This window comes from Rhodococcus sp. NPDC058521 (assembly GCF_042719695.1).
GTDB lineage: Bacteria > Actinomycetota > Actinomycetes > Mycobacteriales > Mycobacteriaceae > Rhodococcus_F.
Genome location: NZ_JBHXNL010000007.1, coordinates 115,214 through 171,762 on the forward strand (window position 1 = coordinate 115,214; position 56,549 = coordinate 171,762).

The 56,549-nt window shown below is 64.9% G+C and carries 57 protein-coding genes and 3 pseudogenes (2 of these 60 running past the window's edge); 20 read left to right on the plus strand and 40 right to left on the minus strand.

Annotation, left to right across the window (positions count from 1 at the left end; translation table 11 throughout):
* The 12 genes from ACFWO3_RS13445 to mrf form a co-directional block, all read right to left on the minus strand.
* Positions 1-260, minus strand: the 5' portion of a protein-coding gene (locus ACFWO3_RS13445; protein ID WP_378578116.1) for an MspA family porin. The gene continues 361 nt to the left of window position 1, outside the view; only the first 260 of its 621 coding nucleotides appear in the window; it begins with the start codon at positions 258-260; the stop codon falls past the left edge of the window.
* A gap of 252 nt (positions 261-512) precedes the next feature.
* Entirely contained in the window at positions 513-1,208 is a 696-nt protein-coding gene (locus ACFWO3_RS13450; RefSeq protein WP_378578114.1) for an MspA family porin, read from the minus strand.
* Positions 1,209-1,273: 65 nt separating this feature from the next.
* Positions 1,274-1,894, minus strand: coding sequence for an MspA family porin (locus ACFWO3_RS13455; protein ID WP_378578116.1), 621 nt, complete (start codon positions 1,892-1,894; stop codon positions 1,274-1,276).
* 591 nt (positions 1,895-2,485) lie between these two features.
* A complete protein-coding gene (locus tag ACFWO3_RS13460; RefSeq protein ID WP_378578118.1) occupies positions 2,486-2,629 on the minus strand; it encodes a hypothetical protein in 144 nt (47 codons plus the stop codon).
* 72 nt (positions 2,630-2,701) lie between these two features.
* Positions 2,702-3,262, minus strand: coding sequence for a molybdenum cofactor biosynthesis protein B (locus tag ACFWO3_RS13465; protein ID WP_378578354.1), 561 nt, complete (start codon positions 3,260-3,262; stop codon positions 2,702-2,704).
* Complete coding sequence (locus ACFWO3_RS13470) at positions 3,262-4,713, minus strand: trypsin-like peptidase domain-containing protein (RefSeq protein WP_378578120.1); 1,452 nt, start codon at positions 4,711-4,713, stop codon at positions 3,262-3,264. The genes ACFWO3_RS13465 and ACFWO3_RS13470 overlap by 1 nt, the downstream gene beginning before the upstream one ends.
* Before the next feature lie 136 nt (positions 4,714-4,849).
* Positions 4,850-6,304 (minus strand): ATP-binding protein, encoded by a 1,455-nt coding sequence (locus ACFWO3_RS13475; protein WP_378578122.1) that lies wholly within the window; start codon positions 6,302-6,304, stop codon positions 4,850-4,852.
* Entirely contained in the window at positions 6,304-6,990 is a 687-nt protein-coding gene (locus ACFWO3_RS13480) for a response regulator transcription factor (RefSeq protein ID WP_378578123.1), read from the minus strand. Before ACFWO3_RS13480 ends, ACFWO3_RS13475 begins: the two co-directional genes overlap by 1 nt.
* A gap of 47 nt (positions 6,991-7,037) precedes the next feature.
* Positions 7,038-7,616: a trimeric intracellular cation channel family protein gene (locus ACFWO3_RS13485; protein WP_378578357.1), complete on the minus strand. Its 579-nt coding sequence runs from the start codon at positions 7,614-7,616 to the stop codon at positions 7,038-7,040.
* 57 nt (positions 7,617-7,673) lie between these two features.
* A complete protein-coding gene (rpmF, locus tag ACFWO3_RS13490; protein WP_378578125.1) occupies positions 7,674-7,847 on the minus strand; it encodes a 50S ribosomal protein L32 in 174 nt (57 codons plus the stop codon).
* Positions 7,848-7,849: 2 nt separating this feature from the next.
* On the minus strand, positions 7,850-8,110 hold the full coding sequence (locus ACFWO3_RS13495) for a type B 50S ribosomal protein L31 (RefSeq protein WP_378578127.1): 261 nt from the start codon (positions 8,108-8,110) through the stop codon (positions 7,850-7,852).
* Positions 8,107-9,366, minus strand: coding sequence for a ribosome hibernation factor-recruiting GTPase MRF (gene mrf, locus ACFWO3_RS13500; protein ID WP_378578129.1), 1,260 nt, complete (start codon positions 9,364-9,366; stop codon positions 8,107-8,109). The genes ACFWO3_RS13495 and mrf overlap by 4 nt, the downstream gene beginning before the upstream one ends.
* Before the next feature lie 87 nt (positions 9,367-9,453).
* On the opposite strand from mrf, the gene rpmB reads away from it, so the two are divergent.
* The 6 genes and pseudogenes from rpmB to ACFWO3_RS13530 all read left to right on the plus strand — a co-directional run.
* Entirely contained in the window at positions 9,454-9,690 is a 237-nt protein-coding gene (rpmB, locus tag ACFWO3_RS13505) for a 50S ribosomal protein L28 (protein WP_378578360.1), read from the plus strand.
* A gap of 2 nt (positions 9,691-9,692) precedes the next feature.
* Positions 9,693-9,857, plus strand: coding sequence for a 50S ribosomal protein L33 (gene rpmG, locus ACFWO3_RS13510; RefSeq protein WP_378578131.1), 165 nt, complete (start codon positions 9,693-9,695; stop codon positions 9,855-9,857).
* A gap of 7 nt (positions 9,858-9,864) precedes the next feature.
* The gene (rpsN, locus tag ACFWO3_RS13515; protein WP_378578133.1) at positions 9,865-10,170 is read left to right on the plus strand and encodes a 30S ribosomal protein S14; all 306 of its coding nucleotides are present in this window, start codon (positions 9,865-9,867) and stop codon (positions 10,168-10,170) included.
* Positions 10,171-10,179: 9 nt separating this feature from the next.
* Entirely contained in the window at positions 10,180-10,434 is a 255-nt protein-coding gene (rpsR, locus tag ACFWO3_RS13520) for a 30S ribosomal protein S18 (protein WP_378578135.1), read from the plus strand.
* A 163-nt stretch (positions 10,435-10,597) separates the two neighbouring features.
* Positions 10,598-11,140: a TetR/AcrR family transcriptional regulator gene (locus tag ACFWO3_RS13525; protein ID WP_378578137.1), complete on the plus strand. Its 543-nt coding sequence runs from the start codon at positions 10,598-10,600 to the stop codon at positions 11,138-11,140.
* A gap of 77 nt (positions 11,141-11,217) precedes the next feature.
* Positions 11,218-12,674, plus strand: a pseudogene (locus ACFWO3_RS13530) (GMC oxidoreductase); the annotation flags it as partial.
* Positions 12,675-12,725: 51 nt separating this feature from the next.
* Here the strand turns inward: ACFWO3_RS13530 and ACFWO3_RS13535 are convergent.
* On the minus strand, positions 12,726-13,775 hold the full coding sequence (locus tag ACFWO3_RS13535) for a serine hydrolase domain-containing protein (protein ID WP_378578139.1): 1,050 nt from the start codon (positions 13,773-13,775) through the stop codon (positions 12,726-12,728).
* A gap of 209 nt (positions 13,776-13,984) precedes the next feature.
* On the opposite strand from ACFWO3_RS13535, the gene ACFWO3_RS13540 reads away from it, so the two are divergent.
* Genes ACFWO3_RS13540 through ACFWO3_RS13550 form a run of 3 tightly spaced genes read left to right on the plus strand, consistent with a single transcriptional unit; the run spans position 13,985 to position 16,553 of the window.
* Complete coding sequence (locus tag ACFWO3_RS13540) at positions 13,985-14,911, plus strand: AEC family transporter (protein ID WP_378578141.1); 927 nt, start codon at positions 13,985-13,987, stop codon at positions 14,909-14,911.
* A 19-nt stretch (positions 14,912-14,930) separates the two neighbouring features.
* Positions 14,931-15,377 carry a hypothetical protein gene (locus tag ACFWO3_RS13545; RefSeq protein WP_378578144.1) on the plus strand — a complete coding sequence of 149 codons (447 nt, stop codon included), beginning with the start codon at positions 14,931-14,933 and terminating at the stop codon, positions 15,375-15,377.
* 3 nt (positions 15,378-15,380) lie between these two features.
* Complete coding sequence (locus ACFWO3_RS13550; RefSeq protein WP_378578146.1) at positions 15,381-16,553, plus strand: MFS transporter; 1,173 nt, start codon at positions 15,381-15,383, stop codon at positions 16,551-16,553.
* Between the two features lie 163 nt (positions 16,554-16,716).
* Here ACFWO3_RS13550 and ACFWO3_RS13555 read toward each other — a convergent pair whose 3' ends face one another.
* The 6 genes from ACFWO3_RS13555 to ACFWO3_RS13580 all read right to left on the minus strand — a co-directional run bounded on the left by ACFWO3_RS13555 (position 16,717) and on the right by ACFWO3_RS13580 (position 22,818).
* Positions 16,717-18,003 carry a class I SAM-dependent methyltransferase gene (locus ACFWO3_RS13555; RefSeq protein WP_378578148.1) on the minus strand — a complete coding sequence of 429 codons (1,287 nt, stop codon included), beginning with the start codon at positions 18,001-18,003 and terminating at the stop codon, positions 16,717-16,719.
* A gap of 153 nt (positions 18,004-18,156) precedes the next feature.
* The gene (locus tag ACFWO3_RS13560; RefSeq protein ID WP_378578150.1) at positions 18,157-18,297 is read right to left on the minus strand and encodes a hypothetical protein; all 141 of its coding nucleotides are present in this window, start codon (positions 18,295-18,297) and stop codon (positions 18,157-18,159) included.
* 326 nt (positions 18,298-18,623) lie between these two features.
* Positions 18,624-20,558 carry a VWA domain-containing protein gene (locus ACFWO3_RS13565; RefSeq protein WP_378578152.1) on the minus strand — a complete coding sequence of 645 codons (1,935 nt, stop codon included), beginning with the start codon at positions 20,556-20,558 and terminating at the stop codon, positions 18,624-18,626.
* The gene (locus ACFWO3_RS13570; RefSeq protein WP_378578154.1) at positions 20,558-21,958 is read right to left on the minus strand and encodes an ATP-binding protein; all 1,401 of its coding nucleotides are present in this window, start codon (positions 21,956-21,958) and stop codon (positions 20,558-20,560) included. Before ACFWO3_RS13570 ends, ACFWO3_RS13565 begins: the two co-directional genes overlap by 1 nt.
* 39 nt (positions 21,959-21,997) lie before the next feature.
* Positions 21,998-22,408, minus strand: a complete 411-nt coding sequence (locus ACFWO3_RS13575) for a DoxX family protein (RefSeq protein ID WP_378578156.1) — start codon at positions 22,406-22,408, stop codon at positions 21,998-22,000.
* The gene (locus ACFWO3_RS13580; protein ID WP_378578158.1) at positions 22,405-22,818 is read right to left on the minus strand and encodes a VOC family protein; all 414 of its coding nucleotides are present in this window, start codon (positions 22,816-22,818) and stop codon (positions 22,405-22,407) included. The genes ACFWO3_RS13575 and ACFWO3_RS13580 overlap by 4 nt, the downstream gene beginning before the upstream one ends.
* Before the next feature lie 119 nt (positions 22,819-22,937).
* On the opposite strand from ACFWO3_RS13580, the gene ACFWO3_RS13585 reads away from it, so the two are divergent.
* Entirely contained in the window at positions 22,938-23,582 is a 645-nt protein-coding gene (locus tag ACFWO3_RS13585) for a winged helix-turn-helix transcriptional regulator (RefSeq protein ID WP_378578160.1), read from the plus strand.
* Positions 23,583-23,610: 28 nt separating this feature from the next.
* Here the strand turns inward: ACFWO3_RS13585 and nagB are convergent, their stop codons facing one another.
* From nagB to ACFWO3_RS13600, 3 genes and pseudogenes are all read right to left on the minus strand, one after another.
* Positions 23,611-24,390, minus strand: coding sequence for a glucosamine-6-phosphate deaminase (gene nagB / locus ACFWO3_RS13590; RefSeq protein ID WP_378578162.1), 780 nt, complete (start codon positions 24,388-24,390; stop codon positions 23,611-23,613).
* On the minus strand, positions 24,362-24,586 hold the full coding sequence (locus ACFWO3_RS13595) for a hypothetical protein (RefSeq protein ID WP_378578164.1): 225 nt from the start codon (positions 24,584-24,586) through the stop codon (positions 24,362-24,364). The genes nagB and ACFWO3_RS13595 overlap by 29 nt, the downstream gene beginning before the upstream one ends.
* A gap of 120 nt (positions 24,587-24,706) precedes the next feature.
* Positions 24,707-25,652: pseudogene (locus tag ACFWO3_RS13600) on the minus strand (dihydrodipicolinate synthase family protein).
* Between the two features lie 26 nt (positions 25,653-25,678).
* Between ACFWO3_RS13600 and ACFWO3_RS13605 the strand changes: the two are divergent.
* Positions 25,679-25,864: pseudogene (locus ACFWO3_RS13605) on the plus strand (FCD domain-containing protein); the annotation flags it as partial.
* Between the two features lie 76 nt (positions 25,865-25,940).
* On the opposite strand, the gene ACFWO3_RS13610 reads toward ACFWO3_RS13605, so the two are convergent.
* A complete protein-coding gene (locus tag ACFWO3_RS13610) occupies positions 25,941-26,270 on the minus strand; it encodes a hypothetical protein (RefSeq protein ID WP_378578166.1) in 330 nt (109 codons plus the stop codon).
* A 152-nt stretch (positions 26,271-26,422) separates the two neighbouring features.
* On the opposite strand from ACFWO3_RS13610, the gene ACFWO3_RS13615 reads away from it, so the two are divergent.
* Positions 26,423-27,385, plus strand: a complete 963-nt coding sequence (locus ACFWO3_RS13615) for an alpha/beta hydrolase family protein (protein ID WP_378578168.1) — start codon at positions 26,423-26,425, stop codon at positions 27,383-27,385.
* Here ACFWO3_RS13615 and ACFWO3_RS13620 read toward each other — a convergent pair whose 3' ends face one another.
* A complete protein-coding gene (locus ACFWO3_RS13620; protein WP_378578170.1) occupies positions 27,386-28,546 on the minus strand; it encodes an N-acetylmuramoyl-L-alanine amidase in 1,161 nt (386 codons plus the stop codon).
* A 449-nt stretch (positions 28,547-28,995) separates the two neighbouring features.
* Between ACFWO3_RS13620 and ACFWO3_RS13625 the strand changes: the two genes are divergently transcribed.
* A complete protein-coding gene (locus ACFWO3_RS13625; protein WP_378578172.1) occupies positions 28,996-29,214 on the plus strand; it encodes a hypothetical protein in 219 nt (72 codons plus the stop codon).
* Between the two features lie 6 nt (positions 29,215-29,220).
* Here the strand turns inward: ACFWO3_RS13625 and ACFWO3_RS13630 are convergent, their stop codons facing one another.
* The 8 genes from ACFWO3_RS13630 to ACFWO3_RS13665 all read right to left on the minus strand — a co-directional run bounded on the left by ACFWO3_RS13630 (position 29,221) and on the right by ACFWO3_RS13665 (position 37,634).
* Positions 29,221-29,979 carry an ESX secretion-associated protein EspG gene (locus tag ACFWO3_RS13630; RefSeq protein ID WP_378578174.1) on the minus strand — a complete coding sequence of 253 codons (759 nt, stop codon included), beginning with the start codon at positions 29,977-29,979 and terminating at the stop codon, positions 29,221-29,223.
* Complete coding sequence (locus ACFWO3_RS13635; RefSeq protein WP_378578176.1) at positions 29,979-31,361, minus strand: hypothetical protein; 1,383 nt, start codon at positions 31,359-31,361, stop codon at positions 29,979-29,981. Before ACFWO3_RS13635 ends, ACFWO3_RS13630 begins: the two co-directional genes overlap by 1 nt.
* A gap of 71 nt (positions 31,362-31,432) precedes the next feature.
* Positions 31,433-31,813: a hypothetical protein gene (locus tag ACFWO3_RS13640; RefSeq protein ID WP_378578178.1), complete on the minus strand. Its 381-nt coding sequence runs from the start codon at positions 31,811-31,813 to the stop codon at positions 31,433-31,435.
* Positions 31,814-31,838: 25 nt separating this feature from the next.
* On the minus strand, positions 31,839-32,381 hold the full coding sequence (locus ACFWO3_RS13645) for a DUF3558 family protein (protein ID WP_378578180.1): 543 nt from the start codon (positions 32,379-32,381) through the stop codon (positions 31,839-31,841).
* Between the two features lie 90 nt (positions 32,382-32,471).
* Complete coding sequence (purH, locus tag ACFWO3_RS13650; RefSeq protein WP_378578182.1) at positions 32,472-34,034, minus strand: bifunctional phosphoribosylaminoimidazolecarboxamide formyltransferase/IMP cyclohydrolase; 1,563 nt, start codon at positions 34,032-34,034, stop codon at positions 32,472-32,474.
* Positions 34,027-34,647 carry a phosphoribosylglycinamide formyltransferase gene (gene purN / locus ACFWO3_RS13655; protein WP_378578184.1) on the minus strand — a complete coding sequence of 207 codons (621 nt, stop codon included), beginning with the start codon at positions 34,645-34,647 and terminating at the stop codon, positions 34,027-34,029. Before purN ends, purH begins: the two co-directional genes overlap by 8 nt.
* 78 nt (positions 34,648-34,725) lie before the next feature.
* Entirely contained in the window at positions 34,726-36,255 is a 1,530-nt protein-coding gene (locus ACFWO3_RS13660; protein WP_378578186.1) for a DUF6350 family protein, read from the minus strand.
* A gap of 122 nt (positions 36,256-36,377) precedes the next feature.
* Entirely contained in the window at positions 36,378-37,634 is a 1,257-nt protein-coding gene (locus ACFWO3_RS13665; protein ID WP_378578188.1) for a DUF5336 domain-containing protein, read from the minus strand.
* A gap of 130 nt (positions 37,635-37,764) precedes the next feature.
* On the opposite strand from ACFWO3_RS13665, the gene ACFWO3_RS13670 reads away from it, so the two are divergent.
* Positions 37,765-38,406: an IMPACT family protein gene (locus ACFWO3_RS13670; RefSeq protein ID WP_378578190.1), complete on the plus strand. Its 642-nt coding sequence runs from the start codon at positions 37,765-37,767 to the stop codon at positions 38,404-38,406.
* 50 nt (positions 38,407-38,456) lie between these two features.
* On the opposite strand, the gene sucD is transcribed toward ACFWO3_RS13670, so the two are convergent.
* From sucD to ACFWO3_RS13685, 3 genes are all read right to left on the minus strand, one after another.
* Positions 38,457-39,359 (minus strand): succinate--CoA ligase subunit alpha, encoded by a 903-nt coding sequence (sucD, locus tag ACFWO3_RS13675; protein ID WP_378578193.1) that lies wholly within the window; start codon positions 39,357-39,359, stop codon positions 38,457-38,459.
* Between the two features lie 13 nt (positions 39,360-39,372).
* The gene (gene sucC / locus ACFWO3_RS13680) at positions 39,373-40,542 is read right to left on the minus strand and encodes an ADP-forming succinate--CoA ligase subunit beta (protein WP_378578195.1); all 1,170 of its coding nucleotides are present in this window, start codon (positions 40,540-40,542) and stop codon (positions 39,373-39,375) included.
* Positions 40,543-40,690: 148 nt separating this feature from the next.
* Positions 40,691-42,652: a hypothetical protein gene (locus tag ACFWO3_RS13685; RefSeq protein ID WP_378578197.1), complete on the minus strand. Its 1,962-nt coding sequence runs from the start codon at positions 42,650-42,652 to the stop codon at positions 40,691-40,693.
* Between the two features lie 250 nt (positions 42,653-42,902).
* On the opposite strand from ACFWO3_RS13685, the gene ACFWO3_RS13690 reads away from it, so the two are divergent.
* Both ACFWO3_RS13690 and ACFWO3_RS13695 read left to right on the plus strand, forming a co-directional pair.
* The gene (locus tag ACFWO3_RS13690; protein ID WP_378578199.1) at positions 42,903-43,991 is read left to right on the plus strand and encodes a M23 family metallopeptidase; all 1,089 of its coding nucleotides are present in this window, start codon (positions 42,903-42,905) and stop codon (positions 43,989-43,991) included.
* 23 nt (positions 43,992-44,014) lie between these two features.
* On the plus strand, positions 44,015-44,839 hold the full coding sequence (locus ACFWO3_RS13695; protein WP_378578201.1) for an aminoglycoside phosphotransferase family protein: 825 nt from the start codon (positions 44,015-44,017) through the stop codon (positions 44,837-44,839).
* Positions 44,840-44,850: 11 nt separating this feature from the next.
* Here ACFWO3_RS13695 and pcrA read toward each other — a convergent pair whose 3' ends face one another.
* A complete protein-coding gene (pcrA, locus tag ACFWO3_RS13700; protein ID WP_378578203.1) occupies positions 44,851-47,313 on the minus strand; it encodes a DNA helicase PcrA in 2,463 nt (820 codons plus the stop codon).
* A gap of 280 nt (positions 47,314-47,593) precedes the next feature.
* Here pcrA and ACFWO3_RS13705 point away from each other — a divergent pair, with 280 nt between their 5' ends.
* The gene (locus tag ACFWO3_RS13705) at positions 47,594-47,890 is read left to right on the plus strand and encodes a chorismate mutase (protein WP_378578205.1); all 297 of its coding nucleotides are present in this window, start codon (positions 47,594-47,596) and stop codon (positions 47,888-47,890) included.
* A gap of 76 nt (positions 47,891-47,966) precedes the next feature.
* Here the strand turns inward: ACFWO3_RS13705 and ACFWO3_RS13710 are convergent, their stop codons facing one another.
* Positions 47,967-49,421, minus strand: a complete 1,455-nt coding sequence (locus ACFWO3_RS13710; RefSeq protein WP_378578363.1) for an NAD-dependent succinate-semialdehyde dehydrogenase — start codon at positions 49,419-49,421, stop codon at positions 47,967-47,969.
* A 106-nt stretch (positions 49,422-49,527) separates the two neighbouring features.
* On the opposite strand from ACFWO3_RS13710, the gene pgi reads away from it, so the two are divergent.
* On the plus strand, positions 49,528-51,180 hold the full coding sequence (gene pgi, locus ACFWO3_RS13715; RefSeq protein WP_378578207.1) for a glucose-6-phosphate isomerase: 1,653 nt from the start codon (positions 49,528-49,530) through the stop codon (positions 51,178-51,180).
* Positions 51,181-51,231: 51 nt separating this feature from the next.
* Here pgi and ACFWO3_RS13720 read toward each other — a convergent pair whose 3' ends face one another.
* On the minus strand, positions 51,232-52,038 hold the full coding sequence (locus ACFWO3_RS13720) for an FAD:protein FMN transferase (RefSeq protein ID WP_378578209.1): 807 nt from the start codon (positions 52,036-52,038) through the stop codon (positions 51,232-51,234).
* Positions 52,039-52,146: 108 nt separating this feature from the next.
* On the opposite strand from ACFWO3_RS13720, the gene ACFWO3_RS13725 reads away from it, so the two are divergent.
* Complete coding sequence (locus tag ACFWO3_RS13725) at positions 52,147-53,391, plus strand: hypothetical protein (RefSeq protein ID WP_378578211.1); 1,245 nt, start codon at positions 52,147-52,149, stop codon at positions 53,389-53,391.
* 179 nt (positions 53,392-53,570) lie between these two features.
* Here ACFWO3_RS13725 and ACFWO3_RS13730 read toward each other — a convergent pair whose 3' ends face one another.
* Together ACFWO3_RS13730 and ACFWO3_RS13735 are read right to left on the minus strand one after the other, a co-directional pair.
* The gene (locus ACFWO3_RS13730; protein WP_378578213.1) at positions 53,571-54,971 is read right to left on the minus strand and encodes an NAD(P)/FAD-dependent oxidoreductase; all 1,401 of its coding nucleotides are present in this window, start codon (positions 54,969-54,971) and stop codon (positions 53,571-53,573) included.
* Between the two features lie 69 nt (positions 54,972-55,040).
* The gene (locus ACFWO3_RS13735) at positions 55,041-55,793 is read right to left on the minus strand and encodes an SDR family oxidoreductase (RefSeq protein ID WP_378578215.1); all 753 of its coding nucleotides are present in this window, start codon (positions 55,791-55,793) and stop codon (positions 55,041-55,043) included.
* A gap of 44 nt (positions 55,794-55,837) precedes the next feature.
* Between ACFWO3_RS13735 and ACFWO3_RS13740 the strand changes: the two genes are divergently transcribed.
* On the plus strand, positions 55,838-56,549 hold the 5' portion of the coding sequence (locus ACFWO3_RS13740; protein WP_378578217.1) for a dihydrolipoyl dehydrogenase family protein. Its footprint extends 701 nt past the window's final position; only the first 712 of its 1,413 coding nucleotides appear in the window; it begins with the start codon at positions 55,838-55,840; the stop codon falls past the right edge of the window.

A 56,549-nucleotide genomic window follows, 5' to 3' on the forward strand; every position in this document is an offset into this window, starting at 1 on the left:
AACACATCACCCGACACCCACGCCACACGACCCGCACCATTGGCAGCCAACGACGGAGAAACCTTCGCGCTCTCCGCATTACGGGCAACCTTCACCGACACCTCGGAAGCGTTGGTCACCTTCTCACCACCCGGCAACGGGATGAAGGTGTCTGCATTCGCAGCACCAGTCGACATCAAACCAAGCGCAACAGCTGCAGCGGCACCAAGGCCGGCAACGCGGACACCACGGCGCAGGCCGGACTTACGGTTCTCGCTCATTCATACCCCTAAACAGGCGCTCCCATCTCCGACCGTCGGAGGGGGCGTTTACCTCGTGCTTGGGATAAGTTAGCGGAACCTTGGCTCGAACGTGATACCCAGGTGACCTGTTCTACGTCACTTTTGTCGGCCGTTTCGGTCTCGAAACATTAGGTAACCCTGCATACGACGAGGCTGGGAGCCTCTGCAGCCCCCAGCCTCGCGTTACTCTAGTATTCAATTTTCTCGTGTGATGTTGGTCTCAGTCGAACATCAGCCGAGGCTGAAGGGCTGTCCCCACAGGGTGACGTTGCCGTCGACCGAGTCGGTCGAGACGTCCACCTTCACGTAGGAGCGAGCCTGGGCGTAACCGGCGCAGCCGGACACGGCGAAGGTCTCGTCCGAGTAGGTGAAGCCACCACTGTTGCCCTTGAACTTGAACTTGCTGGTGGTCGTGTCGTGACCGTGCTCGTCGGTCTTGGTGATCTCGAGGATCGAGACGGCCTTGGCCTCACCGGGGCCGATGGTCACGCCGCCGGAGGCCGAAGCCGAGGGGTCGGCAACGATCGAGGTTTCCTGGGTATCCTCATCGGTCGAGGTAGTGAAGTTGGATCCACCCTCACCGCCAGCGTCGCCACCGAAGTTGAACTGGCACGCCACGATGTACCCGGCATCGATCGAACCACCCTTGGCAGTCCCACCATCGATCTTCACATCGATGTTGCCCGACGCCCACACATTGCGGTGCAACGGAGTCGAACCCATCGACGGGTTGATGTTCGCCGAGTTACCCGTCTGCTTCACCGTCACCACCGTGCCGTCGAGCAGAGTCTGAGTCACCTCGCCATCCTGCAACGGAACAAAAGTATCGGCATTGGCCGCACCGGCAGAAAAGAAGCCGATCGCGATGGTCGAAGCAGCCACCACACCGGCAGCCTTGGCGCCGTAGCGCACGGTCTTGCTGTTCATGAATCCCCTCCAGGGATGAGATCGCTTACGCGAAGAGTCTGAAAAATACTGCTACGGAACGACACTCAGCCGATAGTGAACGGCTGACCGTAGAGGGTGGACTTCACGTAGTGATTACCCGGAACCTCGACCACCGTGTACGCACGCGCCTGCGCGTACCCACCACAACCCTGAACCTGAATCTCGGCATCCTTGTACTGGATCGCGGAGACACCCGACTTCAGGTCTTCCTTCGACTTGATCTTCGCGAACTTCACCTCACCCGGCGCAACCGGAAGGCTCAACGAACCCGACAGATCCAAACCCTTGGCACTCAGACCACCCGACAGACCACCCTCGAGACCGGTGATATCGACCTGGCAACCCACGATGTACCCCGTGGTGATCTTCGCCCCCTCCTCGGGAACCTCACCCTTCAGATCGGCGAACACATCACCCGACACCCACGCCACACGACCCGCACCATTGGCAGCCAACGACGGAGAAACCTTCGCGCTCTCCGCATTACGGGCAACCTTCACCGACACCTCGGAAGCGTTGGTCACCTTCTCACCACCCGGCAACGGGATGAAGGTGTCTGCATTCGCAGCACCAGTCGACATCAAACCAAGCGCAACAGCTGCAGCGGCACCAAGGCCGGCAACGCGGACACCACGGCGCAGGCCGGACTTACGGTTCTCGCTCATTCATACCCCTCGTCAGGATTCTTGCTGGGACCCAGCCTCGTCGGTCGAGACTGAGAAGTGGTCCGATTCGAACCCAGCGCAGTATTCACGTGTGCTGTGTCCGCGGAGTTAACTCGAGATGATCACGAATCGATCACTACACCGAGCACGAGAGCTCCCGTTCGAACTGCGGCGAGCGCGTCGTTTCGTACAACTCCAGCACCAACTCGCGGAGGACAGTAGCGGCAATTCGGGCGGAACGGCAATTAATCGACACAGAATGAGTGAGTGATGTGGAACACACCTCATTCAGGGTTCAACCAGTGGGCAGAATTTGCACATTCACAACCATCGGCAATCCGTCTGACCTGCACGTTCACGCTCCATTCATATAATGTTCCGCATATGAATACCTGAACTCACCCAGATTTTTGGGATGGAGGAGCATCCTGCATTTCCCGGAAACTCGGGGAAAATAGAAAGGTCCGAATCGAGCAGTTCATTCTGTTTACCTGATATTTACAGGGATGGCCGCAAACCATCACGAACAGTAGTGGAGCCGGGCCTCGTAAGGCCCGGCTCCACTGCTGTCCGCATCCATGTCCGCGACGGTCAGCCGTGATGTGGTGGCACCTGACTGCGTAGCCATTCGTCCGGCCCACCAGCGCCGTCGGCGGAAGACTCGGCTATCCGCTCGTCCGCGGTGGTGTCGGGAAGAACATCGCCGAAGATCCGTGCGAGCTTCGCCCTGTCCACGGCCGCGCCGGAGGTGCCCAGGGGTTTGCCCGTGTGCGCGTCCTTCGCCGAGCCGTCGGAGGTCGAGATGGCTCAACCCTCCAGCCCGGACAGTTCGGAGATGACATGGCTCGCCAACAGAGTCAGCGTCGCCATGCCGTCGCGCACCGCGGCGCGCGACGACGCGAGGTTGACCACCAACGTGCTGCCCGAAACCCCGGCGAGGCCGCGCGACAGACCGGCGTCGAGCGAACCCGCCGCCAGGCCCGAGGTACGCAACGCCTCGGAGATTCCGGGGATCTCGCGGTCGAGAACCTCCGCGGTGACGTCGGGAGTGACATCGCGCGGAGCCACTCCGGTTCCGCCTACCGAGATGACGAGGTCGACGCCACCGATAACCGCGGTGTTGAGGGCGTTTCGAATCTCCACCTCGTCCGCGGCGACCGCGACGGTCGCATCGACGATGAAGCCTGCTTCGTTCAGCAGCTCGGTCACCAGGGGTCCGATCGAGTTCTCTCCGTCTCCGTGAGCGGTTCGGTCATCGACGATGACCACGAGTGCGCGACCAGCCAGCGAGGCTTCGATATCCATGCTCTCCACCGTAGTAGTCAGCTCCGGCAGCGACGCGACGTCCCCGAGAATTCCCGAGATCATCATCGGCCGCCCTGCGTCTCGGCGGTACCGAGGGTGACATCGACCGATTTCTCGGACTTGCCTCCGCCGTCTGTGTAGTTGATGGATACCTTGTCTCCCGGTGCGTGCGAGCGGATCGCCGCGATGAGCGCGTCACCGCTGTTGATCGACCGGTCGTCGACCTTGGTGATGACAGCGCCCTTCGGGATTCCGGCGCCGGCGGCGGGGCCGCCCTGCGTGACGTCCACGACCGTGGCGCCGTTCGCGTCGTCCCGCGACGGAACCTGGATACCGATGATCGCCTGCGTCGCCTTGCCCGTGTCGATCAGTTCCTGCGAGATTCGGCGGGCCTGGTCGACGGGGATCGCGAAGCCCAGCCCGATGGAACCGCTCTGCTCACCGGCTCCCGCGCCGCCCATGCTCGCGATGGCCGTGTTGATGCCGACCAGCTTCCCGTTCATGTCGACCAGAGCGCCACCGGAGTTGCCCGGGTTGATGGCCGCATCAGTCTGGAGAGCATCGATGACGGTGTTCTGGTTGCCGGACTCGCCGCTCGTGGACACCGGGCGGTCGAGTGCCGAGACGATTCCCTCGGTGACCGTTCCGGCCAGTCCGAGCGGGGATCCGATGGCAACAACCTGCTGGCCCACCTGCACGTCTGCGGACGTCCCGAGCTCGATGGGTGTGAGGTCGGTCTTGTTGTCCGCCTTGATGACGGCGAGGTCCGACACCGGATCGGCGCCGACCAGCTTGGCGCTCGCGACGGAGCCGTCCGAGAACCCCACCTCGAGGTCGCCGCCCTGAGCTGCCGCACCGGCGACATGGTTGTTGGTGAGAATGAGTCCATCGGACGACAGGATGACGCCCGACCCCTCACCGCCTTGGCCGCGCGCACTCTCGATCTCGATCTGGACGACGCTCGGCACGACCTTCGACGCGACCGCCTGCACCGATCCTTCCGGGGCGTTCGCGGCCGGGTTGGCCGGGCTCGCCGGGGCGTTGAGCGAATTGGTGACGGTTCCACCGGAGTTGCCGTTACTTCCGGCCGACCAGGCACCGACCGCCCCGCCGACACCACCGCTGACGAGGGCGAGTGCTACTGCGCCGGCGACGATGGCGCCGCGACCGGAACGCTTACGCGGGCTCGCAGCCCCGTCCCCGAGGCCTTCGTGCCCGGCGGTCGGCTGGCCGAGCTGTCCCGGCAACGGACCTGCCTGCTGCGCCCCGTGGGGGTACGCGTGCGGTTGCGGCGCACTGTAGGCATTGCCCGGGTATCCGGACGGCCCCTGCGGGTGCCCGAACTGGTTCGCACCGAACTGCTGCTCCGTGCCGAACTGCTGGGTAGGGAACTGCTGAGCTTCCGGAGCCCGGTACGGGTCGTGTCCGGCGTTCTGCGAAGGGGGATTCTGACCGGCAGGATCCTGTCCACTCCGGTCTTGGGGCGTGTTCTCGCCGTTGCGCTCGTCGGTCATCGCATCACTTTCGTCTCCGGCCACCGCACTGTCGATGGTGGCTTTCTCTCCGAGTACGAGCCTGCCGTGTCCAACTGAGAGTGCCCTGAGACCGGGCTGTCAGTTTACCCACGTATCCGGCAGCACGTACCTTCGTCTATTCCGGCTGACCCGGCAGAACGATCCTGATCAGAGCTCCGCCGCGCTCCGATACGTCGACGGCGATGGTCCCACCGTGCTTGACCACCACCTGACGCACGATCGCCAGTCCGAGTCCTGAACCAGGCATCGACCGCGAAGCCGTGGAACGGTAGAACCGTTCGAATACCAGCTCGCGATCCTCCTCCGGGATCCCCGGGCCCGCATCGTCCACGGTCAGTTCGAGCAATCCGACGCCGGCCGGGCGCATCTGCACCCGCACCAGTTCACCGGTGGGGCTCCACTTTGCCGCATTGTCGAGGACGTTGAGAACCGCCCTGGCCAATCCCGCCTGGTCCCCGTACACGTACCAGGGCACTGTGTCCGCGGTGAACTCGATCTCGTTGCGACGACGACGAGCGCGTTCCAGACACCGGTCGACCACGTCACGCAGATCCACTCGTTCGAACACCGTCTCCGGAGCATCCTCACGCGCCAGGTCCACGAGATCGCCGACAAGGGTGGACAATTCTTCGATCTGCGCGACCACATCGGCGCGCAGTTCCGCCATGTCCTCGTCCGGAATGTGCGGCGCCCCCGGCCGACCGGACGCGATCAGCAACTCCATGTTGGTACGCAACGAGGTGAGCGGGGTACGCAGTTCGTGACCCGCGTCGGCGACCAGTCGACTCTGTCGTTCCCGAGACTCACCGAGCGCCCGCAGCATGGTGTTGAAACTCTCGGTGAGGCGTGCCAGCTCGTCACGGCCAGTCACCGGAATCGGACGCAGATCGTCGGTCCTCGCCACTCGTTCCGCGGCGGCGGTGAGCCGGGCAACGGGGCGCAGACCGGTGCGGCCCACCGTCGTGCCCGCGGCCGCTGCAAGGATCACACCGCACCCCCCGACGACGAAGAGCACCCAGGCGAGACGATCGAGCACCTCACCCGTCGGAGCCAACCGCTGCGCAATGACCAGGGTGCTGCCGTCCTGCGTGCGTTGGGCGAGCACCCGCTGGTTGTCGACAGTGCGCAACGAGAGGTTGTTCTCACCCCGGGCAACCGCCAGCTCCGCCTCCCCTACCGGAACCGTGGATCCGGGCGGCGTGTACGAGTCCAGGTTGGGGAAGATCAGGGCCACGCTGATGTCGGTCGCATAGGACGTCGCTCCGGCGATGTAGCGCGGATCGAAAGTGACGAGACGACTGTCCACGAGCGCCGAGGCCCGGGTACGCAATTGATTGTCGACGTCCGCGTACAGCGCTCGCGCAACTACGGCATAGGCCGCGATCGCCATGACGGCCACCGCGATCGCGACCACGGACGCCGCCAGCAGAGTCACCCGCCAGCGCAGCGACACCGATCGGGTGAGTGGCATGGGGGGACGCATCGGCGGCGGCACGGGAGGCGCCACCGGCAGCGGTCCGGTGGTCGGCCGACCCCGCCCGTTGTCCTTCGTTCCGAATGGCACGGCCATCACGGAGGCGTCTCCCGGAGGACGTAGCCGACCCCTCGGACGGTGTGGATCAGCCTCGGCTCACCGCCGGCCTCGGTCTTTCTGCGCAGGTAGCCCACGTACACCTCGAGTGCGTTTCCGGACGTCGGGAAGTCGTATCCCCACACCTCCTCGAGGATGCGGCCGCGGGTGAGCACTCTACGTGGATTGGCCATGAGCATCTCCATCAGGGAGAACTCGGTGCGGGTCAGACTGATGGACCGGCCCGAGCGCACCACCTCACGGGTCACCGGGTCGAGCGTCAGGTCCCCGAATTCCATGGTTTCCGAGTCCTCGCCCGGGTCGGGTGCCGTCCGGCGCAACAGCGCCCGCAAGCGGGCCAGGAGCTCTTCGAGAGCGAAAGGCTTGGGTAGGTAATCGTCGGCGCCGGCATCGAGGCCGGACACTCGTTCCGACACCGAATCGCGGGCGGTGAGTACGAGAATCGGTAGGTCGTCGCCGGTACTACGGAGGCGGCGGCACACTTCGAGTCCGTCGAGTCTCGGCATCATGACGTCGAGTACGAGCGCGTCGGGTCTGGATCCGGCAACCTGCTCTAGCGCGTCGAGCCCGTCCACTGCCAGGTCCACCGTGTAACCGTTGAAGCTGAGCGAACGCCGCAAGGACTCTCGCACGGCCCGATCGTCGTCGACCACCAAGATGCGCATAGCAGACAGTTTGGCCCGAGCAACTGAGATATGTCTGAGAAGGGACGTCACTCGGTGTGGCGCGGCGACGGAAGGCTCCACTTCCGCCACAGCGACACGAGCCGCAATCCGGTGGCGAATGCCGTACCGATCACCAGAGCGAGATTGTTGCTTCCGCCCAGTTCGATCACCGTCACGGTGAGACCTGCTCCGATCAGGGCAGGCACCGCGTACAGGTCCCGCTGCAGCAGCAAGGGAGTCTCGTTGACCAGCACGTCACGCAGAACACCACCGCCGATGGCGGCCGTACCTCCGATGAGGCAGGCCGCCAGGACGCCGGAGTCGTGTTCGAGTGCGATCACCGCACCGGTGCTCGCGAACAACCCCATACCCATGGCATCGAGCGCCAGGATCTCTCTTCGCAGACGATCGAGCGCAAAGTGCACGTAGAAGACCAGAAGCGATGTCACCGACGCCGTACTGAAGTTCGCCCAACTGGCCAACGACGTCGGCGGATGGACGTCGAGCAACACGTCTCGCACGATGCCGCCGCCGATGCCGGTGAACACACCGACCATGAAAACGCCGAAGATGTCGAGCCGTTTCGACACCCCCACCAGAGCACCGGACGCCGCGAAGGCGGCGATACCTACCTATTCGAGGATGTCGAGCAGCACCCGAACAGCCTTACACGCGACGCCGACTCAGATGCGGTCGAGGTCCACCAGACCCAGACGAACTGCCTTCACGAGCCGGCGTGGCACCCGGCGAGTGACGCCGTCGGCCTTCACCTCGACGAGATCGGGTGCCTGCGCCTTCCACTGAGATCGGCGGCTGCGGGTATTGGACCGCGACATCTTCCGCTTGGGAACGGCCATTGCTACTCCCCCTTCGCTCGGCGCTTGCCGTACCGGCGTTCGAACTTCTCGACACGTCCGGCGGTGTCCATGACGCGCTGTGCGCCCGTCCAGAACGGGTGCGATTCGCTGGTCACGTCGACAACCACGAGGGGGTAGACGTTGCCGTCTTCCCACTCGACGGTGCGATCGCTCGTGAGCGTGGATCGCGTGAGAAAGCCGTTGCCGGTGGCGGCGTCCTTGAACACGACCGGGTGATAGTCGGGGTGAATGCCCTGTTTCATTGCTGTCCTTCTCTCTCGTCTTGTTCCGCGTACGGGGATTCGGTGGTCTCGCACGGGTCTTCGTGGAACTGCCCGAACGGGTCGCTCCAGGTGGACCACACCGATTCGTCGGCAAGCTCGTCGTCGGAGACGAGCGCCCACTGAAGGGTCCGGTCGATCTCGCTGGGGTCCGCGGAGTGCACGAGCACGACGATCGACGAGTGCCGGTCACCGAACCGTTCGTCCCAGCGCAGCGCGGCCATCGCCCGCCGCGCCGTGGGCACGGCCTCCTGTTCCTCCGCAGTCATGGCCGCGAGCCAGCGGTCCGCGCTCGCAACTCGCAAACCTCCGCCCGCGGACTCGAGCCACAGCGCCTCGTCCGGCTGGGTTGCAACCCACACCCGGCCACGCGAGGAAACGACGCCGTCGAGCAGTACGTCGATCGCCTCGTGCAGCCGCTGCGGATGAAAGGGCCGCTGGGCCTCGAACTCGACGATCGTCACACCGCAGTCGCTGCCGAGCGGTGGCTGTCCCCGCAACAGCGGCGAGTGGGCGTCGGCGACGGTTCCCCGGCGCGCGTCCGAGGGAACCCGCGCCAGGAGGTCCTCGATGTCGGTCCCGTCCCCCCACGCGATGGGCGCTACCGGAGCAAGTCGCGCGAGGACGGCGTGCAGCTTCGCCTGTTGCCAGCCGTCGCCTGCCGAACCCGTGACGACCAGTGCATCGGCGTGATCGACCTGTCCGACGGCGATCTGTGCGACGGTCCTGTCGTCGTCGATCGGCTCGTCGCCGGTCGCATCGTCGAGCCAGGTCGACGCATCCACGCAGGTGACGACGGCTTCCACCCGCACGTCACGAGAAGCCGGGCCGTCGATCTGCCCCACCCCGGCGACCACCACGTGTTCGATCGCCCAGCACACGGCTTCCGGCTCGAGTCGGCGGTCCAGGTGCAGCACGATGCGCTGCACCGACGAGCGGGAGTGCAGGGTGCGCAGGAGTGGCAACAGATCCTCGCGGAGCGTGCACGAGATGCAGCCGTGGGCGAGTTCGAGGATGCCGACCCGTTCACGCGCGTGGTCGTTCTCCCAGGTGGTGACGGTGCGTCGTACGACACCCTCGTTCACCAGGTCGAGATCGTGGTGAAGCACCACGGTTCCCGGGCCGAGCAGCGAACGAGCGGTGGCATCGGTGGGTCCGTTCCAGCCGGCGACCAGGATCAGTGGTGTCCGGCCGTCGAGTATCTCACTCACGAGCACCCTTTCGATAACGATTGTCATTACGTGACGAGAACGGTACATTGATCTTCTGCCGTTGTCGAAAACGATTATCACCCCCACATGTGGCGGGTCGGAAAGGGAACGCCCATGTCGGCGCACTGCCAGGTGACCGGACGCACCCCCGGATTCGGGAAGTCCGTGTCGCACTCCCACAAGCGCTCCAGCCGTCGCTGGAACCCGAACATTCAGAAGAAGACGTACCTCCTGCCCAGCGAGGGACGTCGCATCACACTGACCCTCTCGGCCAAGGGCATCAAGACCATCGACCGGGACGGAATCGAAGCCGTCGTGGCCCGCATCCGGGCACGCGGAGAGAAGGTCTGACCATGGCGAGAAACGAAATTCGCCCCATCATCAAGCTGAAGTCGACGGCAGGTACCGGGTACACCTACGTCACCCGCAAGAACCGTCGCAACGACCCCGACCGTCTGATCATGAAGAAATACGACCCCGTCGTACGACGACATGTGGACTTTCGAGAAGAGAAGTAGAGCGCACGTGGCAAAGAAATCGAAGATCGCGAAGAACGAACAGCGCAAGGTGATCGTCGCCAGGTATGCCGAACGCCGAGCGGAACTGAAGGAGATCATTCGTCGCCCCTCGAGCAGCGACGATGCGCGGGCCCAGGCTCAGGCCGCCCTGCAGCGGTTACCGCGGGACTCGAGTCCGGTAAGATTGCGCAATCGAGACGCTGCGGATGGACGTCCGCGCGGCCACCTGCGGAAATTCGGGCTTTCTCGCGTGCGTGTACGCGAGATGGCCCACCGTGGCGAGCTGCCAGGCGTCCACAAGTCGAGCTGGTAAGGATAGTCAATGGCAGTCAAGAGATCACCGTCCAAGAAGCCGCGGCCGGTCGAGGGCCGCAAGCCCAAGAAGAACCCGTTGTTCGCGGCCAAGATCGAGCACGTGGACTACAAGGACATCAACTTGCTCCGCACCTTCATCTCCGATCGCGGCAAGATCCGTAGCCGCCGCGTGACGGGGCTGACCCCGCAGCAGCAGCGCGAGGTCGCGGTCGCCGTGAAGAACGCGCGCGAGATGGCGCTCCTGCCCTTCACGAGCCGGTAGGCCACCGACCAATGTCACACAGGGTTCAGCTCACGCGAACCCGTGTGACATTGGTCAGCGAAGCGGCCGTGCAGTCCACCCGGACTGCACGGCCGTTCTGCTGTCCCGGCCCCGTTCCGCGGTCCTGAGCACTCACGTCCACACCCGCCGATATCGTGCATCCATGCGCTCCAGGGAGAAGATTCTCGACGCCACGCTCGACCTGATCGAGAAATCCGGCTTCGAAGCGGCATCGATCGCCGCCGTATCCAAAGCCGCCGGGGTCTCCCGACAGACCGTCTACTCGATATTCGGGAGTCGGGAGGAAATGGTTTCGCAGGCAATCGCGAGCATCGCCGTCTCCACGATGACCGAGCTCTACGAAAAGTTGGACCCGAACCGCAGCCCCACCGAGTACGTGACCGAGATGATTCTCCTCGGGCGAACGTCCATCCGCACGCACCCGATCCTCGCTTCACTCTTCCGCTCCGAACAGGGCAATCCGGTATTCGACGACGGGGTCGTCGACCGCACGAAAAATGTTGTGGAACAGCTCATGTCGCCTCTCACGGAACAAAACACCGCAGTCGCGGACGATCTGGACGACATCCTCGAAATCGTCACCCGACTGACACTCTCGCTCGTGTTCTTCGAGAGCGACGCCATACGAACGGACGACCGTCTTCGCCGACTGCTGCACCGAACGTTGAGCCCACTACTTCCTTGACACTTTCTGGTCAGAGTGTCAAGTTTTCTTGCGTTCGCATCGCAGGCACACACCTCAACCCGTGATCGGGGCACTCGATGACCGCATTTTCTCGACGTTCGTTCCTGGTGGGCACAGCAGCCGCCGGAGTCACCCTCGCAGCGATACCGAGGGCCCGCGCGCAGGCCGTTCCACTCGTGCGGGAAGAACACCGAGTGATCGTGATCGGGTCCGGTTTCGGCGGCGGCGTGACGGCACTTCGATTGTCCCAGGCCGGAGTCCCGGTACTCGTCCTCGAACGCGGGACCAGGTGGCCGACCGGCCCGAACTCGGAGACATTTCCGCACGCGTACAGCCCCGACAAGCGGATTCTCTGGCACAAGTCCTATCCCGAACTGTTCGGGAGACCGATGCCCTTCGAACCTTTCACCGGTCTCATCGAAGCGGTGATGGGCGACAACATCACCGCTCTGTGCGCTGCAGGGGTCGGTGGCGGTTCGTTGGTCTACCAGGGCATGACGCTCCAGCCTGCCGAGGAGGTGTTCAACACGCACCTCCCCGAGGCACTCGACTACCGCACCATGGCCGCGGTCCACTACCCCCGGGTTGCGAAGATGCTGGGACTCGCGGAAGCGCCCGACGAACTCATCGACAGTCCCCCGTACGCCGCTGCGCGCATCTTCGCCCGCAGCGTACGGGAGGCCGGTATGCCGCTGTCCAAGATTCCGATGCCGCTGGACTGGAACTACGCGCTGGCCGAACTGCGCGGCGAGATGAAGCCCTCGTACACCAACGGAGATGGCGCCCTCGGCGTCAACAACGGCGGCAAGCACTCCGTCGACGTCACTATCTCGCAGCGGCCGAGGCGACCGGCAACACCACCGTGGCACCCCTGCACGACGTCACCTCCGTCGAACGAGCCGAAGACGGACAGTGGCGTGTGTACGTCAACCGCACCGACACCAGCGGAAGGGTTCTCGAGACCAAGATCCTCACCACACCGACCCTGGTGATGGCAGCCGGAAGCATGGGAACCACCAAACTTCTCGTCCGAGCGGCCGCCACCGGCGCGATCCCGGACCTGCCCGAGAGCCTCGGCGAGGGGTGGGGAACCAATGCCGACAGGATCTACGCCTGGGCCGACCCGTCGCAGAACTTCGGCGCCGGCCAGGGCGGTCCGGTTGTCTACGGAAGCCTGCAGTGGGACGACCCGTCGTCGGCGTTCACCGTGATTCAAGCGTCGATCCCGCCCATGGGAATGGACGCGCACACCACGATGCTGGTCGGCTACGGCGTGAGCGAGGGGCGCGGGCGTCTCATGTACGACGCCAACCGCAAGGACGTGGTTCTCCAGTGGCCGAAGGACGGCGACGGTCGCATCCAGAACGGCCACATCGGTCCCGCCGTCGCGAAGATCGCCGGGCCGAGCGGAGTCCTGATCGACACCAACGCGGCTGTCCCGTCGACGTGGCACCCGCTCGGCGGCGCCTGCATGGGCTCGGTGTGCGACCTCGAGGGTCGGGTACTCGGACAGCGCGGCCTGTACGTCCTCGACGCAGAAGACGTCCGAACGATCATCTGATCGGCGGGGTCCCGGTCGAATGATTCAGCCGAGGCCGGCCATGATCGCGTACGCCGCGGACTGCAGCGACCCGATGGTGTTCGAGAGGATCACCACTGCGCGGTGATTGTCACGGTCGAGAACCATGATGCTCTGGAAGCCACCGGTGCTACCCGAGTGCAACGTGTACTGCGCACCGCCGACGTTCTCGACCTGCCACGACAGCGCACCCTGTGCACCGTTCGGCAGTGACCACCGGGGAGTCAGCGCGCCTTCACCCGGCACCGTTCCGTCCAGTAACTGTCGGGCGTACCCGGCCATGTCCTCGATTGTCGATCGGATTCCCCCGGCCGGCGCGTACCCGTCGAGGGGCCAGGGCGCCTGCTGCCGACCTAGGGCGTCGAACCCCCGAGACGCGTCGGCGGGAAGATCCGTCGCGGCGATCGGTAACCAGGTGTCGGTCATCCGCAGCGGCACGAGCATGCGCTCGCTGAGCAACGTTGCGTAGTCGGTGTCGGCCGCGACGGCGAGAGCCTGACCGAGAAGCGCGTAACCGAAGGTGGAGTACTGGTATCGACCCGGCGTCCAGAGGGGAGTCTCGCGAGCCTGTTGAATCAGCTGATCCCGGTCGAACGGAAACGGGTTGGTGGCGCTCATCCAACCCATCGCATTGGTCGCCATGTCCATTGTTACGGCGAACGGAGGAAGCCCGGATCGGTGCGCGGCGAGGTCCACGAGGGTGACCTCGCCGACCGGCGTGCCGTCCAACGGCAACAGCTCGTCCAACCGCAAGTCCTCGCGGACCTCGCCGCGCGACACTGCATCCACAAACAGCTCCGCGGTGAACGTCTTTGTCAGCGAGCCGATTTCGTACTCCGTGTCGTTCTCGGCGCCGAAGTTGGCGAACGCCGTGTGCTGGTCGTTCACCACGGCGACGCTCACACCGTGCCGGATCCCACGCTCGAGGACGGGCTGGGCCAATGCGATGACCGTGGGGTCCCCGGAGGTCGGCGGCGCCAACGCACCGGACGCGGTCGTTCCCATCACGACTGCACTCACACAGACTGCAGCAACCACGGCGATTCTTCCGAGCATCAAGCCCACCCCTCGTCGTACCGAGGCGTAGCGGCCTACGGTTTCCCAACTCATTGTCCTATGCGCACTGCCCTGAGCACCAGACGTGTGCATCCACTTCTGCGGAATCCACCGATTCCAGGTGCGCAGCGACACCGGCGTAAAATGCCCGAAGGTTGCTCGGCCGATTCACCGGGCCAGACGAGGTTCGGAAGGAATCGGTGGAGTAGTTGTCCGGCGTCATCGCGGGTTTCACCGTCATCTTCGTCATCATCGCGATCGGGTATGCACTCGGCCGATTCGCGACCCTCGGCCCGGAAGGCGAGACCGTCCTCGGCCGACTCGTCTTCTTCGTCGCGACTCCGGCGCTGCTGTTCGACACCCTCGCCACCTCCGACCTCTCGGTGATCTTCTCCGCGACATTGGCCGTCGCCTCCGCAACCGCCTTCGCGGTCGGGACGCTGTACGTGGTGATCGCCACGCTTTGGCTGAAGCGCCCGATCCCCGAACTGACCATCGGTGCACTGTCGTCGTCCTACGTGAACTCCGCCAACCTGGGCATTCCGATAGCGGTGTTCGTTCTGGGTGACGCGTCGTTCGTGGCGCCCCTCCTGCTGTTCCAGATCGTCGTGTACTCCCCCATCGCGCTGAGCATTCTGGACATCGCGGCACTGCCCGGCGGTGCTTCACGATGGGCGACGATCAGCGCTCCGTTCAAGAACCCGATCGTGGTGGCCGGCGCCGCCGGGCTTCTGCTCGCGGTCACGCACTGGACGCCACCCGAGGCACTGATGCAGCCGTTCCGCCTCGTCGGCGGAGCGTCCGTGCCCGGTGCTCTCATCGCCTTCGGACTCTCCTTGTACGGCGTGCGCGTGCTCGAGAAAGGCACGAGTCCTCGCCGAGACGTGGCCCTCGCCTCGGCACTCAAGATCGTGGTCCAGCCTGTCCTGGCCTACCTCATGGCGCACTACCTGCTGGGTCTGGACGGACACGAACTGTTCGCGATCGTGGTGGTGTCCACGCTGCCGACCGCGCAGAACGTGTTCGTGTACGCGAGCCGCTACCGGCGGGGCACCGTCCTCGCGCGCGACAGCGCTTTCGTCACCACACTGGCGTCCATCCCGGCCATCGCGATCGTGGCGGCGCTGCTCGCCTGACGGGGCGTTACGGTTGGTCATGCGCGTTTACGCCCTCGCTACGTTGATCTGCCTCGCCATCGCCGGGTGCTCGTCCGGGGCCGAGAACGAGGCCACACCCGAGCCGAGTTCCGAATCGTCGGCGCCCACCACGGTGCCCACACCCGACGTGCCGAAAACACCGGTCGAAGAGTTTCGTACGTCGTTCACGCCGAGACCGGACATCGTCCGCGCGCGGAACACCCCGGTCGAATCCTGGTCGGAGGTGAATCCGAACGCCATCGCCCTGAACTTCACCGCGGGCACTCCTGAGTGCTACGGCGTCGACCCGGTGGTCACCGAGACCGACACCACCGTGGAGGTGGCCGTGCGCACCGGAGTTCTGCCGGAGACAGCGGACAAGATGTGCGTCCTGATATCGGTGATGGGCACAGTCGAGGTGCCGCTGCAGGCGCCCGTCGGCGACCGCACGGTGGTCGGTCGCTGACACGTGGGCCGATGGTTTCTCAACGTCTGCATCGCGACCGCGCTGCTGCAGGCCGTCTACCACGCGGTCCGGGTGCTGGTGTCGTACCGGATCCTGAACCTCGGCGGTGACGCCACCTCGGTCGGTATTGTCACCGCCCTGTTCGCGCTGACTCCACTGCTTCTCGCCGTTCGGATCGGTCGGGCGGTCGACCGGCATCACACCGCGACGCTCATGCGAATCGGCGTCGCCCTCACGGCCTTCGGAACCGTCGTGATCGCATTCAGCGGCAATCTGGGAGTCGTAGCGGCCGGCAACATTCTGCTGGGCTTCGGCCAGATCCTGGTGACTCTCACGGGACAGAGTTTCGTGTCTCTCCTGTCGCCGCCCGGTGAACTCGATCGCGGTTTCGCCGGCCTTACGCTCGGTGTGTCGATCGGCCAGGCCGTGGGCATTCCGGCCGTGGGACTGATCGTCTCGCTGAGCAGCGACGCATCCGGAGTCCACACGGCGCCTGCGTTGTTCGTCATGGCGGCCGTGTCCGCCCTGGCGATTCCGTTCGCATTCGCACTGCACGATCCCGGCCCCGCCGAGCACGACGGCCCGCGTGCGGCGCCCGAATCGGTGTCGAGCATGGCCCGGACACCCGGCATGAAGGCTGCCTTGCTGAGCAGCCTCGTAGTGCTGTCCTCGATGGACCTGGTTCTCGCCTATCTCCCGGTCCTCGGAAGCGAGTTCGGGTTCAGCGTGATGACCGTGACGCTGCTTCTCACCGCACGCACCGTCGCGACGATCGCCTCGCGCGCCTTTCTGCCCCGGCTGTTGACCCGGGTGCCGCGCGAACGACTCCTCGTCTCCGCGACGCTGTGCTCCGCGGTTCCGATGGCTCTCATCCCGTTCGTTCCGCACCCGGTGCCGATCGCAGCACTGCTCGTGATCGCCGGCGCCTTCTGGGGGATCGGTCAGCCGCTCACCATGACATGGGTGGTCGGGCTCGTGGCATCGACCGACCGTGGCGCGGCCTTGTCACTTCGCCTGACGGGAAATCGACTCGGCCAGGTCGTCGTTCCGCTTGCTGCTGCCGGCGCCGCGGGCGTCGCCGGTGTCGCGTCGATCTTCGTGATCACGGGTGGCCTTCTCTGCCTGTCGGCGGCCTCCACGTGGCACGCGGTGCGAAGGCCTAGCTTCAGGAATTGAGGAAGGACAATCCGATTGGCGAGACATCAGGTGCGACTCGAGGCGGAAAGGCAACGGTCACGAACCCGTTCGAGTTCGTGACCGTTGCTGTGGTGGTCGTCTATACAGGTTGGTTGGCGCGACGGGGAGTTTCGGTCAGCACATCGTTGCTTCGTCACCCAGCCTACGCCGACCGCATGAGTTCGGCGCGGGTGCCGGGCATGTCACTGCGTCCCCGGTCGCTGCACTTGACCGCCAGTACCTGGTTGATCCCGAGCCGGTTTCCCTCGAATCCCAATGCCGCACCGGCCATGTACAACCGCCACACTCGTGCTCGCCCAGCACTGCTGTGGGCCACCGCCTCGTCCCAGTTCGCCTCCAGGTTTCGCACCCAGGCACGCAGGGTCAGCGCGTAGTGCTCACGCAACGACTCGACGTCGCGCACCTCGAAACCGGATCCTTCGAGCGCCTCGATCATCGTTGCGAGCGGCAGAATCTCCCCGTCCGGGAAGACATACCGATCGATGAAGGACGTCTTGGAAAACGTGGCGGGCGGGCCCGGACGCCGCGAGATCGCATGATTGAGCAACCGGCCCTGCGGACGTAGCAAGGCAAACAGGTCCGCCGCATATGTCGCCAGCATCACGTCGCCGACGTGCTCGGCCATACCGATGCTCGAGATCGCGTCGTAGGGGCCGTCGCCGATGTCGCGATAGTCCTGGACCCGGATTTCCACCAGACCGCCCACGCCCGCGTCGACCATCCGCTGACTCGCGTAGTCCGCCTGCTCCTGGGACAGGGTTACGCCGACGACGTGCGCACCGTACTGACGTGCCGCGTGCAGCGCGAAGGTTCCCCAGCCGCATCCGACGTCGAGTACTCGCATCCCCTCGGTCAGGCCGAGCTTGCGGGCCACCAAATCGCACTTGGCGAATTGAGCCGCGGTCACGTCGTCGGCCTGCTGATCCCAGTATGCGCACGAGTACGTCATCGACTCGCCGAGCACGAGCTCGTAGAAGTCGTTACCGACGTCGTAGTGGTGACTGATCGCGGCGGCGTCACGGGCCTTGTCGTGCCGGCGCCCGCGTACCGGCTTCATCTCCTCCGCCGGCGGTTTCGGCGGCGGGCCGACGATCCCCAGGCGCAGAGCCGCTCTCGCAAGCGCCTTCTTGGTGTTCCCGTCGATCTGCACACCGGGACCCCGAGTCGGGTCCGCCACCTCCTCGAGTGCGTCCAGGCCGGCGAGCAGATCGCCCTCGATGTCGATGTCGCCGGAGACGTAGGCCCGAGCGAAACCGAGGTCGTTGGGAGCCCACAACAACCGCCGTAGACCGCGACGATTGTTGATGCGCACCTGCCAGGGCGCATCCGGAGGCCCACTCCTGCTCCCGTCCCAACACATGATCCCGACCGGAACCTGATCACCCAGCACTGCACGAGCCAGCGGCGCAACCGAGTCGGCAACTGTCATACACACCTCCGTCACAGGGTGTGCCCGACATTACCGGCGTCGGGCGTATTCGGTCACCGCAACACCGGAATCGAATGTGCGCGTGTCGATCACCTCGAACGCATTGGATCTGGAGGCATTCGAAGACATTGCCGGTATACCGCTGCCGAACACCTACGGATGCCGTTTGACGACGATCCGGTCGGTCTCGCCGACGAGTTGGCCCGCAAGGTTGCATCCGCCGCACAGCCAGATGTCGGCGCCCTGCTCCTGCACGAGCATTCGCACGACCTCGACGAGGTCGGCATCGGTCACCTCGAGATTCTCCGCCTCGGCTGGCTGCCGGCGCGAGAACACGATCTGACGCAGGTGCCGATAGGGCTGACCAGACCCTCCTTCAGGCCCACGGCATCCGTATTCCGCCCGATGAGAACAGTGTCGAACCGAGTACACGACTGAGCGACTCCGAGATGCTCGGCGCCCGGCAGTCGGAAGTGCGTCGGCTGACCGAGAACCACGAGGTGACGCCGGCATTGTTCGGACCTCTCTTCGACCGCCTCCCACACCGCTCATGCCGGACACGTCGACCGACCAGATCATCGACGATCTGGTCGAGGGGATCCTCCCGCAGTGACCGAGGTTCAGCGGCGCCTACGTACGTAGTCCCCCACGACCGCCGCACCGAGGCCGTCGAGACCCGGCGCCACCACCCTGCCACCGACGCGCTGAGCAAGACGGTCGACGACGCGAGCGAGGCCGGGATCGTCACCCAGCCGGTAGAACGTGACGCGTGCACCGATACGCGCAACCGAATCCAATTCCCGCACTGTCAATCCCAACGTCCGAGTCGTGGGCGGATAGGCGAAGTGCGCGTATCCCTCCGGCTCCAGATGTGCGGTCGGCTCACCGTCCGTCACGATCATGACCACCGGTTGCGCGTTGGGGTGCCGGCGCAGATGACGTTCCGCGAGCAGCAGCGCATGGTGCAGGTTGGTGCCTTGCTCCCACACACCGTCCAGTCCGGCCAACTCGGTTGGCGTCACCACCTGTGCGTGCCGACCGAACCCGATGATCTGCAACTCGTCGCTGCGGAACCGTGTCGTCACAAGGTGATTCAACGCTAGGGCAGTGCGCTTCATCGGCACCCACCGACCCTCCATCACCATCGAGAAAGACGTGTCCACGAGCAGTGCCACCGCAGCGCGCGAGCGAAGTTCGGTCTCGGAGACCTCCACGTCCGACACCTGCAGACGCACGGGCACGCGGCCGGGGTCGCGCAGTATCGCATTGGTGATCGTGCGGGTCACGTCCCACGGTTCGGTGTCCCCGAATTCCCATTCGCGGGAGGCACCCGTCGGCTCCCCCAACGCCCCGGCTCGTCTCGTTTCCCGTTCACCGCCGCGCGCCGAAAGCTGGCCGGCCAGATCCCGCAGCGCGGTTTGTCCCAACTGGCGCATCGCCTTCGGCGACAACCGCCACTGCCCGTCCGCACCGCGATCGAACAGACCCTGCTCACGCAGCGCCCTCTCGAGGTCGGCAAGAGTGCGCGCGTCGGCGACGGCCTCGTCGCCCAACTGGCGCGCGAGCGCCTCAGGGTCGATGTCGTCCAATTGCGCGCCCGGATACTCCTGCGCGAGTTGCTCGGCCAGCGATTCGAGTTCTGCGATGTCCTGGAGCGCGCCGGTTCCCTCACCGAGCCCCATGCCGCTGTCGCCGCGGAACCGCTCCCCACCCTGCCAATCCTCGCCAGGACGAGCAGCCTGCAGGTACTGATCGAGACGATCGAGTTGGCCGGTCAGGGACGGGTCACCGAACGCCTGCTGGGCCAACGCATCCAGCTCGTCGCGCTGTTCCTGACTCAGCGAATTACGCAGGCGCTGAGCCGCCGCCGCCCGCTGAGCCAGCGAGTCCAACAGCTCCTCGACGTCACGTGGATTCTCCGGAAAGAACTCACCGTACTCGTCCATGAACGCGTCGAACTGCTGCCGGGTGTCCGTCCCGTTCGAATGATCTTCGAGGAGCCGATTGAGGCTCTCGAGCATGTCACGGATGCGCTCGCGGTCTTCGTCCGTGGCGCCCTCGAGCGCCTGCTTCATCCCCTCGAACCGCTGATCCAACATCTCGCGGCCCAGCAGGTCGCGAATCTGCTCGTACTTCTCCCGCGCCTCGGAGCTGCGCCATTCGTAATCGGCCAGATCCTGCACTGCCTGCGCGGTCGAGGGCGGTAGCTCTTCGATGCGCATCTCCGCGAACCGGGCATCGTCGTCCAGCGCCCGGGCGAGCTGTTTCCGCTCCTCGAGCACGGCCTCGTCGAGGAGCTTGCGGACTTCCTCGAGCGTTCCGTTCAGGTTGTTTCGCTTCAACATCTCACGGCGGCGACGGTTCGCCTCCGCTGCGAGCTCGTCCAAACCACGCATGCGTTCGTTGCCGCGGCGCAGGTGTTCACGTAGCGCTTGCCGCGGTGAGGTACCGGCGAGGACATCCTCGCCGATCGAGGACAAGGCATCACGCAGGTCGACGGGCGGCGCCAGCGGATCGCCCCCTTCGTACGGGCCGTAACGCGAGCCGTGGGACATCAGGAGTACACCGTCTGCCCTGTCGGATCGGGGTTCTTGGAGATGCGCCGCGCCAGGTACAGCCCTTCCAACGCCAATTCGGCAGCAGCAGCACGCTCGCCGTCCGACTCGGCACCGAGTCGCACCGCCAGCTCGTCGAGCACATCCAGTTCGGGCAGCTCGTCCAACAGGGCCTTCGCCGTGATTCGCTCTCCCGTCACTACGGGTTCGCCCTGCTCCACGGCCGACACGAGTGAAGCCAGATCGATTCCGCCGAGCCGGGCACGCACCGTGTCCGCAGTCGCTCGACGAAGTAGGTGGGACAGAACCTCGAATTCGCGGCCCTCTTCACCGGATTCGAACTCGACCTTGCCGCGCAACACCTCCACCACCGTGTCCAGGTCGACGGGCCGGGCCACCGGATCCGCTTCCCCGAGAACCGCCGCACGATGTACTGCTGCCGCACCGACCGTTTCCGCCCCGGCCACTGCGAACCTCGCGGAGACACCGGATCGCTGGTCCACCGACGTCGACTCGCGCAACAATCTCGTGAACCGAGCCAGGATCTCGAGCAGGTACTCGGGCACCGTGGCCTTCAGCTTTGCTTCCTGCTCGATCACGGCAATCTCGTCGCTCAGTTCGGACGGGTAGTGAGTCCGAATCTCCGCACCGAACCTGTCCTTGAGCGGCGTGATGATGCGACCACGATTGGTGTAGTCCTCCGGGTTCGCGCTCGCGACGAGGAGCACGTCCAAGGGAAGACGCAACGTGTAGCCGCGAACCTGAATGTCACGTTCCTCCATGACGTTGAGCAGCGACACCTGGATGCGCTCTGCCAGGTCGGGCAGTTCGTTGATGGCAACGATGCCGCGATGAGCACGCGGGACGAGGCCGAAGTGGATCGTCTCGGGGTCTCCGAGGCTGCGGCCTTCCGCCACCTTCACCGGATCCACGTCGCCGACGAGGTCCGCGACCGACGTATCGGGAGTCGCCAACTTCTCCGAATAGCGTTCACTGCGGTGGCGCCAGCGGACGGGTAGGTCCTCACCCAGCTCCTTCGCCCGCCGAATCGAAGCCGGAGTGATGGGCTCATAGGGATGCTCACCCAGTTCGGAGCCGTCGATCACGGGAGTCCACTCGTCCAGCAGCAGGTGCAGGGTACGCAGCACACGAGTCTTGCCTTGCCCGCGTTCACCGAGCAGCACCACATCGTGACCGGCAATCAAGGCCCGCTCGAGTTGCGGAGACACGGTGTCCTCGAAACCGAGGATGCCGGGCCACGGATCGCGCCCGTCCCGAAGAGCCGCGAGCAGATTCTCACGAAGCTCTTCCTTGACGGTGCGATGCACGTGGCCCGACTCACGAAGCTCACCCAGGGTCGAGGGACGGTCTGCCGAAGGACGTTGTCCGGTGGAAGTCACCACTCCAAGCTACGAGGGTTCACCGGAAACGTCACGCGATCAACGAGTGAAGGGCATGACGTCCCGAACTCGCTTGTCGCGCAGGTAGAGCGCTCCCCAAACCACGATTCCCACATAGACGGGGAACAGGGTCTCACCGAACAGCGATCCCTCGACCCTCATATGGGTGAACACTGCTCCGCCGAGGTATCCGGTGAGCAGAACCGCACCGAGGAATGCCGTGGCAGGAATTACGTAGAGGATCGTGCACACCAGCAACACCACCCCGATCCAGACCACGATGCTCTCGGGAATCCCCAGATCGGGCAGCGAGTCCTTCACCGCCTGCGCCTTTGTCAGCTTCCCGAAGGCGTCGAACAGGAAGAACAACGTCAGCAAGGCCATGAGCACCCACCCGACCTTGATTCCGACGCGGGACCGCCCCTTCACTGGGGTCGCTACGGTGCTCATGGCTGTTCACCGGTGGCAGCGGCGGGGTCCATCCACATGATCTCCCAGAGGTGCCCGTCCGGGTCCTGGAAGCTGCGGCCGTACATGAATCCCTCGTCCATGGGCTCGTTGGAGAACGATCCGCCGGATGAGAGGGCCTTGTCCGCGAGGGCGTCCGCGGCTTCGCGGCTCTCCGCCGAAATACAGAGGATCGCCTCGGTGCTCGTGCTCGCGTCGACGATCTCCTTCTTGGTGAACGTCTTGAAGAACGGTTCGACCAGCAGCATCAGGAAGATCTCCTCGCTGACGACAATGCAGGACGCATTGTCGTCCGAGAACGCGGGATTGCGCTTGTAGCCGAGTCCTTCGTAGAACTCGGTGGACTTGGCTAGATCTTTCACCGGCAGGTTGACGAAAATCATGGTGGACATCAGGTTCCTCATTTCGTGTGCAACGAATCCAGCAATGCGGGGTGCTTCAGATCACTTACTAATGTTGCAAAATGAAACCTACAGATGTCAATAGGCAACTTTGATCTATAATCAGGACCATGGCTAAGCAAGGGTATGGACAGTACTGCGGCCTCGCTCATGCGCTCGATCTCGTCGGTCAACGGTGGGCGATGCTGATCGTTCGTGATCTCCTGGTCGGCCCCCGCCGCTACACCGACCTCAGACAAGGCCTCCCGGGCATCCCGTCGAACATCCTGTCCACGCGACTCAAGGAACTCGAGGAGGCGGACGTGATCACTCGGCGTGCACTTCCCCGCCCGTCGAACGCTGTCGTCTACGAACTCACGGAGTACGGCCAAGGCCTGGAGGAGGCCATGAAATCCCTGGGACGCTGGGGAGCACGAACCCTGAGGGACCCTCGACCGGACGACGCGATAACCATCGACTCGATGGTCATGGCCTTACGTTCGACCTTCCATTCCGAGCACGCCGACAGCACGGACAGCACCTACGAGTTGCGCCTCGGTGACATCATCCTCTCCGCGCACGTGCACGACGGCGCGGTCGACGTGCGCGATGGGCCGGCTGAGGCACCCGACCTGGTCATTATCACCGGACCCGCGATCAAGGCGCTCATGGCCGGTGAGATCTCCCCCGCCGAAGCACTCGAGCAGGGCAGCGTCGTCGTCGCCGGAGACGCCGCCCTGCTCGAGGACTTCGCGAGAACCTTCAGCATTCCCTGACGTCCAACACGCCTCGGTTACCGCATGATCACCACGGCTGCTGCGGTGGCTTGTTCGCGACAACACTCTTGTAGTAGTCGGTCAATGTCAGCTCTGCTGCTGCGGCCTCGTCCAACACCACCGTGCAGTGTGGATGCAACTGCATGACGGAGGCGGGACAGAATGCACTGAGCGGGCCTTCCACGGCTTTGGCGATCGCCGAAGCCTTCGCGGAGCCGGTCGCCACCATCACCAGGTGCCTCGCCTCCAGGATCGTGCCCAAACCCTGCGTGAGAACGTGCCGAGGAACATCGGCCTCGGAGTCGAAGAAGCGCGCGTTGTCTTTGCGAGTCCGATCGGTCAGCGTCTTGACACGGGTACGCGACGACAGGGATGACGTCGGCTCGTTGAATCCGAGGTGCCCGTCGGTGCCGATGCCGAGGAACTGCACGTCCACGCCTCCTGCGGCACGGATGGCGGCATCGTATCGAGCGCCCTCACCGAATACGTCGTCCGAGTTGCCGTTCGGGCTGTGCACACGCTGCGGGTCCAGATTCACGTGGTCGACGAAGTCACGCCGAATCACCGCGAAGTAGGTTTCCGGGTGCCCTTCGGGAAGCCCGATGTACTCGTCCAACAGGAAAGTCGACAGCGAGGCGAAGTCGAGCCCGTCCTCACGGTGTCGGCGGGCAAGTTCGCCGTATGCGGCCACCGGGGAGGAGCCGGTGGCCAATCCCAGTACCGTGTTCCCGCGTCTCACATAGGGTTCCACCACGTCCGCCACCGTTGTGGCTGCTTCCTCAGGGCTGGATCTGATGATGATTTCCATCGGTACTCCTCGGTCCGCACACCCACTGGCCGTTTTTCATCACGGCAAGTGGATACAAGTCGTTGTCGACCGCGGTACGTAGTCCGGACGAGTCCGCGATGAGTGCGCCGATGGGTGTTCCGGACCAGCCGGGCATGAGGGTGGACGCGAACAGCCAGTAGCATTTCGGAGATTGCTGCGGCGATGGCGTGACCACCGACCGGAGTGGGCTGTCGAATCTTCTCGAGCACCACCGGTATGCCGTCGTCCGTTCCCAGGTCGACTATCCCGGCCGCGATCTTCGTCCCGCCGAGGTCGACTGCAAGAACCTTCGTCGTCACAGCAACCCGGCGTCGGCCAGAAGACTCTTGATCGCGGCGATCTCACCGTCCTCGAACGGGGTCGACGGCAGCGCGGCGCGTCGTGAGCTGAAGACACCCAGCAGTTCGAGTGCGATCTTGAACGAACCACGGCCGGCGGAATTCCCACTCATCCGGGACTGGTCGCCACATGCGACGATTCCGAAGAGCCGAATGAGGCGCTCCTGTTCCGCCCGCACCGAGGCAACATCACCGCTCGCGCACAGCTGGGCGAGCCGCACGTACCCGGCAGGGTCGACGTTACCCAGCCCGGGTACGACCCCGTCTGCTCCGAAGAACAGTGCCGAGTCGACCGTGGTTTCCGAACCGGTCAACAATGTGAAGTCGTCCAGACCGAGATCGTTTCGGCGCATCACGAGGGTGCGCAATCCACTGTCGTCGCCGGACGAATCCTTGACGCCCTGAAGTACGCCCTCCTGCGCAAGACCGATGAGCAGGTCGGCCGACAGCTTGTTGTGTACGCACACGGGAATGTCGTAGGCGTACAACGGAACGTCTCCGACCGCTTCCTTGACGTACCGGAAGTGGGCCGCGATCTCGTTGGGGTTGGTACGGGCGTAGAAGGGTGCCGTGACCACGACCCCGTCCACCCCGACCTCGAGTGCATCTGCGACGTGATCGAGAACGAGCGGAGTGGCCATGACCCCCGCAATCAACGGGACCCGACCAGCGGCCGATTTCCTTTGCCGTGCGCAGTACGTCACGTCGGCGTTCGCGACCGAGGAAAGCAACCTCGCTCGAAGAACCGAGCACGAACAGGCCGTCGACCCCTCCGGAAATCAGGTGGTCGACAACTCGGGCGTAGGACGCCGTGTCGACCGACCAATCCTCGTTGAAGGGTGTGCAGACGGGGGGAATGACTCCGGACAGGCGACTCACTGTGTACGCCCATGAGGGCCCCATCTCACCTGCCATCGACCGAGAGTTTCATGCCGCGCTGTATCGGCCGCTGGGCAATTCGCTGGTCGGGAGCCTTCTGGGATGTCTACCACAATCTGCAACACGCACTTCCCACACTCGAGCCGGGAGTCGCGGAGACCACCGCTGCGCACCACCGCGACATTTTGACCGCCGTCGAAAGCCGTGATGCCGAGGGCGCCCACGCCGCACTGGTCGCTCATTTCGCGGGAATTCGGGAGCGCCTCACGGCGGGCCGACACCGACCCGCCGTCCCAGGCTCGATCCGTCATATCAGGCATATGCGACGGCGTCGACACGCCCCAGAGAATCCCACACCATCTCGAAGCGCTTGTGCGTCATCTCGTCGGCATCGGCCAGCAACGCCATCAGGATCAGTCGTGGATTCGCTTCCCAGGCGAACGCGGCATCTGCGACCACCCGGTTGGAGAACAGGCCCGAGCGTGCGATCGCGTTCACCCAGTCGTCGACCTCGCCGTTGTGGATCCGGGCCACCGACTCGAAGCTGTACGGTGCGGCCAGGAAGTCGAGCCCGAACACTGCGCTGATGTAGTCGCCAGGGGTGAGTGCCGTTGCATTCGAGGACAGGTTCGCTGCGCTCATGGTGGGCCGCCTTTCCTATGCTGCGAGAGACGTTCTCGCTGCTGTCGAACTGATGACAACGACGTTAGGAGCGGGTTTTGTGAGGACCGTAAACCTTCTCTGAGAGCTCGGACAGTTCACGGAAATGCAGTCCGAACTGGTAGACAGGCGGAATGTCCGACAACGAGATCACCTTCGACAGCGGCGACGTCACACTCCACGGAAGCCTCCGAATCCCGGACGGCGACGGCAAGGCCCCGGCGGCCCTCATCCTCGCGGGCAGCGGACCCACCGACCGCAACGGCGACAGCGGCCTCCTGTCCGGCGACATCGGGACGCTGCGTCACATCGCCGACGTGCTCGAGAAGAACGGCTATGCCAGCCTGCGGTACGACAAGCTCGGCAGCGGACAGACCGCACTCGGCCCTTACGAAGTGGACGACATCGCGGAGCTCGGCTTCAACACGTTCGTGGACGCCGCTTCGGCCGGTCTCGAGTTTCTCGCTGCCCAGGAGCAGGTCGACGGGTCGAAGATTCTCGTCATCGGACACAGCGACGGTGCACTGGTAGCCATGGCACTCGCCACCGGCAAGGATTCGGCCCGCATCCACGGACTCGGATTGCTCGAACCGCTGAGCATCCGGTTGCTCGACCTGCTGACCACGCAGATCCACGCCCAGCTCGACGCGGTGGTCTCGACCAACCAGCTGCCCGTGGAACTGGCCGACGAACTTCGCGTCGCACTCGCCGGGGCCGTCGAGTCACTCCGTGGCGACGGCACGATCAGCGACGACCTGCCCGAGCCACTGCGAAACGCGGGACTCGTGCACGCGAACGCCAAGGCACTCGCCGAAGAGGACGCGCTCGACCCGCGCGAACTCGCCCGGTCGCTGCCCGACGGATTCCCGGTTCTCACCAGTTGCTCCGAAAAGGACATTCAGGTCGACGCAGCAGACGTCGACGGTCTCGACTCCGCACTCGCACACACGAACCTGGTGTCGGTTCGGATGCGCAACGCCAATCACGTCCTCAAGGACGTCGGAGACGAGCCGTCGACGGGTGCCGATTACGTTGCCCCACTGCCCTACTCGCTCGAGTTCACAGAGCCTTTCGAGCAGTGGGTGTCATCACTCTGACTATTCGGTCGCGCCGAGCGCTGTGGCCAACAGTGCACTCGCCATGTCCGAGACAAGGCCCAGGTTCTCGTCGTTGACGAGGTCCTGGAGTCCGTCCACGCCGCCGGCCTCGAGTAGCGGCTTCAAGATCGCCATGACTCGCGCCAAGACCTCGGACGAGTCCGAGGACGTCTGATCGTCCGTACCGGGCTCGGTCGATTCCGGCGCTTTCGGCGTGGTGGGGGCCTTCGGCGTGGTCGGAGTCGCCTTCGGGGTCGACGGCGTGGCAGGAGCCGCCTTCGGGGTGTTGGGGGTCGACTCCGCCTTGTCACTACCGGGTGGTGTTGCGGCGGCTGCCGCACCGGCATCCGCGGCGGGTGTATCCGCACGGGTCAAGAGGTCGGTGACAATGCCGGTCGTGATCGCGATCGCATGTTTGACCTGGCCGTCCGGGCTCTCGAGAACGGCGGCGTCCTCTGGATTGGCTCCGTTGCCCATCTCGACGAACACGAGCGGCACCTGGGTCAGTGCCGGCCCGGCGACGTCGGACCGAGTTTGGATGCCATCGACGACGCCTGCGTAGTTGGCAGGGACCATGCCGTTGCTCTTGTATGCATCGCGCATCGCATTGGATGCGGCCAGGCCCGCCCCGGACTGGGCCGCGTTCGCCTCGGCATCCGGGATCGGCAAGGTGGGAACGATCATGTGGAAGCCGTGATTGGTCGCGTCTTCACCCGCAGCCGTGGAGTCGGCGTGAATGCTCACCGCGAGATCTGCCCCGGACTCGTTGGCCGCCCGCGCTCGCTCGTCGATGCAGCCTCCCCATCCGGTGTCGTCCTGGCGGCTCTTCTGTACGTTCGCGCCGAGACTCTGGAGGCTCGAGGCCACCATTTCCGAGATCTTCCAGTTGATGGTGTGTTCGGGGACGCCGCCGAGGGACGTCATGCCGGTTGTCTGGCAGTCCTTTGTTCCGCCACGTCCGTCGTCGACCTGCTTGGCGAGGTCCTGACCGTCGGATGAACCCTGGTGCCCCGGGTCGAGGAAGACCGTTTTGCCTGCGAGTTCGTTGCCGGCCGGTGCCGCTTCCGGCGGCGCAGGTTCGGCACCGGCGGTCACGGGAACGAGGATCGATGCGCCTACCGCCGCAGCGCAGAGACCAGCCCTGATTGCACTTTTCTTCATACGGAAATTGGACGACCGATCTGCGATCGCCACTCTCCTTCCACATCACACAACAGATGCCACTCGGATCACATCGACCACAAGTGAAACACCAACCACAGTGGTAACCGCAAGTTCGCCACCGGATCGAAAGCAACCTGTGACCTGGCGAATCGGACATTCATTTCAGAACAGTGCGTCTCACCACCGAATATTCGACGTGCGAAGCCCGCAGAGTTCAGGTAACGTCGTCGGTCAACCAGCGATACACCGGATGAAGGGTACGGCCATGATGCAGCTTCACGCGCTCGTCGGCTCCGTACCTTCTTGGCATTGCTGCACCGCAGACAAGCTGGCCTTCACGCACGGCACCGCCCGAGAATGACTCGATCCATTCGATCCGTTCACGGGCACCCCAGGCACTCGCCTCGGGTGCCTTTTCTTTTACCTTTCACCTTCAGGAGCATCACATGAAACTTCGCATCAACGAACAGTCCACCTCTCCCCCGTATCTCGACCTTCCCGAGGACCTCACCGGTTACGCGGTGACCCTCGACCTCTCGCACGCAGATCCGGGCCACGAGGCAGGCCTCGGCGCACTGATCAGCGAGATCCGCAGCCGCGGCGCGGCACGAGTCGTGATCAGCGGGTCACGGCGGGAACTGATGGAAACTGGCCGGGCCGCCTGACCGGAGTCAGAGCGAGGCGAGATCCGCCTCCACCCGCGTGAGCATTCGTTGTACTTCCCGCGCCACCACGTAGGGGGATGCCGATACGGCCGCGATCGTGTCCGCATTGCGGATCACGTACCGTCCGTCGTCCGCGAAATCGATCCACTGCAGCACTTCGCCTGCGGCTTCGGTCCGCCCCTCGCGTCGGGGGGACGCGCGCACCAGAACTTCGCCGAACATCGTGTGGGGCCGATCGAAGAACCTGATCGCCTCGGCGCGCGGACTCACGTAACCGGCGGACCGCATCAATGAACCGTCTCCCCGATTGCCGAGATCCGAGCGGTGCACCGTGAGCCCCTTACCTTTCCCCGCTGGTGCCGTGGGAAGCGACTGGGCGAGCGCCTCGCCCACCTCGGTCCGGCGCTGCAGGGACAACAGGACGTCTGATCCGGCTTCACGGGTGTGGCCGGGGAGCTGGGTCACCACCGCGCCAACAGTACGATCGACCCCAGCACGAATACGCACCAGGTTCTCCGACGCACGGTTGTCCACACCGCAGACAACGGCCTCTGCCAGCGGCTCCGCAAGAACTGTGAGGGCACGGTGCAAGTTGTCGTCACCTTTGGAGAGCAGAGTTCGGGCAGCCGCGGCCTTGTGCGTTTCGAACTCGGCGGCAGTTTCAGCCGTCCCGAGGAATGACAAAGGAGTCGGGAGTCGATCGAATCCGAGGTGTTCCCAGGCAACGACGAACTCGAGCGCACTCAGACGCCAGCGGGTGGTCACTACTGGCCGCCGAGGACCGGAGGCGCTCCGCGCGGCAGGTCGCCGATCAGTTCGTTGCCGTTCTGCACGTTGACCAGGTAATCGGGTGTCTTGTGTTCGGTGTCGTCATCGCCTTTGCCACGAGCACCCGGAGGCATCATGGCCCCACCCATTCCCATGCGCCCGGCGCCTGCGCCGCCCGCGGCTCTTGCGCCGCTGGCCTGTCCTGGGGACACGGCTCCGGGTTTCTGCGGTGCGCCCAATGGAGCTGCACTCGCGCCCGAACCGAAACCTCCTCCAGTGCCGACGCCTCCAGTGCCGACACCCCGTCCTGCGGAACCGCTGCCGAGCGATCCCGAACCAGATCCGCCGCCGAGGCCTGCGGCGGCAGGTGCGACGAACGGATTGCGGGCGCTGTCCTGACCGACGCCAGAACCGGGGAGGCCGGACGCGGCGGCGGGAACAGCACTTGCCGGTGCGATGGGAGGTTGGGCCGTCGGCCCGATAGAACTCGGGGCAGTCGAAGCAGGTGCGGTCGACTGCGGGAAACCCGCTGCCGGTGAGCCGGGCGCGGCCGACGGCCCACTGATGTCCGGTCCGCCGCTGGGTCCGATACCCGGTCCACCCGGGGTGCCCGGGGTGCCGGTCGACGGATCGGTCGGATCGACGGCGGCGGGCAACATCGGGACACCCGTATCAGCCTGCTGCACCACGGGTGTGTACACGGTGTTCATCACCCGAATGGCCTCTTGCCGAGCATCGTCGTTCCCGTCGACCATATTGACCACCGATCCGGGATTGGCGATCAAACCGATACCGCCCCGCACGAAATCTCCGAACGATGTTCCGGTATCTGGTTCCGGCAGTTGCGCTTTGACCTGAGCAAAGCCCGTATACGCCTCTTCCATCTTGTTGCCGACGAGGGTGAAGGCGCCGCCGAGCTTTGCGGATTCTCCCGCGTAACGAGCAATCGCGGCCTGCGCATTACTCGCAGCCTCGCCCTGCCAATCCGAAGCCGTGATCGACGCAATGGCCTCCTGAAAATCCGTGATCAGTTCGGTGGCATCCTGTTCCGCTGCCCGCCACATCTGCGAACTTTCGAATACGGGGCCTGGCTGGATCGAGTCGACCTTGGCCTTGATGTCCTGGTGCGACATGGCCTCGAATGATTCGGTGATGACAGTCGGCGGCAGCGTGCCGAGTCCGAATTCCCCTGCAATTCGGTTGGCCTCACCGTAGAGGTCGGCGCGCTGGTGATTACCTTCGTTCTGGGCGACACGGCTTTCAGCCCAACCACTGATATCGCTACCGGTGACAGAGTCGTAGCCGTCGAGCAACGCGCGGTTCTTCCCAGACATCGAATCGACGAATTCCGCAGTCCCCCGACTCACGGTGTCGGACACGCTGCTCCAGAAATCGCTCGACCACGGCAATCCCATTGCTGTTCTCCCCCTCGAGTAATACGACTGCTCTGCTACAGGTCACTACCGATAGACCCGAGAGCGCCCGCGTTGGAGTCCTCGGTCTGCCTATACGCCGCACCTGCATTGATGAACACATCCTGCATCTTCATCGCCACATCGATGTGCTGCTGAATGACCTGCTCGAACGATCCTTCACCGCCGGTAGCCAAATCGGAGAACTTCTTACCCAACTGCTGAGCAGAAGCGAGGTCACCGAATGCCTCCCACCTTACTAGGTGTCTGCCCTGCCCCTTCAGCCTGCTCAACCCGTCGGCATACCGCGCACACGCTTCGGCGCACCGATTGGCGGCGTCGCCATTCAAACGAAGCTGACCACCATCGACGGCCACCGACAGCGCCTGCAAGTCGCCAAGAACTCCTGAACCAGACATATCTATTCCCCCTACAAATCAGGCGTCACATTGGCAGAACGTCGTTCAATGCCACGGCCCCTCGTACCGCCATCACACACGGCAACTCCTGCGCCAGTTCGGTGCCCTTCTTATCGGAACGCACAATCAGCGTCCCTCCCTCGAACGGGAACGCGGCATCACAGGTTTCCCTATTGACGTCACTCTTGTCGCGATACGTCACCGCATCGCGCCCCGGAATCGAATCGACGGCAGTCAACTCAAGATTGTTTGGGTTCGACTTCACCTCGTCGAACGAATGTGTCGTCGACAGAACAGCAAGGTAGTACCACCCAGCCTCCCAAGTGCATAGCTCCCAGCCGGTGGCCTGAACCCCGAAAAAGTCGGCATCCTCCGTCGCCGGGTCGAGGCCTGCGGCCTCCAACGCCACATCCGGAATATCGCACGGCTCGAACAAACCCGGATTCTTGTTGGCGCCATCCGCTGCGGGTGCCGCGGTTTGCTCCACCGAATCCGCAGCACCACACCCCACCAGCAGCGCCGAGGCGGCAATCAACGCCCCCAACCCCATTGCCTTACGCATCGCCATTCCTCCCGAAAGCTTTCGCGCATGAACACTACATGCATATGTCCGGTTCGACCGCTACGAAGAATGGCCGAACCGGACATCGCCAACGCCTCAATGTGCGAAGTGGCGGGCACCCGTCAGGTAGAGGGTGACGCCGGCTTCCTTGGCCGCGTCGATCACTTCGTTGTCGCGTACCGAACCACCGGGCTGAACAACAGCACGGACACCGCCGTCGATGAGGACCTGCAGCCCGTCAGGAAACGGGAAGAACGCATCCGATGCACCTACCGAACCCTTCGCCCGGTCGCCCGCGCGCGCAACCGCGAGGTGTGCCGAATCGACACGGTTGACCTGCCCCATTCCGACACCCACAGACGCACCGCCCGCCGCCAACAGAATGGCGTTCGACTTCACGGAGCGGCAGGCCCGCCAAGCGAACTCCAGATCCCTCAATGTCCCGGCATCTGCCGGCTCACCCGTTACGAGAGTCCAGTTGCTCGGATCGTCGCCCTCGGCGTCGAGGACGTCACGCTGCTGAAGGAGCGCACCACCCGACACCGGCCGCAGTTCGACCCCGCTGGACGACGGCGTCTCCGCCAGTAGAACGCGAATATTCTTCTTGCGCTGCAGAACTCCCAACGCTCCGTCTGCGTACGACGGCGCGATGATCACCTCGGTGAAGATCTCCGCGACCTGCTCCGCCATCTCGACGGTAACTTCACGGTTCGCTGCGATCACGCCACCGTAAGCGCTGACCGGGTCGCATGCATGCGCCTTCCGGTGCGCCTCGGCGATATCCGCACCCACCGCAATGCCACACGGGTTTGCGTGCTTGATGATCGCGACGGCGGGATCTGTGAAGTCGAACGCGGCACGCCAGGCGGCATCGCCGTCTGTGTAGTTGTTGTAGGACATCTCTTTACCGTGGAACTGCTGCGCCTGCGCAAGGCCGGCCGGCGCAGCCGGGTTCACGTACAACGCCGCAGCCTGATGCGGGTTCTCGCCGTAACGCAGCACGGTCGAACGCTCCCACGTCGCACCCACCCACGCCGGGAAGTCCGACTCGGATTCAGGTGTCTCGACGGCGACACTGTTCATCCAGCTCGCAACGGCCACGTCGTACGAGGCGGTGTGCTGGAACGCCTGGGCAGCAAGGGCCGTGCGCTCCGCCAACGTGAACCCGCCACCCGACACTACGGTCAGCACGTCGGCGTACTTGCCCGGGTCGACCACGACAGCCACCGACGGATGGTTCTTGGCGGCCGCGCGCACCATCGACGGTCCACCGATGTCGATCTGCTCCACACACTCGTCCGGCGTCGCACCCGAAGCAACGGTCTCGGTGAAGGGGTACAGATTCACGACCACCAGCTGAAATGCCTCGATTCCGAGGTCTTCCAGCTGAGCGAGGTGCTCGGGCTTGCGGGTGTCGGCGAGAACACCGGCGTGCACGCGTGGGTGCAGCGTCTTCACGCGCCCTTCGAGGCACTCGGGGAAGCCTGTCAGCTCCTCGACCCTCGTGACCGGGATACCGGCATCGGCGATCTTGGCTGCGGTCGAACCGGTGGATACCAGCTCAACCCCGGCCTTCTGCAGACCGGTGGCCAGCTCCACCAGCCCGGTCTTGTCGTAGACGCTGACAAGTGCGCGGCGCACAGCCTTGCGTTCACTCACTGGGGATCACGGCCTTTCGTCCATCGGATAGAACTCCACGGGTGGCGATGGCGGCGATGACCTCAGTCAACAACCGTCGCTCCACAATTTTGATGCGCTCGTGCAGCGTCGACTCGTCGTCGTCTGCGAGCACCGGCACCGACTCCTGGGCCAGCACCGGCCCGGTATCGATACCCGAATCCACGAGATGCACCGTCGACCCGGACACCTTGACGCCGTACGCGAGTGCGTCGGCGACCGCGTGCGCACCCGGGAACGAGGGCAGCAACGCGGGATGGGTGTTGATGATTCGGCCGCCGAAGCGGCCCAGAAACGTGGGGCCGAGAATCTTCATGAACCCCGCACTCACGACGAGGTCGGGTGCGAACCCGGCAACCTTGTCGGTGAGCGCGGCATCCCACGCTGCACGATCGTCGTGATCACGCACGGAAACCGTGAAAGACGGGATTCCGAACTGTTCGGCCTGTCCGATGGCCGCGCACTCACGGTCGACTCCGACGGCCACGATCGTCGCGGGATAACCGTCGCCCCCGGCAGAGTCGATCAGTCCTCTCAGGAGGGTGCCCGCTCCGGAAGCGAGTACGACGACGCGCGCCGGCGTCGGCGGCCGCACATGTACACGCGGGGCAGTCAGCGCTCTACTCCTGAGAACTCGAAAGGTTGCAGTCGAGGTCGTCGACCACACCGAAGCCTAGTCGCTGGGGGTCTGCCCACTCTGCGGCAGGTCGGCTTCCGTCCCGCCGGAGTCCTCGAGTTCCTCGACCTCGGCATCCACGACATGGGTCTCGGCAGCGTCGGCCTTCTCGTCCGACGCCTCGAGCTTCGGGGTCGCGTCCGGGGCTTCGGTGTCGTCGTCCTCGACGATCTCGGCCTCGAGCACGCGCGCCGAGGCAGCTGAAGTGGATGGAGTGGCTGCCACAGGGGCCGAGGCAGGTTCGGACGTTTCGCCGCTTCCCTGTTCGAGAGCTTCGGGCGCACCCAACGGGCTCGCCACGATCTCGTCGGGCACGTCCGCAGACTCCGCTGCGTGCGTCTCGTCCGCCCCCTCGCCGGCACCGGACCGACGGCGCGAGCGCACCCACGCGACCGCCACTGCGGTAACCGAACCCGACAGAGCGAGCCACACGAACGCCAACAGCCCGAAGGCCCACCAGTTGAGGTCGACCGCACCGAAGGTTCCCAGCTCGCCGCCGCCCATCAACCCCGCGAGGGCTGCCACGACACCGACACCGGCTGCCGCCGCCAACACCGTGAACAAAGCCTGCTGACCGGCAACCTTTCGTCCACAATCGCGGCCGAGGAAGATTCCCACCACGAAAGGCGCGGCCAACAGAATCGGCCACAGACCTCCGGCAGGACCATCCGGAACCGCCGCGAGAATCGGCAGCGGCGGGAGCGGCCCACCGACATCACCGAACACACTCACCGACACGTCACCGACCCGCGCGGTTGCCCCGGTCAGAGCCGAAACCGCCCCGATGACGACGTTGGGCAGATACAGGATGGACAGCACGGTGAGTCCGAGCATTCCCAGCACGGTCTCACCGCGTTCCAACAGCTCACCTGTCGTCGACCACGCGAAGAGCATCGACACCAGCACTGCAAGCGCGCCCGCTCCGAGGAGCGTGACCAGCGCTCGTGCGGCCGGACGGATCGCGCCGAGCACCCAGCCCGGAAGCGATGCCTGCAGAGTCGGCCACAGGGCGGTCCCGAATCCGATCGCGAGCGCAACCGCATGCACCCCGAGTGTCCACGCCACAGCAACCACGACGTTGGGAGTGGACAGCGGGATGACGACCGAGGCGTCGGCTATCACCGCCAATGCGGTGAGTGTGATCAGGAACGGGCCGGCCAGCGATGCACAGGCAACGCGCAGAATCCAGGAGCGCGAACTCTGCGTGGTCACCGCGCCGGCACTCCCCTTCGCGGAGAACCAGACCATCACCACCGTGGGCAGAATCGGCAAGACGCCCAGGGTCGTGTCGTCGATGGTCACGGGAACCTGGTGAATGGCGAGCCAGGTCGCGGCGATCGCACCGAAAGTGCCGGTCAGATCGCTGTTGGCTGCCATCAATGTGACCACGACCAGCACCGACAACAGCACGAGCGTGACCGCTGCGAGACGGAACGCCACCGTCAACAGTTTCCGCGCCTCGTCCGGGTCCGCTGCCGGGCGACGACCCGTGGATTGCCGCTGCGCACGATCGATCAAAGAACTCATCCCCTCGAGAATGACACTTCGGCGGCCAGAGACCCCTCAGGCGCGCCGCCCTTGGACTCCGAGTAACCGCATGACGGTGGCCTCCGACCGTTGTGGTCGGAGGCCACCGTGACCAGCCGAATCTACTTGTCGTCGGTCTTCTTCGAGTCCGACTCCGAAGTCTGATCACCGTACTCGAGCGGGCGCTCGAACGGTGAAGCCTCGGGCTGACTCCGACCATAGGACGGCGCCGCGTGCTGAGCCGAGCCGAAGCTGCTGCTACCGGCCTGGAACTGAGCAGTGGGAGCAGCCGAACCTGCACTCGAATCCTGTGCCGTTGAACCGGTGGTGTCCCCCGCGTTCTGACCGGCACCGCTCTGACCTGCACTGCTCTGACCTGTGGGCGAGGTGTAGCCCGGGTACTGCTGCTGGCCGTAGGCCTGCTGGTACGGCGACTGCTCACCCGAGACCGGGTACGCACCGAACGGACCTGTGGAATCGGATTCGGTCGAGCCGGACGCCCCCTGTGCAGCGGTCTGATCCTGTGAAGACTGCTGCCCCTGCGAGGCGGACGAACCCTGCGACTGGCCGAACGCGGGCGTCCCGGGCGCCGTGTACCCGGGGTACTGCTGCTGACCATAAGCCGGCTGACCGTACTGCTGCTGGCCGTAGCCCTGCTGGCCGTAAGGCTGCTGACCGTACGCCGATTGACCGTACGGCGACTGCGGTTGCCCGTAGCTCTGCTGCTGCTGAGCCTGTCCGTATGCAGCTGCCTGCTGGTTCGCCGGTCCGTAGCCCTGGCTCTGGATCTGCTGCTGACCCGGCACCTGGGACTGCTGCCCCTGGCCGAATGCCTGCTGCTGCGCGGCCGGGCCGTACCCCTGCTGGCCACCCCCGAAGCCCTGCGGCGCGGCCGCCTTGGGCTCGGGAGCCTTGACGATGCCCGTGGCGAAGAGCAGAGCAACCACACTCACGACGACCTGGACGAAGCCCAGAACGAGGATTGCGATGGCACCGATCTTCAGCGAACCGTCGGACGTCAGTGCCTCCGCGAGGACCGTGAGGAAACCGGCCACAGATGCTGCAGCCGCCGCCCCCACATAGTTCTGCTTCGGAACGACGGACACACCGGCGAGCAGACCACCGAGCAGAAGAAGACCCACACCGTAGATGCCAGCCTCGAAAGCATTGGCCGAAATTGCGGGAACGCCGAACGTCGAGTCGCCACCGCCGATCTCGAAGAAGCTCGCGAATCCGAGGAGGAAGGTGATGACACCGAGCGCCGCCGCACCTACGAGCAGGAAGAAGCCGAGGTCCTTCGACCCCTCCCCCGAGTTCGATGGCGCGGGGTTCGGCTGCGCGGGCGGACCGTAGCTCGGTCCTCCGGGCGTGAACGTCATGACATCTCCTTGTCGACATCGTGGTCGTCGGCGTAATACGTGTGCGTTTCGACGCTAGCCTACGTAACCGGTCGGGTCACCACGTGAGTCGTCGGTCGGCCCGGTTCACACGACCGGCGACAATGAGGCCATGCAGTACACGCTGGCCGGACCCGTCGGCACCGAGACGACGGTGGGCACGGAGATCAAGCACTCCCGATTCATAGCCACGCTGCGCCGTATCGCGACGGAACAGGACGCGCGCGACTTCCTCGACGAACAGCGGCGACTCTTCCCGGACGCACGACATCACTGCTGGGCGTACGTCGTCGGTGACGACTCGGTCGACCGAATCGAAAGGTCCAGCGACGACGGCGAGCCCGGTGGGACAGCCGGGCTGCCCATGTTGCAGATGCTGAAGGGCCGCGATCTGGTGAACGTCGCAGCGGTGGTCACCCGATACTTCGGCGGGATCAAGCTCGGCGCCGGTGGACTCGTGCGCGCCTACTCGGGCGCGGTTGGTTCCGTCGTCGACCAGTCGCGATTGATCGGCCGCAGACGTCTGGAGATGTTCACCCTCGGCGTCGATCACGCCGATGCGGGCCGGGTCGAATCGGAATTGCGTGGACGCGGTGTCGCGGTGACCGACACGGTTTACGCGGAGAATGCCGTTCTCACGCTTGCCGCGCACGACTCGGCGGAACTGGAGAATCTGGTCGCGGCCACGACATCCGGGGTGGGAACTCTCGAACCCGCAGGCGAGATGTGGACCGACACCGATAACGCCCTGTGAGTGGTTGACGAGTCCAGAGACTCGTCAACCACTCACAGGCGGCGAAGCCGCTAAGCCTCGACGGCGAGGTTCTGGAGAATCTCGTGGGCGAGCTCAGCGGTCTCGGACGGCGTCTTGCCGACCTTCACGCCTGCAGCCTCGAGGGCATCCTTCTTGGCCTGCGCCGTTCCCGAGGAGCCCGAGACGATGGCGCCGGCATGGCCCATGGTCTTGCCCTCGGGTGCGGTGAAGCCTGCGACGTAGCCGACGACCGGCTTCGTGACATTGGCCTTGATGTAATCGGCCGCACGCTCCTCGGCGTCGCCGCCGATCTCACCGATCATCACGATGACCTTGGTCTCGGGATCCTTCTCGAACGCCTCGATCGCGTCGATGTGGGTGGTTCCGATGACCGGGTCGCCGCCGATGCCGATCGCGGTCGAGAAGCCGTGCTCACGCAGCTCGAACATCATCTGATAGGTCAGGGTGCCCGACTTGGACACCAGGCCGATGGGACCGGAGCCCGCGATGTTGGCCGGGGTGATGCCGACGAGCGACTCGCCCGGGGTGATGATGCCGGGGCAGTTGGGGCCGATGATGCGGGTCTTGTTGCCCTTCGACTCGTTGTACGCCCAGGCGTACGCGGAGTCCTGCACCGGGATGCCCTCGGTGATGACGACGAGCAGCGGGATCTCCGCGTCGATCGCCTCGACGATGGCGTCCTTGGCGAACTTCGGCGGAACGAACGCGATGGACACGTCCGCACCGGTCTTCTCGATGGCCTCGGCGACGGTGCCGAAGACGGGCAGCTCCACGCCGCCGTCGTGCGACACGGTGGTGCCGGCCTTGCGCGCGTTGACGCCGCCGACGACCTGCGTTCCGGCCTTCAGCATGAGTGCCGTGTGCTTGGTGCCCTCGCCGCCGGTGATGCCCTGGACGATGACCTTGGAGTCCTTGGTCAGGAAGATTGCCATTTGTATATGTCCCTTACTTTGCGGCGAAGGCCAGCTCGGCTGCCTTGTCGGCTGCCTCGTCCATGGTTCCGACTACCGTGACCAGCGGGTGAGCGGCCTCGGCGAGGATCCGGCGACCCTCTTCGACGTTGTTGCCGTCCAAGCGGACGACCAGCGGCTTGTTCGCCTCGTCGCCGAGCGTCTTCAGGGCGCCCACGATGCCGTTGGCGACCGCGTCGCACGCGGTGATGCCACCGAAGACGTTGACGAACACACTCTTGACCTGCTCGTCGTTGAGGATGACGTCCAGACCGTTCGCCATCACCTCTGCGGAGGCGCCGCCACCGATGTCGAGGAAGTTGGCGGGCTTGACGTTGCCGTGCTTCTCACCGGCGTACGCGACGACGTCGAGGGTCGACATGACCAGGCCGGCACCGTTGCCGATGATTCCGACCTGTCCGTCGAGCTTGACGTAGTTGAGGTCGTTCTCCTTGGCCTTGAGCTCCAGGGGATCCGTTGCGTCCTTGTCCTCGAACGCCTCGTGACCGGGCTGACGGAAGTCTGCGTTGGCATCCAGCGTGACCTTGCCGTCGAGGGCGAGGATCTGGTCGTCCGGGGTGCGCACGAGAGGGTTGACCTCGACGAGGAGAGCGTCTTCCTTGGTGAAGACCTCCCACAGCTTCTGGATCGTGACCGCTGCCGCGTCGAGCACCTCGGCGGGGAGCTTGCCCGCCTCAGCGATGCTGCGGGCAAATGCGAGGTCGACACCCTTGACTGCGTCGACCGGGATCTTCGCGAGCGCGTCGGGGTTCTCTTCTGCGGTGACCTCGATCTCGACGCCACCCTCGACGGAACACATCGCGAGGTAGGTGCGGTTCGTGCGGTCCAGAAGGAAGGAGATGTAGTACTCCTCCGCAATGTCGCTCGCCTCGGCGACCAGAAGCTTCTTGACGACGTGGCCCTTGATGTCGAGTCCGAGGATCGACTCTGCGTTGGCCTGCGCCTCGTCTGCGTCCTTGGAGTACTTCACGCCGCCGGCCTTGCCGCGGCCACCGACCTTGACCTGGGCCTTGACCATAACGGGCTTGCCGATTTCTTCGGCAATCTCACGTGCCCCGGCGACCGTGTCGGTAACACGTCCAGCCGACGTAGGCACCTCGTGCTTGGCGAAAAGTTCCTTCGCCTGGTATTCGAAGAGATCCATCTGCTCACCGTCTCGTCTGCAGTTTGACACCCGCTCGAGGGGTAGGAGCGGGCCTGGTTTTGGACTTTAACTAGTTGCAGCGGTCCGATTACGTCCGCATACATGCTATGTGGTCCAGATCACGCATCTGAAGCCATTGAGGTGCACCTCACCGATACTTCGTGCGTGATGTGAGGATCGCTGCAGCCCCGATCAACACTATGCCCAGAGCAATCGCGATGACACCCGCCCCCGGTTGGGCCTCTTGCACCCGAGAACTCGTGAGCGGCAGCGCCAAGACGTAGACGACGGCGAGAGCTGCCGAACCGAGCAGCAGTGCTGCTGCCCGGGCGGGCCGGGATCGAGAGGCGACGATCAACGCGACGATCGCGGCCACAGCAAGCATCGCGGGCCCCCACCATTCGAGACCGCGACCGAAGTCGGCGAGTGTCGTGGCGACGTACTCGTCACCGCGCACGTCCACTCCGCGATACAGCGGCAGCCCGAGTCCCACCACGAAGGCCGCGACACCGAGGCCGCCCACGAGCAAGAGCGTGATGTTGGCAGATCGGTCGTCGGAAACGTCGATCTCTTCTCGCTCCGCGGAGCCCGCCAGCCCCGTGAAGAAGCCGACGACCACGGCTCCCGCCGCGGCCACCCACATGACTACGACGCCGATACCGATCGACACGCCGGGCACGTCCGCGGCGGTGACCACCGACGCCGTGACACCGGTGACAGCGAAAGGCGCGGCGACCCACACGACGCCGACGACAGGGCGGAGCGCGGCCGCGAACTCGGAGAACCACAGCCACACGCTTGCAAGAACGAGAACGACGCCTGCCACGAGTACGAGCCTGGTCGCGTAGATCTGCGGTGTGGAGTCGACGCTGTCGGTGGCGTCGACATCGAGAGTGGGAAGCAACGAACCGAGCCCGGTAAGGATCCCCACCACCACACCGAGAGTTCCGGTCGCGACGTGCCAGCGGGTACGTCGCTGAGCTGCTGCCGCTGCCTCGGCACGCATGGCTGCTTTGGCGACACCTTTGGCCGACGGCGCGACCGCCCCCTTCTTCGAGGTGGCCGCGGCTTCGGCGTCGGTCGACACCGCGAGCGTTCGGAGTATCCGGCGATCACGAATCCGGTCGACCGGCACCACCGCAAGCCCGGCGATCACGAGCACTACCGCCGCGGCGGTACCGAGCACCGACCCTGCGCCGGGCTCGATCCGATCGTCCACCGACAACGAAGCGACGAGTCGAGTGCCCACGAGGGCCAGTGCGGCGAGGGCCGAACCGACGATCGCGGCAGCGGACACCGCCGGCGCGATGGATGCGAGTGCCGATGCGACGACCAGCAGTACGGCAACGGCGGCTATGCCTGCACCGGCCGAGGCGGTGACGTCCGAATCGACGACGGCGGGCACCAGGATCATGGGGTTCTCGGACTCGAGAGCCGGGGCGAACAGAGCGGTCCCGAACACCATGCCCGCGAGGACGACCAGGGCGGAGAGCAGAAAGCCGATGCGGGCGCCGGTTGCTCGTCCGACCTGCTCGGAACTTCGCGCCGAGCCGTAACCGTCGACGAGGGACGCACGATGCACGGCGAACAGTCCGAGCACACCACCGAACACCATCAGCAGATGACCGGCCAGGACGGCGTATGCGCCGGGACCGGGACCGAGTTCCACTGCGGTCTCCGGTCTGAAGAGTTCGAGACGATTCGCGTCGACCGCATCCGTCCACAGTTGCGCATCGGAGACGGCGGCACCCAGTGCGACGACGCCGGAACCTGCCAGCAGCGCCCCCGACACCGCAACCCTGCGGATGAGCAGCGCCACGAGCGCGAGAGCGGCAGGAAGAAGCGAGAAGACTGCGGCCCAGCCCACTGCGGCCAGGGCCCCGGATGCCCAGTCACCTTCCGAGTCGGATCGGACCGCGCCGAGAACCGGGCCGACTGCCACGGCAGCGCCGCCGACGAGTGCAACCACGACGGCCGCGATACCGCCACCGCGGGTGCCGGACTCGTCCCCGAGTTCCGCGAACACGGAGCGTGAGGGAATCCGCTCGGGCACGGCACGTCGGCCGGCGCCGACCGACTCACGGTCACCAGGTCGAGTTGTAGATGCCACGTGGCGACGCTAACCCGTCCGCAACGTTTTCCACGCAGTCGTGACACGCGGCAACTGCGAGTGTCGTCCCGAATGGTGGACAACGGCACCGGGGGTGGGTGTGGCGTAGATCGTTTCCCCAGCTCACAAAGTGATGCACGTCACATATCGGTAAAGGAGCGCGTTACAGGTTGCGCCCGTCGCAACCGTTTCGTTACCGTTCCCAGGTCTTAGTCACAGGCAGGTCACAAGCAGGAGGACGAACGGGCACATGCACCACCGCAGCCAGTTCACGACCAGCCGATTCGGAAACCCGACGAATCACGTGAACGAAGGCTCACCCGCTCATCCTTCGAGGTCGGTTCCGCGTTACGCCGGTGCTGATAGTCCCGAAAGTTCGATCAGCATGCGTCACAACGACAACCACGCCGACCTGTACGTCGACGAATACGCGGAATACGGTTACGAGTCCGGCTACGAATACCGCGATCACGAGTACGTGTACACACAGGCGCCGACTTCTTACTTCACCGCCCCGGGATCCGCTTCGCAGGACCGGATGACGGCGGAACCGGCTCCTGCCACTCGCCGCAGTGGAGCTCACCGCCTCCCCACTCCCCCCACCGCCCTCAAGGGTCGCGCAGCAGTCCTCGCAGTCGCCGCAGGCGCCGTGGTCGCAGCCGGACAGGCCGGACTCTCCAATGGCTCTTCCGATTCGAGCCAGACCGAAGTTGCCCTCGCCTCGGACAACGAGTCCACCGTCGGCACCACCGCCGAGCCGCAAGCCGCCCAGTTCTCGACTCTCTCGGACACCACACCCTCGGCCGCTTCGCAGTCGGACGCACCCCAGGTCCTGAACGTCGCGAACCCCACCGACCTGTCACAGTTCAACAATCTGCTCGCCAAGGGCCAGCGCTTCAGCGAAGAGCGCGCTGCTCGCGAAGCCGCTGCACGTCGCCCCCTCTTCGTCCTTCCCGCCATCGGAAACTTCACATCGAGTTTCGGTAGCCGCTGGGGAACTCTCCACGCCGGCGTCGACATCGCAGCTCCGATCGGCACCCCGATCGTCGCGGTCGCGGACGGCAAGGTCATCGACTCCGGCCCGGCCTCCGGTTTCGGAATGTGGGTTCGTCTCCTGCACGCTGATGGCACCATCACCGTGTACGGCCACATCAACGAATCCATGGTCTCCGTCGGACAGGAAGTGATGGCGGGCGACCAGATCGCCACCATAGGCAACCGTGGCTTCTCCACCGGTCCGCACCTCCACTTCGAGGTCCACCTGCCCGGCGAGAACAAGATCGACCCGATACCGTGGCTTGCCTCCCGCGGCATCAGCCTCGGTATCCAACAAGACTGATCGTCTTCTCCGTTTCACCCCTCATGTATTCCGGCATCACCGACATTCAACGACGCCTGCTCGACGGCTGGCTGGGCACCTGGCAGATCGTCGACGACTACTCGTGGCCGCTACAGGACACCACCGTCCTGCACGTCCGTACTGCGGACGAGGACTGCATCGTCAAGGCCAGTGCGGCCAGCCATCACATTCCGCGTGAAATCGCCGCGCACCACGTTCTGCGCGACCTCCCTGGCACCGCTCCCACGCTGTTGCACGAGTCCGCGGCCGACTTCCTCCTCGTCACTCGATACCAACCCGGCGAGATCGTGGAAGGCGCACCGGCCGAATGGTCCGCCGACACCTATCGCCAGGCCGGTGCACTTCTGAACCGGTTGCTCGTCCCCGGGGACCCTTCGAGCGATTACTCGGAGAGGCTGCGACGCCAGTGCACCTTCGACCTCGACAACGCCGTCGGCCTGGTTGCCACAGAGCACCTGAACTCGCTGCGTGATCAGCTCGATTCCGTTGTGGTGCAACCGGTTCCCGTGTGCTTCACACATGGCGACTACCATCCGCGAAACTGGTTGATCGACGAGGGCCAAGTCTCGGTGATCGACTTCGGCCGCGCCGAACAACGGCACTGGACGAGCGACCTGTTCCGCTTGCACAACCAACAGTTCGTCGACCGCCCGGACTTCGAGGAAGCCTTCTTGGAAGGACTGGGTCGCACACTCGACGAGAGCGACCGAGACGTCTGGAAGCTCGAACAGATCCACCAGTCGTTGTCCACGGTGGTCTGGGCGAACGGCATCGGCGACACACACTTCGAAGACGCGGGCCGCGCAATGGTCGCACGAATCGCCTGAACGGACGTCTCTTACAGCTTCACCATCGGTACGCCCCCGATCAGCATGAGGCGAACCTTGCCCGCGCTGCCGAAGTCGATGGTGACCGTTGCGGTGGGACCGGCGCCCTTGGTTTCGAGAACCGTACCGAGACCGTACTTGTCGTGGCTCACGCGGTCTCCCACCGCCAATACCAGGTTGTTGTTGCGTCGCGCCGCACCGAACCCGGTGGAACCGCCGCCCGTGTTGGCGCCGCCGTATCCCCCACTTCCGAATCCACCGACGTAGCCGGCGCCGCCACGCGGGTGCCCGCCACCGATCGCACCGCCGGGACCGGGGCCGGGATCGACCCGGCGCCAGTCGAGAAGATCGGTTGGAATCTCCTGCAGAAATCGTGATTCCGGGTTCTGTATCGGCTGCCCCCACGCCGAGCGCATCACAGCTCGGGTCAGATACAGACGATGCCTGGCGCGAGTGATTCCCACGTACGCAAGGCGCCGTTCCTCGGACAGCTCGGCCGGGTCACCGAGCGCCCGCATGTGCGGGAACTGCCCGTCCTCCCAGCCGGTGACGAAAACGACCGGAAACTCGAGCCCCTTCGCGGTGTGCAGAGTCATCAACGTGACGACCCCGTCCTCGGAATCGGGGAGCTGATCGGCATCGGCCACCAGAGAAACTCGTTCGAGGAAGGCGGCAAGCGAACCGGGTTCCGGTTCTCCGTCGCGTTCATCCGCGCCGCCCGGCAGGTCGTCTTCGATTCCGGCGGCGTTGCGGGCATCCGCGCTGAACTCGCGCGCAACGCTCACCAATTCGTTGAGGTTGTCGAGCCGTGCACCGTCCTGAGGGTCGCTGCTCTTGGCGAGCTCGGCGTGGTAACCGGTGCGTTCGAGAACCGCTTCGATGATCTCCCCGAGATCGCCGATCTCGTCGCTGCCTGCGGCAGGTAGAAGCTTTCGGAGCTCGTCCATCATCTCGGTGAACGCGGCAATGGCTTTCTGCGACCGAGTGTTCAGCAGCGGCACCTTGCCGTCGGCGCCGTCGCGCAAGGCTTGCGCGAAACTGACGTCCCTCTGCTCGGCGTGCACGGCGACGCATGCTTCGGCGCGGTCGCCGATCCCGCGGCGTGGCGTATTCAAGATGCGGCGCAGGCTCACCGTGTCGTCGGGGTTGGCGAGCACGCGCAGGTACGCGACGACGTCTCGTACCTCCTTGCGCTCGTAGAAGCGCACACCGCCCACGACCTTGTACGGCACACCGAGCCGAATGAAGATCTCCTCGATGGCTCGCGAGGAGTTGTTGGTGCGGTAGAAGACCGCCACATCGGCGAACTTCGCGTCACCCGCGTCGACCAACTTGTCGATCTCGGAGGCCACGAAAGACGCCTCGTCGTGCTCGTTGTCGGCCACGTAGGCGGTGATGAGTTCGCCTTCGCCGGAGTCGGTCCACAGTTGCTTCTCACGGCGGCCGGTGTTCTTGGAGATCACCGAGTTGGCCGCGGACAGAATGTTCTGGGTGGACCGGTAGTTCTGTTCGAGAAGGATGGTGCGCGCGTCCGGGTAGTCGCGCTCGAACTCCTCGATGTTGCGAATCGTGGCCCCGCGAAACGCATAGATCGATTGATCCGCATCACCGACGACACACAGCTCGGCGGGCGGCACGCCGTGCTCCCCCTCGGCCGGCGCGGAACCGACGAGTTCCCGTACCAGCATGTACTGGGCGTGGTTGGTGTCCTGATACTCGTCGACCAGCACGTGCCGGAAGCGGCGACGGTAGTACTCGGCCACCTGCGGGAACGCCTGCAGCATCCCCACCGTCTCGCCGATCAGGTCGTCGAAGTCGAGAGCATTGGCCGCCCGCAGCCGCTGCTGGTAGTGCCCGTATATCTTCGCGACGAGCTTCGGCAGCTCCGCCGGCTCCTTCTCTGCGTCCGTCACCGCTTGCTCGGGATCGACCAGCTCGTTCTTCAGATTCGAGATGCAGGTGGCCAGAAGCCGGGGCGAATGCTTCTTCGAATCGATCCCGAGGTCCTTCGAGATCATCGTCAGCAATCGACGTGAATCGTCCGAGTCGTAGATCGAGAAATTGGAGTTCAGTCCTGGAAGAAGAGCGGCCTGAGCTCGCAGAATGCGAACACAGCTCGAGTGGAATGTGGACACCCACATGCTGTTGGCGCGGGGACCCACGAGCTGGGCGACCCGCTCACGCATCTCGGCCGCAGCCTTGTTGGTGAACGTGATGGCGAGGATCTGGCCGGGGCGCACGTCGCGCTCTGCCAGCAGATATGCGATGCGCCGGGTGAGGACCGCCGTCTTCCCCGAACCTGCGCCGGCCACGATGAGCAGCGGCGACCCTGTGTGCAGCACCGCCTCACGCTGGTGTGGGTTCAATCCGCGCAGCAGCGCATCGGACCGGGAATCGGTTGACGTGTCGGCGGGAAAGGTGGGGCCGGCGGGTGCATTCCGGCCGGAAACCGACGGGCTGGGAAAGGTAGTCATCGCCCCTTTACGCTACCGCTGGGCACCGACAGGATCGCATGCACGCACCCTCAACTTGGCCGGGCACCGACGAGCGTGGCAAAATGGTACGTATGTTCAGCGCTTCTCGTCGCGCACTGCGGCGATTTCACGGGCACCGGCGACCGGTGCCCGTGAACTGAACAGCTCACGAGCCTCGAGGTCCCACCCGGATCCCGGGGCTCTTTTCGTCAGTGAGCCTGGATCGGTAACGACCCGAGCCGAAACAACGATCCAAGTTCTGAGAAGAGGAGACGAACCCATGAGCATTCAGACCGTCACGGAAGCCTCGACGGAGACCCCTGTTCCGACCACCGAGGCAGAGATCGACGAACTTCGTCGCGAGATCGACCGCCTCGACGCCGAGATCTTGGCCGCGGTCAAGCGCCGCGCAGAAGTGTCACAGCTGATCGGCCGCACTCGTATGGCATCCGGCGGTCCCCGACTCGTTCACAGCCGCGAGATGAAGGTTCTCGAGCGCTACAACGAGCTCGGCCAGGAAGGCCACACCCTCGCAATGTTGCTGCTTCGTCTCGGACGCGGACGTCTCGGGCACTGACGCTCTTCACGGTTCCATCCTTCGCGCGACCTCGTGCATCCGAACAGTCGTTCCGGTGCATGAGGTCGTTCGCGTGTCAGGACTGTAGAGCGATGTACTTGGTCTCCAAGTACTCCTCGATGCCCTCCGAGCCGCCCTCACGGCCGAATCCCGAGGATTTGATTCCACCGAAGGGTGCCGCCGGGTCGGAGATCACTCCCCTGTTGACGCCGACCATGCCGGTCTCCACCGCCTCGGCCACCCGGAGCGCTCGATCGAGATCACGGGTGTAGATGTAGGACGCAAGTCCGTACTCGGTGTCGTTGGCGGCAGCCACACCCTCGTCCTCGGTGTCGAAGGTGGTCACCGCAGCCACGGGACCGAAGACCTCCTCCTTCAAGATCCTGGCGCTCGCGGGTACGTCGCCGAGTACCGTCGCCGGGTAGTACCAGCCGGGCCCCTCCGGTGCCTTGCCGCCGAGAAGCACCTTCGCACCCGCAGCCACCGCGTCGTCGACCAACTCCGACACGGTTCGCAGCTGCTTCTCGCTCACCAACGGCCCGAGTGTGGTGGAGGAATCCGCGCCCGGCCCGAGCACGAACTCACTCATCTTCTGCACGAGCTTCGCGGTGAAGTCCTCCTCGACGGACTCGGCCACGTGGAACCGATTGGCGGCCGTGCAGGCTTCGCCTCCGTTCCGCAGCTTCGCGAGGATCGCGCCGTCGACGGCGGCGTCGACGTCCGCATCGTCGAAGACCACGAACGGTGCGTTTCCTCCGAGTTCCATCGACGTGCGCAGGAGACCCTTCGCGGACTTCTCGACGAGCATCCTGCCCACGCCGGTCGATCCCGTGAACGTGAGCTTGCGCAGTCGCGGATCCTCGAGCAATGGATCGGTGATGTCGCCGGATCGCGATGTGGGCAGCACCGACACCACACCCTTCGGAACTCCGGCATCGCTCATCAGCTTCGCGAGGTACAGCAAGGTGAGCGGGGTCTCCGAAGCCGGCTTGACCATCATGGTGCAGCCTGCAGCCAGGGCGGGAGCCAGCTTGCGGGTTCCCATCGCCAATGGAAAGTTCCACGGTGTGATGGCCAGACACGGCCCGACGGGCTGCTTGGTGACGATGATCCGGCCGGTGCCTGCCGGAGCCTGGGTGTAGCGTCCGGCGACCCGCACGGCCTCCTCGGCGAACCATCGGAAGAACTCGGCGCCGTACTTGATCTCGGCCCGACTCTCGGGCAATGCCTTACCCATCTCCAGGGTCATGAGCAGTGCGAGTTCTTCGGTGTGCTCGACGATCCTGTCGTATACGCCGCGTAGCAGCTCACCGCGTTCACGGGCCGGCGTGCCTGCCCAGTCGGCCTGCACCGCCACTGCCGCATCGAGGGCGCGGCGGGCATCGTCCGGGCTCGCGTCGGCAACTGCGGTGAGGACGTCACCGGTCGACGGGTCGTGGACATCGAAGGTGGCACCTTCCTCGGCGTCCACCTCCTCGCCGCCCAGGAACAACTTGGTCGGGGCCGATCGAATGAGCTCGAGTGCATCCATGACCTCCATCATGCGCCCGATGTTCAGGGAACGGGCAGGCGCCGAGTAAGGGCTGGTGAAGGACAACGCGGGACGATTCGGACGCCAGACACTAAGCTCGACGATCGTGAGCACAGACATAACTCGAACCGACGCCTGGCAGAACCTTCGCGCCCATCACGCCGGTATCGAGTCTGTGCACCTGCGAAAGCTCTTCGCAGACGACCCCGATCGCGGCAGCGAGCTCCAGGTTAACGCCGGGGACCTGTACATCGACTACAGCAAGCACCGCGTCGACCGCGAGACCCTCGCCCTGCTGCTCGACCTCGCTCGCACGGCCGGCGTGGAGGAGCGCCGGGACACCATGTTCGCCGGCGGACACATCAACACGTCGGAAGACCGTGCAGTGCTGCACACTGCCCTTCGGCTCACCCGCGACGCGACGCTCGTCGTCGACGGCGAGAACGTCGTCGCAGACGTCCACGAAGTTCTCGACCGCATGGGCGATTTCACCGACCGAGTGCGGTCCGGGGAATGGCGTGGCGCCACCGGCAAGAAGATCGAGACAGTCGTCAACATCGGCATCGGCGGATCCGATCTCGGCCCCGTGATGGTCTACCGCGCCCTGCGGCACTACGCCGATGCCGGTATCAGCGTTCGCTTCATCTCCAACATCGACCCGTCCGACCTTGTGCGAAGTCTCCACGGACTCGATCCGGCGACCACTCTCTTCGTCGTCGCGTCCAAGACCTTCTCGACACTCGAGACCCTCACCAACGCGACCGCCGCGAAGCGTTGGCTTCTCGATTCGTTGGGTCTCGAAAACGACGCGGTGGCAAAACATTTCGTGGCCGTGTCCACCCACGCCGAACGTGTCGCGGAGTTCGGCATCGACACCGACAACATGTTCGGATTCTGGGACTGGGTCGGCGGACGCTACTCCGTCGACTCCGCGATCGGCCTGTGTGTGATGGCAGCGATCGGTCGTGAACGGTTCGCGGAGTTCCTCGCCGGGTTCCACGAGATCGACGAGCACTTCCGCACGGCACCCCTCGAGCGCAATGCCCCGGCGATTCTCGGGCTGCTCGGACTCTGGTACTCCAATTTCTTCGGCGCCGAGTCACGTGCGGTGTTGCCGTACTCGAACGATCTCGTGCGTTTCGCCGCATACCTGCAACAGCTCACGATGGAGTCGAACGGCAAGTCCGTTCGCGCAGACGGCAGTCCGGTTTCGACGTCGACCGGCGAAATCTTCTGGGGCGAGCCGGGAACCAACGGTCAGCACGCCTTCTATCAGTTGCTGCACCAGGGAACTCGCCTCGTTCCCGCCGACTTCATCGGTTTCGTCTCGCCCACCGACGACCTGCCCACGATGGACGGCACCGGCAGCATGCACGATCTGCTGATGAGCAACTTCTTCGCGCAGACGAAGGTGCTGGCATTCGGGAAGACGGCCGAGGAGATCGCCGCGGAGGGCACCGATCCCGAGTTGGTTCCGCACAAGGTCATGCCAGGCAACCGCCCCTCGACCACCATTCTCGCGCCGAAACTGACCCCGTCGGTCATCGGCCAATTGATCGCCTTGTACGAGCATCAGGTGTTCGTCGAAGGCGTCGTGTGGGGCATCGACTCGTTCGACCAGTGGGGTGTCGAACTCGGCAAGACTCAGGCGAACGAACTGCAACCCGTGCTCACCGCGCAGGAGGCCCCCGAACCGCAGGACGACTCGTCCACCACAGCCCTGATCGACTGGTACCGCAAAGGCCGTGGCCGCGCCTAGGCGGCTCCGCCGCCCGTGAGTGGCCCACGAGTCTCTGGACTCGCTAACCACTCACAGACGTGGGGCGTGCAGCGTCCAGTTCTCGGTCGTGTACTCGCGCCCGCTGCGGTCCACCAGCCGGGCCCGCAAATCGTGCTGCTCGATCCATCTGATCGCGCCGATCCGCCGGGCCAGCGCCGCCTCGGCCGCCGCGTACGCCCACAACGGGTCGGCCGCGACCACGGTCACTTGTTCCCACTCCGTCTCGTTCGGCAGCGGGTCGTCGGCCGCACCCGATCGGCCCACGGTGGCCATCGCCGTCCCGTTGACCAGTTCGACGACACCGTCGGATGGCACATCGATCTGCCACCCGCCCGCCGGACAGTGCCCCGCAGTCGCGACCACTTCTCCGATCCGCACGGCCGCACCACATTCGAGCTCCGTAGCGACCAGTTCCGCTGCACGGGCGACCGTATCGGCCTTCGCCGTTTCCGTGATGTCGAAAGACGCACCCCACGGCGCGAAGACGATGTCGTCGTCGATCTGCACGTCCTGGTACGTCGGTACCGGATGTACGGGCGGAATCTTCTCGTCGTCGAAGCGTGCCGCCGCCAGCGGACCGACGACACCGTCGGTCATCCGGGCCGCCCACAACGCCGACCGCAACAGGGCCGACATTCGTCTGCTCACTTTCACCGGCTCACCCTGCGAAAGGTTGACGGCGTGGATCTCGGCGTCGCCACGCCGAAGATCGCACACCGACTCCGTGTCCTCGATGACCCGGGCGATCAGTGCACTTGCAGCCGACAGCGCCGCGCCCTCGGTCACGTCGACCTCGACCACGGAATCCCACACAACCCACTGCTCGGCACTGACCATGTCCTACTCCGTGCGCTAGTCGCAACAGCTCACGTTTCCATTATGCGCCGTTTGTCCAGAGGGGCCTTCCGTCGCTGGTCAGGCGAACTGACCCGTAGACTTCCGGTCGTGGACTCCGGACGCACCCTCGGCGAAGCTCGTCTGGGTGTGGTCGACGAGATCTTCCTCCGTGGCCACCGCGGTTGGGGCAATCTCGTGGTGATGCAGGGGCTGTGGCGGTGTGCGGATCGCATCGAGCCCGCCCTTCTCGCCTCGGTACACGACGCGCTCGCCCATGGACGCCTAGGACGACGAGTAGTACGTTCCCGAGTCCCGCTGGCGAGGCCGCGGTTCGTTCCCGACGCCTCGACCTTTCCCGTCGAGTACCGCACGGTCTCGGACCTGACGACCTGGGCGGACGAGCAGGCCGCGCACGACGTCGATCCGGAGAACGGTCCCGGGTGGCGTATGTCGGTCGCACGTCTGGAAGACGGCGGTACCGCGGTGTCGTTGGTGTGCTCCCACGTGATCGCCGATGCCCGCGGCCTGGCTTCTGCAATCGAGTCCGCGTTGACCGGGGCTGAGCCGGTCGAGATGCACCAATCAGCCACGTCGGATGTTCGTGACGCTATGGCGCTCGTCGGCAGGGTCGCGACGAGAACGCTTGCCGCAGTAGTCGGGTTGATCAGACACCCCGAACGACGTCACGAACTCCGCAGCAGGACCCCGGAGGCGTCGATCTCTTCGCCCGAGGCATGCACCCGCCTGATCGTCGAGCTGGACGCAGATGATTGGCGGGCAGCAGCCGAGCGGGACGGCGGCACTCCGAACAGCCTGTTCATTTCGGTGATCGCCGAACTCGCGCGTACACACCCCGACGACACCGTGGTCGTCAGTGTTCCGATGGACATGCGTTCCATTCCGGGAATCGACAACGCGGTCGCAATGGTGGAGGTCGAAGTTGCAGCGCAGGATTCGGGAGGACGAGTCCGAGACAACAGTCGAGCTGCTTACGCATCCCCACCGATGTCGAGTCCGGCGGGCTTCCCCGACGAATTGCTCCAAGTGGTTCCGGACCGCGCTGCACACTCGCTGTCGAGTTCGGCCGGCGAGCGAGACGCTCTGTGTTCCAACATAGGTCGACTTCCCGAGGGCGTCCGGACACTGGGCCCGCACACTGCAGGCAGTATCGCCACCAGGGCCGTCCACCCCGGTCCACTTCGCACGCGGTCCCGAATCTTTGCTTTCTTCAACGAGTTCGACGGCAGCTACACCCTTGCGTTGGAGAGCACCGTGGACCGATCGCGGGACCAACTCCGTCGCCGCACGGCCGACGCGCTGAATCGAAAGGGCCTACGCCCCCGATCCTGGTGAAATCTACTGCCCGAACGTCGACCGAAGGTTCGCGTTGACGAGTGCGTTGAGGCGCTTACGCATTCGAACCACCGTTTCGCCGTCAGGACGTGCCTCGTCGACCAACAGAGTCCACCTCAGGATCGAGCACCCTGGGACGTTGTTCGTCTTCGTGCATCGTCAGCCACGGACATACAGGATCACGATCGGGGTGGATCAGTGCGTCGAACACTGTTCTCTTGGGCGGCGGTAGTGTCCGCTGCCTGGTCGCGACTTCGATCACGCGCCGACCATAGCTGGTCACCATAGGGCTGACGAGCGGTTTCCGGATCGCCGTAGGTGACTGCGCGTTCGCGACGCGAACCGGTGGCGAGAGTGGCGGCCCAGTTCAGGAACGTACTCATCCGGTTTCGGGGACTCGCGAGGAACGCGATGTGTATGACTCCCCACGACACCCAGCCGACGAAACCGGACAGATTGATCGGCCCCACCTGCACGATCGCCTGTCGTCGCGCGATGTACGCGGCGGTGCCGAGGTCCCGGTATTTGAACTTCCGGCGTGGGGTGCCTTTGCCGAGTACGGCCCGAACCTGCTTGCCCGCGAATCGGCCGCCCTGCATGGCGACCTCGGCCACGCCCGGAAGTTTGTCGAGTGACATGAGATCTCCGACCACCCATACGTTCGGATGGCCGGGAACCGTCAGATCCTCGAGCACGGGGATTCGTCCACCCGAGTCCGGCTCGACGTCGAGCGCCTTCGCCAGCTTCCCTGCGAAGGGCACGGCCTCGACACCGGCTGTCCACAGCACGGTTTTCGCTTCGTATCGCGTCACCGTCTTCGGCTCTGCCTTGGCGGTCGTCTCGACGCCCGTCTCGGACACGTCGGTGACATGAACACCGAGATGGGTTTCGACACCGATGTGATCGAGCGTCTTCTGAGCCGTCGCGGACAACCTGCGATGAAACGCCGGAAGTACCCGGTCACCGCCATGGAACAGCAGCACTCGCGCCTCGGACGGGTCGATCTCGTCGAATTCGTGTGCGAGCGCGCGGGTGGCGAGTTCGCGAATCTGGCCCGCGAGCTCGACTCCGGTCGGACCTCCGCCGGACACCGCGAACGTCAACCACGGCCGGCGCTCCTCGGCAGTCGGAAGCGTCTCGGCCATCTCGAAGGCGGTGACGATCTTGCGCCTGATGGCCAGCGCGTCGTCCAGTGTCTTCATGCCCGGCGCCCATTGGCTGTACTCGTCGTGTCCGTGGTACGACTGCCGCATTCCGGCCGCGACGATCAGATAGTCGTACGGCAGCGTGAACTTCGATCCGTCCAGCCGGATCGCGGTGAGCTCGCCTGCTTCCGGATCGATCGAGTGTGCCTCACCCAGAATCACCCGCAGACTCGGCCCCTTACGGAGAAGTGACCGAAGTGGGCTGGTGATCTCGCCCTGGGACAACAACCCTGTGGCGCACTGATAGAGCAGCGGCTGGAACAGATGACTCGTGCCGCGATCGATCAGGGTGACTTCGGCGCCCACGTCGCGCAGTTGTCGCGCTGCATGGAGGCCACCGAATCCACCACCGACGATGACGACGCGCTTGCCCATACTCGAAACCTACGCCCTCCCCCTGTGCGTGGTCAGCGAGTCCAGAGACTCGTCAACCACTCACAGGGGTCAGGCGAGGCGGGCAGTGAGTGCGTTGGGGAGGAATCGGAATGCGACGTCGACAACGCGCCACTTGAGACCCGGGAGCGCTACTCGCGTCGATTCCTTCTCGATGGCGGCGACCATCGCGTCCACGCCCTCCTTCAGGGTCGCGGTCATCTGCGCGCTGTCCCCTGCCTTCGACGACATGTCCGTTGCAATGAATCCGGGGAGCAACGTCGTCACCGAGATGTCGGTTTTCGCGAGCTCCGTGGACAACGATTCTCCGAGCGAGGCGACGGCGGCCTTGCTCGCGGAGTACGCGGCCTTCGGTCCGGTCAGCCCTCGGTCGGCACTGATCGAGGACACCAGCACGAGGTGCCCTGCGTTCTGTCCCCGGAACGTGTCGAGCGCCGCCTCGCACTGGGACAACGCACCGACGAAGTTGGTTCGTGCGGTAGCGAGGTTCGCGTCGGCACGGCCCGTACCGATCTTGGCGCCCTTTCCGAGCCCCGCGTTCACGATCACCCGATCCAGCCCGCCGAGTTCGTCCCTGAGTTCGCCGAATACGCGCACGACGGCCTCGTGGTCCGTGACGTCGAGGGCGCGCACCGCGATGCGAATGTTCGGATGCGATTGCTTCAGCTTCGCCGCCAGCACCTCGAGGTTCTCGAGACGCCGTGCGCACAACGCCAGGTCCCGACCCATCGCGGCGAAGCGTCGCGCCATCTCCTCTCCCAGACCCGAACTGGCACCGGTGATGAGGATCTTCTGCCGTTTCATGCAGACACCGTATCGGGTCGGCCGATGCGGCTTACCGTGGAGCAATGGACGAATTCGATGTCATCGTCATCGGAGGCGGGCCGGCAGGCGAGAACGCGGCCGACTACGCAATCGCAGGCAGCACTCGGACCGCAGTGCTGATCGAACACGAACTCGTCGGTGGCGAATGCTCCTATTGGGCCTGTATGCCGAGCAAGGCGCTCCTGCGTCCGGGGCAGGTTCTCGGGGCAGGCCGCAACATGCCCGGCGTGCGCGCCGACGGTCTCGACGTTCCCGCCGTTCTCGCTCGCCGCGACTCGTACACCAGCGGTCACGACGATTCCTCGCAGGTGAAGTGGGCCGAGAACCAGGGCATCGAGGTGCTGCGCGGGCACGCTCGGATCAGCGGCGACCGCACCGTCACCATCGACGGCGTGCGGACGCTCCGCGCCCGTGAGGCCGTCGTCCTCGCAACGGGCACCGGTGCATCGATTCCCGGCACCCCGGGACTGAAGGAGTCGCGGCCCTGGACCTCGAGGGACGTGACGAATCTGCGCGAGGTCCCACGCCGGGTGGTGGTCGTGGGAGGTGGGGTCGTGGCGTGTGAGGCCGCGACCTGGCTCCTCGATCTCGGAGTGGAAGAGCTGACCCTCGTGGTTCGTGGCCACGGACTCCTCCCGCGAATGGAGCCGTCGGCCGGAGACCGGGTGGCCGAGGCCTTCCTCGCCCGCGGCGCCTCGGTGCTACTCGGCACCGAGGTGACCTCCGCGTCACGGC

Bases quoted from the DNA above. Each gene is read 5' to 3' on its own strand.
- ACFWO3_RS13450 (WP_378578114.1), bottom strand. From the start codon at position 1,208: ATGAACAGCAAGACCGTGCGCTACGGCGCCAAGGCTGCCGGTGTGGTG.
- ACFWO3_RS13455 (WP_378578116.1), bottom strand. From the start codon at position 1,894: ATGAGCGAGAACCGTAAGTCCGGCCTGCGCCGTGGTGTCCGCGTTGCC.
- ACFWO3_RS13465 (WP_378578354.1), bottom strand. From the start codon at position 3,262: ATGATCTCGGGAATTCTCGGGGACGTCGCGTCGCTGCCGGAGCTGACT.
- ACFWO3_RS13470 (WP_378578120.1), bottom strand. From the start codon at position 4,713: ATGACCGACGAGCGCAACGGCGAGAACACGCCCCAAGACCGGAGTGGA.
- ACFWO3_RS13475 (WP_378578122.1), bottom strand. From the start codon at position 6,304: ATGGCCGTGCCATTCGGAACGAAGGACAACGGGCGGGGTCGGCCGACC.
- ACFWO3_RS13480 (WP_378578123.1), bottom strand. From the start codon at position 6,990: ATGCGCATCTTGGTGGTCGACGACGATCGGGCCGTGCGAGAGTCCTTG.
- rpmF (WP_378578125.1), bottom strand. From the start codon at position 7,847: ATGGCCGTTCCCAAGCGGAAGATGTCGCGGTCCAATACCCGCAGCCGC.
- ACFWO3_RS13495 (WP_378578127.1), bottom strand. From the start codon at position 8,110: ATGAAACAGGGCATTCACCCCGACTATCACCCGGTCGTGTTCAAGGAC.
- mrf (WP_378578129.1), bottom strand. From the start codon at position 9,366: ATGACAATCGTTATCGAAAGGGTGCTCGTGAGTGAGATACTCGACGGC.
- rpmB (WP_378578360.1), top strand. From the start codon at position 9,454: ATGTCGGCGCACTGCCAGGTGACCGGACGCACCCCCGGATTCGGGAAG.
- rpmG (WP_378578131.1), top strand. From the start codon at position 9,693: ATGGCGAGAAACGAAATTCGCCCCATCATCAAGCTGAAGTCGACGGCA.
- rpsR (WP_378578135.1), top strand. From the start codon at position 10,180: ATGGCAGTCAAGAGATCACCGTCCAAGAAGCCGCGGCCGGTCGAGGGC.
- ACFWO3_RS13525 (WP_378578137.1), top strand. From the start codon at position 10,598: ATGCGCTCCAGGGAGAAGATTCTCGACGCCACGCTCGACCTGATCGAG.
- ACFWO3_RS13535 (WP_378578139.1), bottom strand. From the start codon at position 13,775: ATGCTCGGAAGAATCGCCGTGGTTGCTGCAGTCTGTGTGAGTGCAGTC.
- ACFWO3_RS13545 (WP_378578144.1), top strand. From the start codon at position 14,931: ATGCGCGTTTACGCCCTCGCTACGTTGATCTGCCTCGCCATCGCCGGG.
- ACFWO3_RS13555 (WP_378578148.1), bottom strand. From the start codon at position 18,003: ATGACAGTTGCCGACTCGGTTGCGCCGCTGGCTCGTGCAGTGCTGGGT.
- ACFWO3_RS13565 (WP_378578152.1), bottom strand. From the start codon at position 20,558: ATGTCCCACGGCTCGCGTTACGGCCCGTACGAAGGGGGCGATCCGCTG.
- ACFWO3_RS13575 (WP_378578156.1), bottom strand. From the start codon at position 22,408: ATGAGCACCGTAGCGACCCCAGTGAAGGGGCGGTCCCGCGTCGGAATC.
- ACFWO3_RS13580 (WP_378578158.1), bottom strand. From the start codon at position 22,818: ATGTCCACCATGATTTTCGTCAACCTGCCGGTGAAAGATCTAGCCAAG.
- ACFWO3_RS13585 (WP_378578160.1), top strand. From the start codon at position 22,938: ATGGCTAAGCAAGGGTATGGACAGTACTGCGGCCTCGCTCATGCGCTC.
- nagB (WP_378578162.1), bottom strand. From the start codon at position 24,390: ATGGAAATCATCATCAGATCCAGCCCTGAGGAAGCAGCCACAACGGTG.
- ACFWO3_RS13610 (WP_378578166.1), bottom strand. From the start codon at position 26,270: ATGAGCGCAGCGAACCTGTCCTCGAATGCAACGGCACTCACCCCTGGC.
- ACFWO3_RS13615 (WP_378578168.1), top strand. From the start codon at position 26,423: ATGTCCGACAACGAGATCACCTTCGACAGCGGCGACGTCACACTCCAC.
- ACFWO3_RS13620 (WP_378578170.1), bottom strand. From the start codon at position 28,546: ATGAAGAAAAGTGCAATCAGGGCTGGTCTCTGCGCTGCGGCGGTAGGC.
- ACFWO3_RS13625 (WP_378578172.1), top strand. From the start codon at position 28,996: ATGAAACTTCGCATCAACGAACAGTCCACCTCTCCCCCGTATCTCGAC.
- ACFWO3_RS13640 (WP_378578178.1), bottom strand. From the start codon at position 31,813: ATGTCTGGTTCAGGAGTTCTTGGCGACTTGCAGGCGCTGTCGGTGGCC.
- ACFWO3_RS13645 (WP_378578180.1), bottom strand. From the start codon at position 32,381: ATGGCGATGCGTAAGGCAATGGGGTTGGGGGCGTTGATTGCCGCCTCG.
- ACFWO3_RS13660 (WP_378578186.1), bottom strand. From the start codon at position 36,255: ATGAGTTCTTTGATCGATCGTGCGCAGCGGCAATCCACGGGTCGTCGC.
- ACFWO3_RS13665 (WP_378578188.1), bottom strand. From the start codon at position 37,634: ATGACGTTCACGCCCGGAGGACCGAGCTACGGTCCGCCCGCGCAGCCG.
- ACFWO3_RS13670 (WP_378578190.1), top strand. From the start codon at position 37,765: ATGCAGTACACGCTGGCCGGACCCGTCGGCACCGAGACGACGGTGGGC.
- sucD (WP_378578193.1), bottom strand. From the start codon at position 39,359: ATGGCAATCTTCCTGACCAAGGACTCCAAGGTCATCGTCCAGGGCATC.
- sucC (WP_378578195.1), bottom strand. From the start codon at position 40,542: ATGGATCTCTTCGAATACCAGGCGAAGGAACTTTTCGCCAAGCACGAG.
- ACFWO3_RS13690 (WP_378578199.1), top strand. From the start codon at position 42,903: ATGCACCACCGCAGCCAGTTCACGACCAGCCGATTCGGAAACCCGACG.
- ACFWO3_RS13695 (WP_378578201.1), top strand. From the start codon at position 44,015: ATGTATTCCGGCATCACCGACATTCAACGACGCCTGCTCGACGGCTGG.
- pcrA (WP_378578203.1), bottom strand. From the start codon at position 47,313: ATGACTACCTTTCCCAGCCCGTCGGTTTCCGGCCGGAATGCACCCGCC.
- ACFWO3_RS13705 (WP_378578205.1), top strand. From the start codon at position 47,594: ATGAGCATTCAGACCGTCACGGAAGCCTCGACGGAGACCCCTGTTCCG.
- ACFWO3_RS13710 (WP_378578363.1), bottom strand. From the start codon at position 49,421: ATGGATGCACTCGAGCTCATTCGATCGGCCCCGACCAAGTTGTTCCTG.
- ACFWO3_RS13720 (WP_378578209.1), bottom strand. From the start codon at position 52,038: ATGGTCAGTGCCGAGCAGTGGGTTGTGTGGGATTCCGTGGTCGAGGTC.
- ACFWO3_RS13730 (WP_378578213.1), bottom strand. From the start codon at position 54,971: ATGGGCAAGCGCGTCGTCATCGTCGGTGGTGGATTCGGTGGCCTCCAT.
- ACFWO3_RS13735 (WP_378578215.1), bottom strand. From the start codon at position 55,793: ATGAAACGGCAGAAGATCCTCATCACCGGTGCCAGTTCGGGTCTGGGA.